Origin of the sequence: Sphingomonas sp. (assembly GCF_048595155.1) — a bacterium.
In the GTDB taxonomy this organism is placed as follows: Bacteria; Pseudomonadota; Alphaproteobacteria; order Sphingomonadales; family Sphingomonadaceae; genus Sphingomonas_I.
Genome location: NZ_JBMDXN010000030.1, coordinates 1 through 50,155 on the forward strand (window position 1 = coordinate 1; position 50,155 = coordinate 50,155).

Below are 50,155 nucleotides of genomic sequence, written 5' to 3' on the forward strand. Positions count from 1 at the left end.
CCAGGCCGGCGCGGTCGGCCGGGGCATCTCCGCGATCGCCGTCAGCCCCGACGGCTCGCGGTTGGTCACCGGGAGCGAGGACGGGGACGTGATGGATCGGGACGTCCTGACGGGCCTGCCGACCGGGCCGGCCCTGCCCCACGGCTCGCCCATCCGGATGGTCGCCACCATCGGCCGCGCGAGCAACTTTGTGTCACCCTGCACGATCAAAGCCGGCGGCGCGCTGTCGGTTTCGGCGAGCATCGCCGGATATTCGGCGCTCCCGATCATCAAATAGCGCCCACCCAGGGCATCGACTGCCGTGATTTCGCGCTCGATTTCGTTCAGGTTGGCAATGATCGGGGCTCGTCCACCGCCACGCCGCGCCAGCTCCGGCAGGGCCGCCAAGGCTGCGACGGCCGTACCGAAACGACGCATCAGCTGACGAAAGGTAATCGGGCCGATCGCGCGCGTGCGAATCAGGCGCAGCGCCGCTACGCCCTCTGCGTCGAGCGCCAGCTCAGCCTCCCTTGCCGATGCGCGGCTCGCTACCGTCGATCAGGCGTTTGATATTGTCGCGATGGCGCCACAGCACCACCAGAGCGAGCGCCAGAAACATCAGCGTCAGGTCCGCCCGGAAGAAAAACGCCGAGGCAACCGGCGCGGCCGCGGCGGCCGACATGCCCCCCACGGACGATCTGCGCGACAGGAGCATGCCCAGCAGCCACGCGGCCAATGCAACGAGACCGGTCGGCCAATGCACCGCCAGCGTGATCCCCAGAAGCGTCGCGACACCCTTGCCGCCTTTGAACCGCAACCACACGGGAAAGATGTGGCCGAAGAAAGCGGCGACGGCCCCCAGAGGCCCCGTTCCAGGTACCAGGGCTTCGCTGATCAGCACGGCCACCGCGCCCTTGCCCGCATCCAGCAACAGCGTCAGCGCGGCCAGGCTCTTGCGCCCCGTGCGCAAGACGTTTGTCGCCCCGATATTCCCGGAGCCCACGCTCCGTGGATCGGCCGCACCCGCCACGCGCGTCACGATGACCCCGAAGGGGATCGCGCCGACCAGATAACTGGCAATCAGGATAAGTGCGGGCACCGCCCAGCCGTTCACGTGCAATCCCCCTACGCAACAATTACCCCATCTGGGATGGGGTGCAACCAATCAGATAGCCGGTGCACACGGGCGCATCGCGGCGCGATACTGACAAAAAAAGGGCGGACCAGCGGCCCGCCCCCTTTCCTGTTCCGATCCGGCACCATCAGTAGTTGGCGTATGCCTCATTACCGATAAAGCCCATCTTGGTGACCTTCGCACGCTTGGTCACTGCCAGCACTTCGTCCACCACTTCGTACCGCGCATCCGCCGCGGGGCGGAGGTGCAGTTCCGGAACGGGGTTAAGCGTCTGGGACTGGTCCAGATACTGGCGCAATACCGTCATGTCGATCGGCGTCCCGTTCCACAGAACCTGGTCGCGATTGTTGATCGAGACCTCATTCTTGGTCGGGTTGATCGGCGGCGGGCTGGACGTGGTGTTCTGCGGAAGATCCAGCTTCACCGCGTGCGTCTGCACCGGGATCGTGATGATGAACATGATGAGCAGCACCAGCATGACGTCGATCAGCGGCGTCGTGTTGATGTCCATCATGGGCTCGCCTTCAGCGCCGCCCGAGCTCATGGCCATTTCGATATACTCCTAAAAACGGCGCTTAGTCGATCGCGGCGCGATATTGGCCGGGCTCGGGCTGCGAGATGAAGCCAACCCGGGTGAAGCCGGCGCGGGCAACGTTCGTCATCGCACCACCGACGCACCGCCAGGGCGTATCGATATCGGCACGGATGTGCACCTCGGGCAGCGAGTCAGGCGTGATGTTTGCCGGACCACCGAGCTTGTCGACCTCGACCTTGAGCTTCTTGACCGAGCGATCAAGCAGTTCTTCGGCGTTGATCTTGGTCTGTCCCCAGTAAACCTCGCAGGCGCCGCCGGGGCCAGCTCGCACCGACAGGACGACGTTTTCAGGCTTACTGGTCGTCGGCTCGTTGGCGACCTTCGGAAGGCGTACCGGAACCGTCTGAATGACGACTGGAACGGTGATCAGGAAGATGATGAGGAGCACCAGCATAACGTCGACGAGCGGCGTCGTGTTGATGTCCGACATTGGGGAGTCGTCTTCGGCAGCGCCGACACTCATCGCCATGGAACGGATTTCCTATTCTTGTCGGGCCGCGCAGTGCGGGGCCGGATCATAGCAGCGGGCGGAGCAGCGCCCCGCCCGTGCCATATGTTACGCCTTCGGGTTGATCGCGGCCGAACCCGTCTTCAGCGGCGGGGTCGGAGCGGTCTTGGCCGAAGCGAGCTGCGGACGAAGCGCACCGTTGGAGACCATGTAGCCATGCAGGTTGACCGCGAAGGTCCCCAGCTGCTCGGCAATGACCTTGTTGCGGCGGATCAGCCAGTTGTAGCCCATAACGGCCGGCACGGCGACGACGAGGCCGAGCGCGGTCATGATGAGCGCTTCACCGACCGGGCCGGCGACGGCGTCGATCGATGCCTGACCGGCAGCGCCGATCTTCACGAGAGCGCGATAGATGCCGATAACGGTGCCGAGCAGACCGACGAACGGTGCGGTCGAACCGACCGTTGCGAGCAGCGCCAGGCCCGTGCCGAGCTTGGAGTTGATCGCCGCGGTGCTGCGGTTCAGCGAACCACCGAGCCATTCATGCTGGTCGACCGGGTCGATCAGCAGGTTGTGCTGATCCTGGGCGAGAATGCCGTCTTCAACCACCTGGCGATAGGCCGAGTTGCGCTCCAGCTTGCTGACGCCGTCCTTGATGGTGGGCGTGCCCCAGAAGCTGGTGCGGACGCGCTTCGCCTGGTTGAGGATCTTCTGCTGTTCGAACAGCTTCGTGAACATGATGTACCAGGAGGAGGCCGACATGATCACCAGGATGATGAAAATTGTCCAGGCGATGACGCCGCCCTGATGGAGCGCGCCCATCAGGCCATACGGGTTTGCATTCGCGGCTGCGGCGCCGGCTGCGGGTGTAGTCATGGTCTCAACAATCCTTTTTCGATAAGTTGAGCGGTGCGGCGCGCGTCAGCACACCGCCCGCATAGCCGGCATCAATTGCTGGGCAGAACCCAACGGAAACGAATGGAGGCAGTCTGCTTGATCGGGTTACCCGCCTGATCCTTCGCAGGCGCATAACGGCCACGACGAGTCACAAGGCGGCATGCCGTGTCGTCCAGATCCGACGAACCGCTCGACGACGTCACGTGGCAGTTCTCGACCCGACCCTGCTCGTTGATCGTCCACGCGATACCGCTGACACCCGACCGCTCTTCGCGCATCGCGCCCGGCGGATAATCGTCATTGGTGATCCACGTGCGAGGATCGCCCTTTGCAGCAGCCGCCTGAGAGACAACCGGCGCTGGCGGCGCCGGCGGCGCCGTGGGCGTGATGACCGGCGCAGGCGGAGGCGCGACCGGCACGGTGTAAACCGGCGGTGCCAAGGTCGGCGTCTGCACGATTGCAGGAGGAGCGACGATGGGCGGCGGCGGCGCAGCCTGCGGCGTTTCCGGCGGCGGCGGCGGTGGCGGTGTTTCAGGTGGCGGCGGTGGTTCCTGGATATCCACGACCTTCAGATCTTTAACCACGTTCTTGACCACACTGAAGGCCAATCCGGTTATGAACGCGTATCCGATAGCCACGTGGAGCAGAACCACCAATCCGATGGCGACCGCCTTTCGCGGGGTCATTGTTGGTTGGTCAGCGTAAGCCATTAAAAAATGACACTCCCTCCGAGCCCTAAGATGGATATCGCCCTATTCGATATCCCGTCTGTAACGTACGCGTCAGGCTCTTCGTCCCATCTCGCGACACGGCGTGTTCCTATCGCGACGATTCATGCCATGCAAACGCTTTATGGTTGCGTTAACGGGGGATGGCTCGAATGAATCTTTCCCATTAACCTTTTCAGGCGGTCCAATGCGTTCTTTACCCCAGACTTCGGCTTTAGCGCTCGCCCTCGTAGCAGCGGCGCCGATTTCGGCCGCGCCCGTGCCCTTTGCCGGCCTGCCCACCGACTATAGTTATGTCGAACTGGCGAAGATGGCGCTCGCAGCGCGAGTGGTGATCGCGGCCGACATCGCCGATGCCATTGCTCTGAAGGGGGAAGCGGCGGCCGGCGTGCCGGCAGGAACGCGGCGTTATTATGTACAGGCCGATGTCCGCGGCCTGATTTCTGGCGCAGCCGTTCCTGCCCGAGTCACCTATCTGGTGGATCTGCCGGATGACGCTGCCGGCAAAAAGCTCAAGCTGAAGGGTGTGCCCGTCCTCCTTTTGGCGACGCCCGGCACAACAGCGGGAGAATTGCGGTTGATCGGGCCGCGCGCGCAGATCCCCCGCACGACTGACAATGAGCGCAAGCTGCGCGCCATCCTGACCGAGGCCGTGGCGGCGGACGCGCCGCCGGCGATCACAGGAATTACCCGCGCCTTCCATGTGGCGGGCACGCTTCCGGGCGAAGGTGAGACGCAGATCTTCCTGAAAACCGCCGATCAGCGGCCGATCTCGCTCTCGATCCTGCGCCGGCCGAACGAACAGCCTCGCTGGGCCGTGGCGCTTTCGGAAATGGTGGATGACAGCGCGGCACCGCCGAAGCCGGACACGCTGCTTTGGTATCGCCTCGCCTGCGGCCTGCCGCGCGCCCTGCCGGAAAGCGCGGTCAGTTCGCTCAATCCGGAAGACGCGACCGCTGCGAAGGCCGACTATCAGCTGGTGCTGACCGGCCTCGGCCCTTGCGGAGGCTGACGCGGCGACGCCTTTATCAAGCGTCCCGCATCATGTGGACGAAATCGCGCGCGTAGCTTTCCAGATTCGCGCCGCCGTCCACGAACAAGGTTTGCCCCGTCACGCTGGGGGCACTCGCCAGAAACGCGACCGCGTCGGCGATGTCGCGTGGTGCGGAATTGCGGCGCAGCGGCATGGCGTCCGCCAGGCGGCTCCACTGATCGGGATCATAATCGTCGCCAGGCAAGGTCATGCCAGGCGCGACCGCATTGATTCGCACATTCGGGGCAAAAGCCCGCGCCGTGACGCGGGTGGTTGATGCCAGGGCGAGCTTCGACGCTGTATAGGCCGCCTGGTCAATCGGCGCGTTTCGCACCCGTTGATCCAGAATGTTGACGACCACGCCGGGCTGCCCGGCAAGCGCAGCCGCGAAACTGCGCGTCAGCAGCAGCGGCGCCACGAAATTCACGTTCAGATGGCGGAACATCTCCGAATGCGTGAGTTCGGCCCACGCTCCCTCCGTGATCACCGACGCACTGTTAACCAGCGCGTCTGGTGCCCGGCCAAAGTACGCCGTGACCTGCTCGACCAGCGATTCGACATCCGCCGGATCGGCCAAATCCGCCGGAAAAACGGCCGATCGCACGGCGTGCGCATCGATCGCCTGCGCCAGCTCTGGGCATGGAGCCCCAGGCCGATGCGCGTGCAACGCCAGATCATAGCCTTCTTCTGCCAGGCGCGCGGCAATGGCAGCGCCCACCCGGTGCAAGCCGCCCGTAACGAGCGCCAGCATCAGCGCCGCTCGCGCACCAGTGTCATGCCAATCGACTCGCCCGCCTGCGACAGGGCCAGCTTGACGATCTTGACCTCGACCCGAGTAACCCGCGGATCACCGCCGAAGATGGTATCGGCGATATGATCGGCCACGGCTTCGACCAGAGTGAAATGCAGTTCGGCCGGCAGCGCCTCTTCCACCGCGCGTCGCAGATCGAGATAATTTTTGGAAGCGCTGAGCGGCGTATCATGGGCGAATCGGCGCGGCGCCGGAATATCTGCAGTCACCGATATGCGCAGCGGCTGGGGCATATGGGTTTCTTCGGAATAGATGCCGGTCAGAACGTTGATGACCAGATCGCTGACTTCCAGCCGAACGAAGTCGCCCGCACCTCCTATTTCAGGAGCAAGAATAAGCGGCTTGGGATGGTCGATCGCGGTCATGACGTCTCTCGGTTGTAATGGTGATGCCCTAGCAGCGACGTCGCCGCCCGGCCAGCCGGGTTCCCTTTGCCCCGCTTTGCGTTATGGGCCCCACCCTTTCCATCGGAGCCCGCCTTGTTGATCACGCTGTCGCCCCTTGCCGATGCCGCGCCCGACGATGTCGAGCGGCTGCTCGATTCGGCATTCGGAACGGATCGCCACAGCCGGACCGCCTATCGCATTCGCGCCGGCATGGCCCCCATCGCCGATCTATCGCTGGCGGCCTGGGAAGCAGATCGTCTGATCGGCACGTTGCAAAGCTGGCCTGTCGCTCTGCACGGCCTGGAAGGGGAAACGCCGCTGGTCCTCGTTGGCCCGGTGGCGGTCGACCCGGATCGTCAGCAGCGCGGCATCGGCCGCCTTATGATGGATGCGATGCTCTCGCGGGCGGCGTCGCACCCGCCGCTCGTGCTGATCGGCGATCCCGAATATTATGGCCGGCACTTTGATTTCACCGCCGATGCCACCGCGGGGTGGAAGGCGCCGGGGCCGTTCGAGCATCGTCGCCTGCTGGCCCGCACCGGCGGACGCGCGTTGCCCTTGGACGGCATGCTGGGGCCGCGACGCGAGACAAAGACAAGCGACCTCCGCTAACGCGGCGCAATGCCTGAGAAAACACCGCCGATCACAGATCTTGCTGACCTGCCTCTGGCGGAGATCGCGTGCGCGGTCGCCGAGCGTCGCCTTCCGCCGGTCGCGGATTGGAACCCTGCCCGGTGCGGCGACAGCCATATGCGGATCGCGCGTGATGGCACCTGGTATCACGAAGGCAGCCCGATCAATCGCCCGGCCATGGTCCGGCTATTCGCCAGTCTGTTGCGGCGCGAACCGGACGGGCATTATATCCTCGTCACGCCGGTCGAAAAACTGGACATTGCGGTGGAGGATGCACCCTTCGTCGCGGTCGAGCTCAAGAGCGAAGGCGTAGGAGCCGATCGCCGCCTCGCTTTCCGCTTGAACATTGACGAACCGGTTGTCGCCGGCCCCGATCACCCGATCGAGATCGTCGATGGCCGGCCCTATCTGCACGTGCGGGACCGGCTGCGCGCCAGCATCGCGCGCCCGGTCTATTATGAGCTCGCCGATATCGCGCTTGGCGAAGGCGCGGACCCGCCCGGCTTATGGTCAAACGGCGCTTTCTTCAGGCTGGATGCAGCGTGAGCCTCGCGGATCGGTTGCGCGTCGCGCTCGACAGCACGGTAAATCACACGCCGATCCAGGGCGACGATTATGATCGGGCGAACGACCATTATGTGCCCGCTGCGGTTTTGGTCGCCATCACCGATCGGCCGCATCCCGGCGTTCTGCTGACGCTCCGCCAGCCGCATCTGCGCCGACATGCCGGCCAGATTGCGTTTCCCGGTGGCCGGGCGGACCCCGAGGATCGGGATCTGGTGGCGACGGCCCTGCGCGAAGCGCGCGAGGAAATAGGGCTTGAACCGGAACGCGTCACTATTGTCGGGACGAGCGACACTTATCGGGTCGGCACCGGCTTCGTCGTCACGCCGGTCATCGGCGTCATCCCACCTGATCTTGCGCTCGCACCCCAAGAGGCCGAAGTCGCGGCGGTGTTTGAAACGCCCCTCTCCTTCCTGCTCGAGCCTGGCAACCACAGTCTCCAAAGCGTGATGTGGGAAGGACGCGAACGCCGTTTTCACGAAATATTGTGGGAGGACCGCCGCATTTGGGGGGCCACTGCCAACATGATCGTCAACCTCGCCCAGCGCCTGCAGGCTGCCACCCTATGATCTTACCGAATGCGGCATGGCGCAATGATCCCGATCTTGTGCGGCTCACCGAAGCGTTGGGAGAAGGCGATGGGCTGGTTCGTTACGTTGGCGGTGCCGTACGCGACACGTTGCTGGACCTGCCCGTTTCGGATCTCGATCTCGCCACCTCGCTGATGCCGGAGGACGCGTCCGCGCGCATTCGGGCTGCCGGCTTCAAGGCGGTGCCGACCGGAATCGCCCATGGCACGATTACGGCCGTCCTCGCCAACGGCCCGGTCGAGGTCACCACGCTCCGCCGCGACGTCAGTACCGATGGCAGGCGTGCGACGGTCGCCTTCACCGACGATTGGCGGGAAGATGCCGCGCGGCGCGATTTCACCATCAACGCGCTCTCCGCCGCTCCATCGACAGGCGAAATCTTCGACTATTTCGGGGGCGTTGCCGATGTCGGGATCGGGCTTGTTCGCTTCATCGGCGATCCGCTCGCCCGCATCGCCGAGGATCATCTGCGTATCCTGCGCTTCTTCCGTTTCCACGCGCGCTTTGGCCGCGGCGCGATGGATGAGGCCGCCTTGTCCGCCTGCGCCGCCCGCGCGAAAGATCTCATGGCCTTGTCGCGCGAGCGGATCGCGCAGGAATTGCTGAAGCTGCTCGGCGTGACCGATCCCACACCGACGATCGCGATCATGGTCGACCGCGCGATCCTGACGCCGGTCCTGCCCGAAATCGACCGCGGCGGCGTGGCACGCCTGGCGACCTTGGTGGCCCGGGAGGGCCCTGCTGGGGGCGACCCGGTGCGTCGGCTGGCGGCGTTGCTCCCACCCGATCCCGGTCTGGCCGATCAGGTCGGCGCCCGGCTCAAGCTTTCAAACGCGCAGCGCAAGCGCCTCGCGCTTGCGGCCGAGCCCGGCGATCCTGGCGCGCCACGCACCCTTGCCTATGCAATCGGCCTTTCCGCCGCGCGCGATCGCTTGCTGTTGCGTAGCGCCGACGCGGCCGCCGACCTTGCGGAGCTCGACCATTGGTCGCCGCCCCGTCTGCCGCTCGGCGGCGGAGACCTGGTTGCGATGGGCCTTACCGCCGGACCTGTCGTTGCCGGAACGCTGCGCGCGATCGAGCGCCGCTGGGTCGACGAAGGCTTTCCCGACGCCGATCGCGTGCGCGCGATCGCGATCGAGGAAGTCGCCCGCGCGCTGCGGTGAGCTCTAGGACTTGACCGGCTCGACGCGGGGCAAGCCGACGGCGAAGCGATTGTCGCGCGGGAAGCCGGTCGGCGGCATTCTGCCTGCCGCGCCCCGCGCCGCCCGCCATGGCCCCAGATCGGCTTCGGTTCTAACCCGACCGCTGTCGCCGCCCATCGGCCAACTCAGGCCATCGGCGAACCGGAAGGTGATGACGTCGGATAGCCCCCCGTCGCGATAGCGCTGGATTTGCGCGCCCTGCCCGCGCGCCAGATCCGGCAATTCCGCGAGCGGGAACACCACCAACTTCCGGTTATCGCCGATTGCGGCGACATAATCGTCGTCCTCTCCCACCGGCCGGGCAACTTTCACGACCGCGCCGCTGCGCAAATTGACCACTTGGCGGCCCTTGCGCGTCTCTCCGGTAATGTCCGCCACCTTGGCCACGAAACCCTTGCCGTCGCTCGCCGCGAATAGCAGCCGCTCGGCATTGCGCGCGGGCAGGAAGGCAACGATCCCGGCATCGCCTTCCAGGTCGATCATCAGCCGTACGGGTTCGCCAAAGCCGCGCCCCCCGGGCAGCCGGTCGGCCGGCAACGTGTAGACGCGCCCGGTCGCGGCCACGAGCAGCAGTTTGTCCGTCGTCTGCGCGTGGAAGGCGAACGCCGGTCCGTCCCCTTCCTTGAACTTCAAGGCCTCGGCCGAGGCTAGGTCGATATGCCCCTTCATCGCCCGCACCCAGCCGCGTTGCGAAAGGATCACCGAGATCGGCTCACGCTCGATCATCGCTTCCAGCGGGATCTCGCGCGCGGGGCCTTGTTCCTCGATCAGGGTGCGGCGGCGGCCAAGTTCGGTTTCCTGCGAATAGCGGTCGCGCAATTTGCCAAGGTCGCGCTTCAGCCGCGTACGTTGCCGCGCCGGGCTTGCGACCAGGGCCTCCAGATCCTGCGCTTCCTTGTCGAGCGCAGCCCGCTCCTTCCGCAACTCCATCTCTTCAAGCTTGCGCAAGCTGCGCAGCCGCATGTTGAGGATCGCTTCCGCCGGGCGATCGGTAAGGTCGAATTCCGCCATCAGCACTGGCTTGGGCTCATCCTCTTCCCGGATGATCTGGATCACGCGATCCAGGTTGAGATAGGTGATCAGATAGCCGTCGAGCAGCTCGATCCGGTCGGCAATCTTGGCGAGGCGATGGTTAGAACGGCGGACCAGCACCTCGAACTGATGGTCGATCCATGCCGCCAGCGCCTGTTTGAGCGACATCACCCGCGGCGTGCGGTCCCGATCCAGCACATTCAGGTTGAGCGGAACGCGTGTTTCCAGATCGGTCAGGCGGAACAGGCTGTCCATCAGCGTTTGCGGGTCAACCGTGCGACTGCGCGGCTCCAGCACAATCCGGATCTCCGCGTCACTTTCGTCGCGGATGTCGGCCAGGATCGGCAGCTTCTTGTCATTGATCAGCATCGCGATCGCTTCGATCAGCTTGGCTTTGGGAACCTGATAAGGCACTTCGCTGATCACTGCGACCCAAGCGCCGCGCCCCTGATCCTCCACCGCCCAGCGCGCGCGAACGCGGAACGATCCCCGGCCGGTCGCATAGGCCTCTGCGATCGCGGCGGCGCTGTCGACGACGATACCGCCGGTGGGAAAATCGGGGCCGGTGACGAAGCGCATCAGTTCGCGCGGGTCGCCCTCGGGCTGGTCGATGATATGCACCGCAGCGTCGATCAGTTCGGCGACATTATGCGGCGGGATCGATGTCGCCATGCCGACCGCAATTCCAGCCGCGCCGTTGGCCAGCAAATTGGGGAATAAGCCGGGAAACACCTCCGGCTCCTCCTCCTCGCCATTATAGGTCGGGCGGAACTCGACGGTCTGCTCGTCCAGCCCCTCCATGAGCAGGATCGCCGCCTGCGTCAGCCGCGCTTCGGTGTAGCGCATCGCCGCCGCATTATCGCCGTCGACAGTGCCGAAATTGCCCTGTCCGTCGACCAGCGGATATCTGAGCGCGAAGGGTTGGGCCAGGCGCACCATCGCATCATAGATGGATGCGTCGCCGTGCGGATGATATTTACCCATCACGTCGCCGACGACGCGTGCGCATTTCTTATAGCCTGCGTTCGGATCGAGCCGCAGCAGCCGCATCCCCCAAAGCAGGCGCCGGTGCACCGGCTTCAATCCGTCGCGCACGTCCGGCAGCGACCGTGCGGTGATCGTGGACAATGCGTAGACCAGATAGCGCTCCGACAAGGCGCTATCGAACGGAGCTTCGAGGATCAGGTTGAAGGGGTCGGTGGGTTCGGTCATCCTGTTCCGACTAGCCGACCGTCCGCGGCGCGCAAAGCGCGGTTTGCACAATCGTTGCGGGTGTGTAGTGTGTTATTCCTATATTACAGCGGAGTTACGCCATGCGCTTGCTGCTCACGTCCACCGCCCTTCTTGCCCTTGCCGCGCCGGCGTTCGCGCAGAGCCCGCCGGTTCCGCTGATCGAGCGCGCCAAGTTGTTCGGCAATCCCAGCAAGACCGCGGGCCGGATCAGCCCCGATGGCAAGTGGCTCGCCTGGATCGCGCCGCGCGACGGCGTTCTCAACATCTGGGTCGCGCCGGCCAGCAATCCCGCCGAAGCGAAGCCCCTCACCGCCGAGAAGACGCGTCCGATCCGCTCTTATTATTGGTCGCCGGATTCGAAGACGATCCTGTTCGTGAACGACAAGGGCGGCGACGAGAATTTCCTCCTTTATGGCGTGGATGTGGCCACCGCGGCGCAGAAAAGCCTCACCCCGTTCGACAAGACGCGGGTGGAGGTGATCAACATCAGCCATGCGGTGAAGGATCGCATCCTGCTCGGCATCAACAATCGCGATCCGCGCTGGCACGACGTCTATAGCCTCGACCTCGCCAGCGGGAAGCTGAGCCTGGTTCTGCAGAATGACGGCGGCTATGCCGGCTTCGTCGCGGATGAGCAGCTGATGCCCCGCCTGGCGTCGAAGGAGTTGCCGGACGGCGGCCAAGCCTTCTTCCGGATCACCAACGGCAAGGTGGAGGCGACACCCTTCGCGACGATCGGCCTGGACGATTCGCTGACCACCGCCCCCTCCGGCTTCACCACCGACGGGAAGACGCTCTACTGGCTCGATTCGCGGGGCCGCGACACCGCCGCTCTGATCGCACAGGATGTGGCGAGCGGGCGGCAGACTGTCATCGCGCAGGATCCACGCGCCGACATCGACGGCACCATGGCGGATCCCAAGACCGGGGTCGTGCAGGCCTGGTCGGTCAATTATCTGCGCGACGAATGGAAAGCGAGCGATCCGGCGATCGGCAAGGATCTCGCCTGGCTGAAGGCACAGCTGAAGGGCGACATCGCCGTAACGTCCCGTACCGATGCGGACGATCTGTGGACCGTCGCGGTCGATCCGGTCACCGCGCCCAGCGCAACCTGGCTGTTCGATCGCAAGGCGCATACGCTCAAGCAATTGTTCGTCAGCCGCCCCGAACTGGTTGGTGCTCCGCTCGTGCCGATGTATCCCGAACCTATTCGCTCACGCGACGGGCTGACGCTGGTATCCTATCTCACGCTGCCCGCCGGCAGCGATCCCGATGGTGACGGCAAGCCCAACCGGCCCGTGCCGATGGTGCTGTTCGTGCATGGCGGCCCGTGGGCGCGCGACGAATATGGCTATAATAGCTGGCATCAGTGGCTGGCGAACCGCGGCTACGCCGTGCTGTCGGTCAATTATCGCGGCTCAACCGGGTTCGGAAAGAAGTTCATTTCCGGGGGTGACCTTCAATGGGGCCGCAAGATGCATGACGATTTGCTCGATGCGGTGAATTGGGCGGTCAAGCAGGGCGTGACGACATCGGACAAGGTGGCGATCGCCGGTGGCTCCTATGGCGGCTATGCAACGCTGGCCGGCGTGACCTTCACGCCGGACGCCTTCCGCTGCGGCGTCGACATTGTCGGTCCGTCCAACCTCTTCACCCTGTTGCAGACGATCCCGCCTTATTGGGAAGCGGGCAAACAGCAATTCTACAAGCGGATGGGCGACCCGACGACCGAGGCCGGCAAGGCGCTGCTGCGCGAACGCTCCCCGCTTTACGCCGCCGACAAGATCAAGGTGCCGCTGCTGATCGGCCAAGGCCAGAATGATCCCCGCGTCAACGTGCGGGAAAGCCAGCAGATCGTCGACGCGATGAAGGCGAAGAATATCCCCGTCACTTATGTCGTCTTTCCGGATGAAGGCCATGGCTTTGCGCGGCCGGTCAACAATATCGCGTTCAACGCCATCACGGAGAATTTCCTGAGCGCCTGCCTTGGCGGCCGCGCCGAACCGATCGGGGATGCGCTCAAGCCGTCAAGCGCCCAGATCAATGAAGGCGCGAGCCAGGTACCGGGTCTCGCCGCGGCGGTAGCGGCGCGGTAGGCGCTAACCGGCAGCTTGGCCCGTCGCGGGAGCGGCACGAGGAGGATCGTGCCGCTCCCGCGCGATCTCCGCCAGCAGCCATTCGCGGAAGCGCTTGATCTTGGGCACCATCCGCCGCTCCTCGGGATAGACCAGCCAGTAGCCGAAGCCGCGGGTGGAAAGCTGGTCCGACAAACGCACCAACCGCCCTGCCGCAAGCTCGGTCTGCCACAGGAATGGCGTGAGCAGCGCGATCCCCTGCCCCGCCATCGCGGCATGCCCTTCATGCGACTGCACATCCAGCCGGACGCCGGGGCGATCGCCATTCTCGTCGAGCTCCACTCCGGCCTCGCGCAGCCAATGGGGCCACCAGGGGTCGTTGGCGCTGATCATCGGCAGTCGCACGATGTCGGCCGGCATGATCAGGCCGCCCTGCCGCGCCAGAAAGTCCGGGCTGCACATGGGCGTGAAATCCACCTGGAACAACAGGTGCCGCTCAAGGCCTGGCCATGGCCCACGTCCTGCGCGGATCGCGACATCCACCTCATCCCGCGCGAAATCGGTGATTGCGTCGGACGCGACCAGACGAACCGCCATGGCGGGATTGACGACCTGGAAGCCCCCCAGCCGCCACGCCAGCCAGGTGTTCGCGAAGGTCTGGGTGGTCGATACCGTCAATGCGGATTCGCTCTCGCTACGCAGCCGGGCAAAGGCGGCATCCAGTGCATCGAACCCGCGCGCCACTTGCGGCGCCGCACGCTCGCCGGCCGGCGTCAATTGGATGCCGCGCCCGTCGCGCCGGAACAGGGCGATACCCAAGTGCGCCTCAAGCGCCTTCACCTGATAGCTCACCGCAGCCTGCGTCATCCCCAGTTCCGCGGCGGCCGCGGTGAAGTTCAGATGGCGCGCAGCCGCCTCGAACACGCGAACGGCGGCAAGCGGTGGCAGGCGGCGCATCGCCGCCATAAGCCTGCCTTATGAATTGCACGCAAGCTTCAATTGGCTTGGCGCGGAGGAAACGATCATCTGCCGAAGGGCGGCGCAACAGGCTCTGCCGCAGGATTGGAGATCGTCATGTCCGATACCCGCAAGTCTGCCCAGTTGGTTCCTTCCTTCACGGCGCGCCTGCTCGAGGCGCTCGCCGTAACGGATCGCTTCGTCGATTGGTGGGGCGCGCATCGCGCTTGGCCGGCCAATGAAAACCCACGCATCGCCCCACGGCGATGAGGACGGCGGCGGCCGAAGCGCGGGACCCGGCTTAACGCGCGCACTCGCGTTGCGGAGCCGGGCATCCTGGTCTATATCCCCGGGCTCGTCGCCCCGCCCGCGCCTGATGGCTGCGTCGGGGCGCTTCTCGTTTCGGTCCTTTGGGAGACTGCTTTGTCCCGCCGCCGTCAAATCTACGAAGGCAAGGCCAAGATCCTCTACGAGGGTCCTGAGCCCGGCACGCTCATTCAATATTTCAAGGACGACGCAACTGCGTTCAATGCCCAGAAAAAGGGCACGATCAGCGGCAAGGGCGTGCTCAACAATCGCATCTCGGAGCATGTCTTTACCTTGCTCTCGAACATCGGCGTGCCGACCCACTTCATCCGCCGCCTCAACATGCGCGAGCAGTTGATCCGCCAGGTTGAGATCATCCCGATTGAAGTCGTGATCCGCAATGTCGCTGCCGGCAGCCTGGCCAAGCGGCTGGGGATCGAGGAAGGCACGCAGCTGCCCCGCACGATCATCGAATATTATTACAAGGACGACGCGCTCGGCGACCCGCTCGTTTCGGAAGAGCATATCGCCTGCTTCGGCTGGGCGAGCCAGGACGAGATGCACGATATCGCCGACATGGCGATCCGTGTGAACGACTTCATGACCGGGCTGTTCGCAGGCGTGAATATTCGCCTCGTCGACTTCAAGCTGGAATTCGGCAGGCTGTGGGAAAACGATTATGCCCGCGTCATCCTTGCGGACGAGATCAGCCCGGACGGCTGCCGCCTGTGGGATATGAGCAGCGGCGAGAAGCTCGACAAGGATCGGTTCCGCCAGGATCTGGGCGGAGAAGCCGAAGCCTATCAGGAAATTGCGCGTCGTCTCGGCCTGCTGCCGGAAGGCGACACGATCGTGCTGGACATGGCTGAACATCGGAAGAATCGCGGGAAGTAGGTTTCCGTGATCGCCGGACGGATTGAAGGCGAGACGGTCGCCGGATGGCAGCCGCATGTCCATCTTGCGGACGCCGTCACGGAGCGCGATCGCGCGCACGCCTTCGCCGAGCGTATCGCCGCGCCCTTCGACACGCCGCCGATCGCGCATGACGAACCGCAGTCGTTGCTCGTCACCGGCGGCCGCTGGGTCGTGGTGACCGAGCGAAACGGCCTCGTCGCACGTACCACTTTCCTGATTCCCCGCTTCACCTGGCTCGACGCCTTTCGACAGATGGCGCAGCCCGCGCCCGTCCGCCGCTGGGCGGGGCCGATGCTGGTCGCCGGCTCGCGCTATCGCGACAACCATTTCCATTGGCTGTTCCAGAATATTGGCACCGTGATGATGGCACGCCATCTGGGTCTCGATCCGTCCACGCCCGTGCTGCTTCCGCCAATGACCGATCGACTGCGTGAGCCGCTTGCCCTGTTCGGCATCACCAACCCGGTGGAGATACTTCCCGACGATGCCATCGGCATTCTGACAGAGGGCGTGCTCAGCACCGCCTGCAGCGGCGACCATGGCATGAACCCCCATCCCGCGATGCTGGATCTGCTCAGGGCTGAGGGCGCCCGCGTCACCGGGGCACGGCGCACCGGGCGCAAGATCTACCTCTCTCGCCGCGACGCGCTCAACCGTCGCTTGCCACTGAACGAGGAGGAGGTGACCAGCACGCTGGAAGCGCGTGGGTTTGAGATCATCGCTCCCGGCGAACTATCCTGGGCTGACCAGATACGCGCGTTTCGCGAGGCGGCGATCATTGTCGCGCCGCATGGCGCCGCGCTTTCCAATCTCGCCTGGACCGAAGATGGCGCGCACGGGCCGACCGTGATCGAGCTGCTGCAGGAGAATTTCACCAATCGCGCGTTCGCCCGCATGGCCCAGGTCAAGCGGCTCAACTACCACGCCATCATCTGCGAATGCGCGCAGCGGGCCGATTTGCTGATCGATACGCGCGGCCGCATCGATCTCCCCTTGTTGCTCCGCCTCCTCGACCAACTATAAAGCTGAGCTAGGTTTCGCGAAGGGGCAAGGGGCGGTTGATGAGAAGGTTGCTGATCGGGGGCCTGTCACTGTTAGGGGTGATCGGCGGCACACCGGCGGCAGCGGGCGTCTATGCGGACGAGCTCACCAAATGCCTGGTGGCGAAGGCCAGCACGGCGGACCACGAGGCATTGGTACGCTGGATGTTTGCGGCCTTTGCCGCCGGCCCAGCGGTCAAGCAACTCGCCAACATTACCCCCGAGCAGCGCACCAGCGTCACCGCGACGGCCGGCAGCATGTTCACCCGGCTCCTCACACAAGATTGCCGCAGTGAAACGATCGCTGCGCTGAAATATGAAGGGGCGACCGCAATGGAGACGGGTTTCAGCGCACTGGGCACGGTTGCGGCGCGGGACCTGATGACCGATCCCGCGGTCCAAGCCGAACTCGGCAAGCTGGACGCATTCACCGATACCGCAAAGATCGACGCGATGCGCAGCGAGGCGCTCAAGCCAGCGAAGAAGTAAATAGAGCGGACCTGAGTGTTCAGGGAGAAAAAGGCGCCTTCGGGCGTTTCGCGGTCATGAACAGGTTGCTCGTCACCTTTTTGTTCGCTTCTTGCCTGACCGCGCCGGCATTGGCGCGTCCGGCGCCGGCTACCCCTCCTTCGCTCGGGACCAGCCAGGCAGATTGCGACGCCCTGGCGACCACGCAACGCCTGGATGCGGCGACCCTGCGCGACTTGCGGCCTGCGCATTCGCTGGACGAGGCCGCGGCGGTGCTGACCAAACATGGCGTCAAGTTCGTCCGCTCGCAGGGCGTGCTGCCGCTCGATGGCCTGTCAGAGCGGGAATTGCGTAACATCGCCACGCTTCCGCAGGGTGAGCCAATCATTCTCCCGGCCGACGGCGGCAGCGCGATCTGCGTGCTTCGGCCGTCCGCCGACTCGATCTGATCCAGCCTTGCTATCGATAAGGGCGCCGGTGCGCCTAGGTCCGCAGCGAGGATCGTTGCCACTCACCCCACCCGGCCTGGGCTCAACCGGCGCTCAGCCTTCCCATTCTAGCTATTGACCGACAGCACCAGTTGCGGATCGGGAATGTCGTCTGCCTCATGACCTTGAAGCGGCACCACCGCCGTGCCGATCGAGAAGAATTCGATCACATGGCTCGACCAATTATGGCTGCCTTCGTGCAAATCGGCGCCGACGACACCCTCGGCCCCTGCTTTACTGGCCTCCAGTTGCATCCGCTCCATGGCGATCTCGCGCGCCTCGTACAGCGCAAGACTGAAATTGGAGAGTTCGACATTTTGGCCGACCGATCCCAGCGTAGCGAATGGCCCGCGCCGGGCCACATGATAGACGCAGCTTCCCATCACCATTTCCAGCGGGCGATATCCCGCCGACAGCAAGGTCCAGAAATCCTGTCCTGACAGCGCCGAGGTGAACGGCTGCCCCTTGGGGCCCTTGAAGCCCTGATGCCCCTTGGCGTGGACGATGCCGGTCCCGATGGCAACGAACTCCAGGATATTGCTGTCCCATTCCAGACGCTTCACCGTCAGCCGCACCCCGACGATCCCGTCCGCGCCCATATTGGCCGCTTCCAGCCGCATCCGCTCCATTGCCAGGGCGCGCGCCTCATACATGGCGAGGCTTAGCTGCTCGAGCTCGACGTTCGATCCCCAGCCGGCAAACTGGAAGCCCAGATGGTAGATGCAGGACCCGACGCACAGCCCCACTGGCTCGAACCCTGCCTTGCGCACGAGCAGGAATTCGTTGACCGAAAAGTCGGACGTGAAGACCCCGTCAGGCTTTCCCTGGCCGCGCAACCCCTTCAGTCGCGCCAAAGCATGCGGTGGGAAATTTGCTTCCTCGGCCATCAGATCGGCCCCTCCCCTTCGCCAAGATCGTCGGCGTAACTGTTATGCCGGTGGCCGGTCGAACGGGACAGCACATCGCTGTCGCGCATATCCACCACCGGCTGGATCATATGTGGCACCGGCCTGCCTTTCGGCGTGTCGACCACGGTTCCGACGACGATATGTCGGCCGAGATAAGCCGGCGGCTGCTTGTCCCGCTCCTGCCGTATGATCTGGCCGAAATTGGTGTGGGCCAGCACACCGTTGCCCAGCATCGCCGCATGCGCGCGCAGGTCACGATGCGCCGCGCGGCGTATGCTTTCCCAAAAGTGTCCCAGCTCTGTGAGGGGCTGGTTGCCTGAGAAGAAATTGGATTGCTGCTGCAGGCGGTTGCGGACGCTCATGTCGTTCCAGCTGCTGCCAACCCCGCCCCAGCCGCCGCCAAGCCATTCATAACGGGCGCCGACCGCAATGCCCGTAGGTACGATCCCCATTTCCAGCAGCCGTACGAATTCCAGCGCGGGCACCGTGGCGATCACCGGATCGCTGCTGGCAGGCAGGCCCTCGACCCGGATCGCAGTACCGAGCAAGGTGAAATCCATGCTGGGGCCGAAGCGATGTCGGATCGTGCGCATCTGCACGTCGACCACCGCATTGGCCTCCGCCGCACGCGCTTCCTGCCGGATCCGGTCGAGCGCGCTCGCCCAGCCTGCGGCGTGGCCCTCCGTCCAGCTATAGCCGAAATTATACCAGCACGTGCCGGATACCGTCGCGATTGGCCGGCAACCGTGGCTGCGCGCGGTCAGCAGCTCAGCCGGCGTCATCGTCGCGACCCACGGGCTACGTCCGCTACGCGCCTCGCTCAGCCGTTCCACCACCGGCGGCGGCAACTTGCCTTGCTCGAACGCTGTCTTCCAGTCGCGATCGCGCTGCTCGGCGCCTGCACTTTGTTGCGGCGATTTTTGGGGGCTCCACCATGCCATGACCGATGCCCCCCTGCGCGCCTGCTCTCAGGCCGCCGCCGTGGCGCTCTGCAAGGCGTCGATCATTTCATGTAACGCGCCCAGGCAATCTTCCCCCATCCGCATCGATCGCTCGGCCGACCAGCCAAAGTCGGGATCGGCAAGCGCGTCATTGTCCTTGAACGGCATTTCGAGGGTCATCGCGACCGCGCCGAAGCGATTGGCGATCTGGTTGGTCGACATGGCCAGGTTGGCGGATCCGGGCGCTGCGGTCGCATAGCCATGCTCGATCTGAAAATCTGGCGATCGGCGCGCCAGCGTCGTGCGATATTGCGCGTACAGCGCCCCCTGACGCTCCGTCCACTTCGGGATTCCCTCAAAGCCCGCCAGGAAGACGTAGGGGATTGCTTCATCACCATGAACGTCCATCGCGAAATCGACGCCGGTCTCGTCCATCTTGGTGCGCACGGCCAGGACTTCCGGGCTGCGGTCCGCCGTTGGCTCGTGCCATTCGCGATTGAGGTTTACCCCCACGGCATTGGTCCGCAAATGGCCGCGGCGCGAACCATCGGGGTTCATGTTGGGCACGACGTGGAAGGTCGCCTCCCGCCGGAGCACGCGAGCAACCGGGTCGGCCGGATCGGTCAGCTTTGCAAGCGCGCCTTCCATCCACCATTCGGCCATCGTCTCGCCCGGATGCTGGCGCGCATAGAGCCACACCTGCAGCGGGCCTTCCCCGATATGCAGGCAATCCATTTCCTGCCCGTCCAGCGTCTGGCCGAGCGATTCGTAACGGACGCCCGGCATGGTGGCGATGGTCGCCACCAGATCGTGATGCCGCTCCATCGAATAGGGTGCGAAATATGCGAACCACAGGCTGTCGCTGTCCGCTTCGTGCCGGATCGTCAGCACATTGTCGGCATATTGCGTCTCGGCCAACCGCCACTCTTCGCGATCGTCCGACCACCGTGCCTGATATCCGGGCCAGCCCAGCGGATAAGCGGAGCTGCCGGCATTCAGGATACGCAATTCCACTGTCCGCCCTTTGGCGCCGAGCAGGCGGAAGTGGAACCACTGGTAGAAATCGGACTGGCGATCGCGCACGATCTCCAGATCGAAGCGATCGCCATCCTGCCCGAGGACGCGAATATTGCCGCTGTCGAATGCGGCCGAGATGTGCGCTGTCATTTGACGACGATAGTGCGTCCCGACACGCCGGGGAAGTCCCGGAACATCGCTGCGGCGAGACGTTGGACCGTATCCGCCGGCTGCGATTCAGGCGTACCGAATCGCGAGCTTGTCTCCGCGCGACCTTCCCAGACGGTCGTGCTGTCCGACCGGCGTTTGATCTGGACGATCAGGCGGGTCGAAACATTCTGGCTGGGCTTTCCCGCAACCGTCGTGCCGACGCTGGCGCCGCCGCCGCCATGATAGCCGAAGCTGCCGCCGCCAATCCCGAAGGAGAAGGACGAACGGGGCGGCCCGTCGAAGAAGGCGCGATCCACCTGCACCACGGCGACTTGCTCGGATTTGGCCAAGCCGGGTGCTTCGGTGAAGCCCAACTGTGCAAGCTGATTGCCGACGATGTTGGCATAAGTCTGGAATTCCGGGCTGTTGCGGTCCGCCGGTAGCAGCGGCTCAACGCTGATCTGCCCGCGCGCGATCGGCTGGTTCAGGTGAAAGCGCGTCACCTGCGTTGACGGACCGCTTGCGCAGCCGGCCAACGTCAACGTCCCCAGCATCGCGGCAATCATCAGCTTGCGCATTCAAACTCTCCTTCGAATTCCCAGATCGCAACGCGACAGCAACCATTTCGCTGCATGGGGGCGTAACGACTCAGCGGGTTGACTTAGACCGTCTTGCGCCATAGGGAACCGCCAACTTTCCGCAGCTCTAACAAGATAGGCAGGGGTAGCCCCGTGAAGATCCGTAATTCGTTGAAGTCGCTCAAGGACCGTCATCGCGATAACCGCGTGATCCGTCGTCGTGGCCGGACCTACGTCATCAACAAGACGAACCGTCGCTTCAAGGCGCGCCAGGGCTAAGCCCCTCGCCTCTGCGGAAGCAAAGACGGCCGTGCGCAAGCGCGGCCGTTTTTCTTTGCCTATCCGCGATGGCGCATGCCGCGCAGTTCGCCCTGGGCGCCTTATTCAACGATCTCATTGAGTGCGTGACGCCGCCGCATTACCGGCAATTCGTGCGCAACGATCAGTAACATGTCGGTATGCCCCACGCCCCGGTCGCATATCGACGCTTGAGCGGCTGGCTGCTGCTCGGCATCCTCGCCCTGGCGCCCATATTCGCATGGTTCACACTGCGCCGCGGCTATTCCAACGGCGTCAGAACCGGCGCACTGCTTTATATGGCGATGGGCATCCTGCTCGGCCTGCTCGGCGCTCCGAGATGATCGGCGACTGCGCGTCGCTACACGATTGAAAGCGTGCGAGCCCTTGGGCTGACATATCACTGTCAGTCGTCATGCCCCTGAAGTTCCTTGCCGGTCAGGCGCTGGATATGGAGCATGTTGGTAGAGCCCGGCGTACCGAAGGGAACGCCGGCCATGATGATGATCTTGTCACCTGATGTAGCCAGCCCGGTCCGCAGCGCCATCCGCTTCGATTTCGCGACCATCTCTTCGAAGTTCGACACATCCTTGGTAACCACCGCATGCGCGCCCCACAGCAGGCCGAGCCGGCGTGCCGTTTCGCGGTTGGGGGTCAATACCAGCATCGGCACCGTCGCGCGGTCGCGTGCGATCCGGCGAGCCGAGGCGCCCGAATTGGTGAAACAGATGATCGCCGCCGCCGAGATCGTCTCCGCGATTTCCTTGGCCGCTTCGGACAAGGCGTCGGCGGTTGTGGGATCCGGCAAGGTCTCCGTGAAGTGCAGGCGCGCGCGGTATCCGGGATCGTTCTCGACCGCGATGGCGATGCGATCCATCATCGATACCGACAATTCGGGCCAGGCGCCCGCCGCGCTTTCGGCCGACAGCATGATCGCGTCTGCGCCGTCATAGATAGCCGTCGCGACATCCGACACCTCGGCCCGCGTCGGGCTGGGCGACACGATCATCGATTCCAGCATCTGCGTCGCCACCACGACCGGCCGGCCCATGCGGCGCGCCGTTTCGACGATGCGCTTCTGCACCAGCGGGACCTGCTGTGGCGGCAGTTCCACGCCCAGATCGCCGCGCGCGACCATCACGGCATCGGCCAGTTCCAGGATTTCCTCGAGCCGCTCCACCGCGGCGGGCTTCTCGATCTTGGCCAGCAGCGCGGCCTTGCCCCCGATCAGGCGGCGCGCCTCTGCAACATCCTCCGGCCGCTGCACGAAGGACAAGGCAACCCAGTCCGCCCCCTGCTCTACCGCAAAGGTCAGATCGGCACGATCCTTCGCCGTCAGCGCCGCCATCGGCACGACGACGTCAGGGACGTTCAGGCCCTTGGAGTTCGAGAGAGGGCCGCCGACCTCGACGATCGTCTCGATCCGCTCCGGCGCGACGTCGGCAACGCGCAGGACGAGCTTGCCATCATCCAGCAGCAGCCGCGCGCCGACCTCCAGCGCCGCAAAGATCTCCTTGTGGGGCAGCTCGACACGCTCCGTATTGCCCGGCGTCGCATCGCGATCCAGCACGAAGCGCTGTCCCGTCTCCAAGACGATCTTCCCGTCGGCGAATTTGCCGACGCGCAGCTTCGGCCCCTGCAGATCGAAGAGGATCGTCGACGGACGGCCAAGCTCCTCCTCCATCGCGCGGATGGCCTGGACCAGCGGCACCTTATCCGCATGCGCGCCATGGCTCATGTTAATGCGGAACGCGTCCGCACCCGCCACGAACAGCTTGCGGATCATCTCGGGCGAGCTGGACGCCGGTCCAAGCGTCGCGAGGACGCGAACCTTGCGGCTGCGCGGCGCAAACTGGGTAGACACTGGCACCTCTTTGTCACTCTTAAACTTGCGGGTTCCTAGTCATGGCGCCTCCGCAAAGTCGAGCCATGATCGTAGCGGCGTGCGTTTTACGCCTTCAGCCGCATATCCAGATAATCGTCCACGGACTTCATCAGCTCGGGCATTTCATGCTCGAAGAAATGGTTCGCACCCGGGATCGTATCGTGGTGGATGGTGATGTGACGCTGGGTGCGCAGCTTGTCGACCAGCTTCTGGGTCGCGCCGGGCGTTGCCACTTCGTCATTCTCACCCTGGATGATGATCCCGGACGAGGGGCATGGTGCGAGGAAGGTGAAGTCGTACAGGTTGGCCGGCGGCGCGATCGAGATGAACCCCTTGATCTCCGGCCGGCGCATCAGCAGCTGCATGCCGATCCACGCGCCGAAGCTGACGCCGGCAATCCAGGTCGTCTGCGCCTCCGGGTGGATTTGCTGCACCCAGTCCAGCGCCGACGCCGCATCGGACAATTCGCCGATGCCGTTGTCGAACACGCCCTGGCTCTTGCCGACGCCGCGGAAGTTGAAGCGCAAGGTCGCGAAACCGCGCCGCACGAAGGTCTGGTACAGCGCCTGCACGATGCGGTTGTTCATCGTGCCCCCCGCCTGCGGGTGGGGATGCAGGATCATCGCGACCGGTGCGCGCGGACGCGGCCCGGGGTTGAAACGGCCTTCGAGGCGGCCTTCGGGGCCGGGGAAAATGACGTCTGGCATCGTTCTCGCTTGACTTGATGGGCGGCGCTTGGGTGTGCGCGTTGTGCGAGCCTATATAGAAAAGGCCAGAGATGGCGCAATCACGGAGAATTCGTCCCCTTGAGCCCCCGCATCTATCTGGACCACGCTGCGGCCACGCCGATCCTGCCGGCCGCCCGCGACGCCATGCTGGACGCCATGGGGCGCTGGGCGAACGCGTCCTCACCCCATGCGGAAGGTCGGGCGGCGCGCAGCGCGCTTGAGGCTGCTCGCGTCAGGATCAAGGATGCGCTCGGCTGGCGGCACGAACTCATCTTCACGAGCGGTGCCAGCGAGGCGGCTGCGCTCGCGCTCGGTCGCGCCACATGTCGTCGGCTGGCGATCTCGGATGTCGAGCATGATGCGGTCCGGCGCGCTGCAGTCGATGGAACGCCGCTCCCGGTGGATGGCCATGGCCTGGTCGATCTGGAATTGATCCCGGAGGCGGCGCTTGTCGCGATCCAGACCGTAAACAGCGAAACCGGTGTAATCCAGCCGGCCGACCGGATCGCCGATAGGCTCCGCGCGCGTGGCAGCTTATGGCTCGCGGACGCGTCCCAGTCGGCTGGCAAGCTGCCCCTGCCCGATGCGGACATGATCATCGTTTCGTCCCACAAATTGGGTGGGCCGTCCGGTATCGGCGCCCTGCTTATCAAAGACTTCTCCCTTCTCTCTCCCACCGGTGGTCAGGAAAAGGGGTATCGCGCGGGTACCGAAAATCTTCCCGCGGCCATTGGCTTTGCCGCTGCGCTTTCCGATCGACCGGATCGCGCGCCGCTCGATCGCCTGCGCGATCGTCTCGACGACGGCGTCATCCGGGCCGGCGGCAGGATCGTCGCGCATGATAGCCCGCGCATGCCGGAAATCGCTTCCTATCGCTTGCCGGGCGTGGCCGCGGCAGCCCAGTTGATCACCCTCGATCTCGCCGGCATCGCCGTCTCCGCCGGGAGCGCCTGCTCATCGGGTACGCTGAAGGCGAGCCCGGTGCTCCGCGCCATGGGCTGGCCGGAGGAGGCCGCGCGCGAGGTAATCCGCATCAGCCTTGCCCCGGCCACGACCGATGCCGAAGTAACGCGGTTCCTGGAAATCTGGTCCGGCATGGCGGCGGGACGGCGCGCGGCATGATCTATCTCGACTATCAGGCGACGACACCGCTGGCTCCCGAGGTCCGCGCGGCGATGCTGCCATGGCTCGACAAGTTCGGTAACCCGCATTCGCCGCACCGCGCGGGCCGCGAAGCCGCCGCCGCTGTTGCGGTGGCCCAATCGCAGGTCGCCATCACGCTTGGCGACGACCGGAGCGATGGAAGGCTGATTTTTACTTCCGGCGCGACAGAGGCTGCGAACTGGGCGTTGCAAGCCTCTGTAATACAGTCAGAACGACGAAAGATCGTCACAATCGCTACCGAACATGCGTGCGTCCTCGACACGGCCCGATGGCTGGAACGCCAGCAGATCGATCTCGTTGTACTGCCCGTCGGAACGGACGGCCTGGTCGATCTCGACCGGGCGAAGTCCGCAATTGACGATCGTACCGCGGTCGTCGCCGCGATGCTGGTGAATAACGAGATTGGTGTGATCCAGCCGATTCAGGCGTTGGCTGATCTGGCTCACGCTGCCGGCGCGCTCCTGTTCTGCGACGCGGTTCAAGGATTTGGCCGCATCCCCCTGCCTTTGGATCATTGCGATCTCGTCGCAATCTCGTCCCACAAAATCTACGGACCAAAGGGAATTGGGGCGCTATGGCTCAGGCCCGGCCTGGACTGGCCGCCCCTCCTGCATGGCGGGGGACAGCAAGACGGTTTGCGATCCGGCACCCTCAGTCCGATGCTGTGCGCCGGTTTCGGCGCTGCTGCCCAACTCGCTGGACGATTGCGCGAGGAAGATCATAACCATATCAATCTTTTGGCCGATCTTGCTGAAAAAGCGTTCGAGACTTGGACGCTGAACGGAGGCAGGAGCCATCGCTATCGTGGCAACCTCAATCTTCGACGCGCCGGGATCGACGCAAATCGGCTCATCTCGGACGTGCGGGACGTCGCCTTTTCCGCTGGCTCGGCCTGCGCCAGCGGGTCCGGTCGGCCAAGCCATGTGCTACAAGCGCTTGGGCTTGACGATAAAGCGGCCCGCGCCTCTATCCGTCTGGGATTTGGCCGCTACACAACGGTACAAGATATTGAAACTGCGTCGGCTTTAATCAACGATGCCGCCGCCGCGCAGCTGGAGTGGGCATGAAGATCCGGTTTATTTCTGCCAATCGCGACACCATTCAGGAAGTAGAAGCACAACCCGGCGATCGTTTGCTTGATGTCGCGCAGGCGAGCGGACAGCCGCTGGAAGGAACGTGCGAGGGACAGATGGCCTGTTCCACGTGCCATGTGATCGTCGCGGAGGAGGATTTCGCCAAGCTGCCGCCCGCCAGCGCGGATGAAGACGACCTGCTCGATTTGGCGGCGCATGTCACCCGCACCAGCCGGCTCGCCTGCCAGATCACCCTTGAGGCAGGCTGGAACAGCCTGACGGTGCGGATCCCCTCGGAAGCCCGCGACATGCAGGGGCGTTAGCTGGACGTCGCTGCCGCAGGCCGACGCTCCCGACCACGTTCGGGTTGCTCGGGCGCCCCACCCGCTGCTTCCAGCAGCAACCGTTCCATTGTCCGCAGGCGCCCCGTCGTCTCGATCTTGTCGCCGATCAGATCCGTGACATAGAAAACGTCGATCGCGCGCTCGCCATAGGTCGCGATATGGGCGGAGTGGATTGTCACCTTGGCCTGGAACAAGGCCCGTGCGAGCGCGTGGAGCAACGCCGGCCGATCGCCCGCATTCACCTCGACCACCGTATAGCGGTTGGACGCATTATTATCGACCAGCACGTTCGGCACGGTCTCGAACGCATGCGCGCGCGTTCGCGGTGCCGGCTTGGCCGCCAGCCGCGTCGCCATCTGGTTGCGGGCGGCCAATGCATCCTCGATCCCGCGCGCCAGCCGCTCCAGCCGGTGCGGATCGTCAAAGGCCTGGCCGAACGGATCCTGCACCAGGAAATTATCGACCGCCATGCCGTCCCGGGTCGTGTGGATGCGGGCGTCGATGATGTTGCCGCCGGCCAGATGGATCGCACCCGCGATCCGGTAGAACAGGCCTGGATGGTCGCCAGCGTAGATGGTCACCAATGTGGCGCCGCGCTGCGGATCGGGCTGGGCCACGATCGAGAGCGGGTTGCCGGACGCATCGGCCGCGGCGATCTGGCGCGCATTATGTTCCAGGATGTCGACGCCCTCGGCCACCCAATAGCTTTCCGGGAAGCGCTTGGTGAACATCTCGAACAGATCATGCGGCCAGCCGAGCTGGCGCTCCAGCTCCGCCCGCTTCAGCGCAACCCGTTCGCCCCGGCCACGCTGCTTGTGGCCAAGCCTCAGCACCTCTTCCGCGGCGTCGTACAGGTCGGTCAGCAATTGCCGCTTCCAGCCATTCCAGACGCCTGGGCCCACCGCGCGGATGTCGACGATCGTCAGTGCCAGCAAAAGGCGCAGACGCTCGGGGCTTTGCACGATCGCGGTGAAATCCAGGATCGTCTTGAAGTCCGACAGGTCGCGCTTGAACGCGGTGGCCGACATCAGCAGATGGTAGCGAACGAGCCACGCCACCGTCTCGGTCTCGGCCGCGCTCATGCCGAGCCGGGGGCATAATTTCTCGGCAACCTCCGCGCCCAGTACCGAATGATCGCCGCCCCGACCCTTGGCGATGTCGTGGAGCAGCACCGACACATAGAGGGCGCGGCGGGACACGATCTGCTTGAACATCTTCGAAACGACCGGATGATCTTCGGCCAATTCGCCCTTTTCGATGCGGGACAGCAGCCCGATCGCGCGCAACGAATGCTCGTCGACCGTATAATGATGGTACATATCGAACTGCATCTGCGCGACGACACGTCCGAAATCGGGCATGAAGCGCCCGAAGATACCCGCCTCATTCATCCATCGAAGCACGCGTTCCGGCGTTCTGGGCGAGGTCAGAACCTCCAGAAACAGCGCATTGGCGCGGGGATCCTGGCGCAATTTGGCGTCGATCAGGCGGGCATCGCGGCCCGCCTGACGCATGGTCAGCGGGTGTATTTCCAGCCCGTGACGGTCCGCAAGCGCGAAAAGATTGATCAATTGGCTGGGATCAGCCTCAAAAAAATGGTCATCCGGCGCCTTCAAACGCCCCCGATCGAGCAAGAAGCCGTCCAGTTTGCGCGGCCTGCGCTGTAGATGCGGCAGCCCGAATCGGCGTCCGCGACTGGCAAATTCCTCATCCAGATGGGCCAAGAACACGGCCGTGAGGTCCCCCACTTCCTTCGCGGTGAGGAAATAATGGCGCATGAACCGCTCCACCGCGCTGCTGCCGGGGCGATCGGCATAATGCATGCGGACCGCGATTTCGGATTGGACGTCGAACGTCAGTCGGTCCTCGGCGCGGCGAGCGAGGATGTGGAGGTGACAGCGAACCGCCCACAGGAAGTTTTCAGCCCGCCGGAAGCGGCGCAACTCGGCGGCCGTAAACAGACCCTTGTCGACCAGCTCGGCGACATTGCTGACCTTGTGGACATATTTGCCGATCCAGAAGAGCGTATGCAGGTCGCGCAGGCCGCCCTTTCCTTCCTTGAGATTGGGTTCAACGACGTAGCGGCTGTCGCCCATGCGTTCGTGGCGCGCGGTCCGCTCAAGCAGCTTGTTGGTCACGAACGACCGGCCGGTCCCGCTCTGCACTTCGCGGTCAAAGCGTGCAGCAGCCTCCTCGTAGAGGGGCAGATCGCCCCAGATATAGCGCGCCTCCAGCTGGGCGGTGCAGATGGTGAGATCGCTTTTGGCCATGCGCACCATGTCGTCCAGCGAGCGGCTGGAATGGCCGACCTTTAGCCCGAGGTCCCACAATATGTAGAGGATCGATTCGATCACCTGCTCGACCCAGCCGGTCTGCTTCCAGGGCGTGAGGAAGCCGATGTCGATGTCGGAATGGAGCGCCATTTCGCCACGCCCGTAACCGCCAACTGCGGTCAGGGTGATCCGCTCGCTCTTCGTCGGATTGGTGTTGGGATAGAGGCGTTGCACCGTGAAATCGAAACAGAGCCGCAGCAACTGATCCGTCAGGAAGGCGTAGGATGCGGCGATTTCGGCGCCACGGCTGGGATGTTGCGCCAGCCGCCGCGCAATCTCGGCACGGCCGCCGTCCAAGGCGTCACGCAGTAGCGGGGTCGCCGCTGCGCGCAGCTCGGCGGCATCCGCGCCCTGCAGGGCGGCGAGGGCCTAAGCCAGGCCGCGGCGATCGATGATCGCGCGACGCTGGGGCAAAGCTTCGAACCGGGTCGCCATAGAGAAGAGAGATAGAGCCTGATCGGCGGCGCGTCATCAGCCGAGCCGCGGTGGATCAACCGTTGGTGGTCGCCAGCACGATGATGGACCCAACCAGTGTCGCCAGGCCGAGCAGGAAGATGCGATCCGCCCATTTTTCAATCGAATCCGCCCGATTGTCGTGACGGATTGCGAGATAGGAAAGGAGGCAGCTCGTCGCCAGACAAACGGCGGCAACCCAGGCGATCTCATCCGCAAAGTTGGTCGACGCAACATGACTCAAGTTCAGGCCAGCGATGATGACGAGCGCGATTCCGAGCAGGTTGGACGCTGCATTCAGAATATGAGACGGTCGTTTCATGGCCCCGGTTGGTGATCCCGCCACGCTTGCCGGATCATGAACCGTCGGCTGCTACCAGATCGCGTAAACGGTAAAGCGTTTCAAGCGCATCGCGCGGCGACAGCGCATCGACATCGATCGTCGCCAATGCATCGCGGAGCGGATCGGTGCGCGCGTCCTCCTGGACGGCGGCGGCCGCAAAGAGCGGCAGATCGTCGAGGCCTGCCGCCAGCCCGCCAGTGGCGGCCCGCCCCGCCTCCAGCCGCTTGAGGACTTCTTTGGCACGTGCGACCACCTGGGGAGACAGTCCGGCCAAGCGGGCAACGGCGAGACCATAGCTGCGATCCGCCGGCCCTTCGGCGACCTCATGCAGCAGCACCAACTCGCCTTTCCATTCGCGTGCCCGCACATGATGCAGGCTGAGCGCGTCCAGACGTTCGGCCAGCCGCGTCAGCTCATGATAATGGGTGGCGAACAGGCAGCGGCATTTATTGCCGTCATGCACGGCCTCAACCACCGCCCAGGCGATGGCGAGCCCGTCATAGGTGGACGTGCCGCGGCCGACCTCGTCCAGGATCACGAAGCTGCGTTCGGTCGCCTGTGCCAGGATGGCCGCCGTTTCGACCATTTCCACCATGAAGGTCGAACGGCCCCGTGCCAGATTGTCGGACGCGCCGACCCGGCTGAACAGACGATCGCACAGACCTAAAGTGGCGGTCGCTGCCGGCACGAAGCTGCCCGCCTGAGCGAGGATCAGCAGCGCCGCATTCTGACGCAGGAAGGTCGATTTGCCGCCCATGTTTGGACCAGTCACCAGCCACAGCCGATCGTGCGGTCCAAGCCGGCAATCATTGGCGACGAAGCGTCCGCCCGAGGTCGCCACGGCGTTTTCGACGACCGGATGGCGCCCCTCGGTGACCTCGAGACAAGGGTGATCGACCACCGCCGGGCGGCACCAGCTGCCCTCTGCCGCACGTTCCGCCAGCCCAGCGGCGACGTCGAGCCGGGCCAGGGCGTCCGCCGCCAGCGCGATCTCACGCGCACGATCGAGCGTCAGTGCGGTCAGCTCTTCAAGATGGGCAGCCTCCGCCGCGAGCGCGTGACTGCTCGCCTGGCCGACTTCGCTGGCATGATCGTGCAGCTCAGGCGCGTTGAACCGCACAACGCCGGCGAGCGTCTGGCGGTGAGTGAAGCCCGAATCCGCCCGCATCAGCGGGTCGGCCGCCTTGGCCGGCACCTCGACGTGAAAGCCCAGGACATTGTTGTGACGTATCTTCAGCTGGGCGATGCCGGTCGACGCGCGATAGCGTGCTTCCAGCGCGGCAATCGCCCGTCGGCCCTCACCGCCGCGCGCACGCAACGCATCCAACGCAGGATCATAGCCTTCGGCGATATAGCCGCCCTGCGCCGCGTCTATGGGCGGCGCCGCCACGATCGCGCGCTGCAACCGATCGACCAATTCGCCATGGCCGACAAAGGCGGGCAAGAGCGCATCGAGCAATGCCGGACGGGGGGCGATGCGCAGCACCTCGTGCAACTTGGAGGCTTCATCAAGGCCATCGCGCAACTGCCCGAGGTCACGCGGGCTGCCGCGTCCGGCGGCGAGCCGGCCGAGCGCCCGGCCGATATCCGGCAGGGCCCGCAAAGTCGCGCGTAGCCGGGCTCGCAAGTCCGGGTCGTCGTGAAGAAAGCCAACGAGATCCAGACGCGCGTCAATCACCGTGCGATCGGTTAACGGCGCGGCCAGATCGCTCCCCAACAAGCGAGCACCGCCGCCGGTGACCGTGCGGTCGATCGCGTCGAGCAGGCTCCCCTTGCGTCCGCCATTGGCGGCGCACACGATCTCCAGGCTTTCGCGCGTAGCAGCGTCGATCATCATATGATCGGCCGCAGCCCGCCGTACCGGCATCTGGAGGAACGGCATGGCTCCCTGCCCGGCGCGTTCGAGATAAGCGAGCAGTCCGCCGGCCGCACACAATTCCGCACGGCCGAACTCGCCCCAGCCATCCAGAGTGGCAACATTGAACAGGGATTTGAGCTTACGTTCCGCGGCGTTGCTGTCGAAACCGCCGGCGATCGTCAGCGGATAGGCCGCCGGCAAATCGAAGCTGTCCGGCACGATCACTTCCACCGGCCCCAGGCGCGCCAGCTCTGCGTCCAGTGTCGCCGGCGAGACGCTGGCCACCTCGAACCGGCCGGTCGAAATGTCCGCTGCAGCAAGCCCGAACAGACTGCCCGCCTTGCCGACGGCGACCAGCCAATTGGCCGCCCGCGCGTCGAGCAGCACTTCCTCGGTCAGCGTGCCCGGGGTCACGATCCGCACGATCGCGCGGGCGACCAAGGCCTTGCCGCCGCGCTTCTTCGCCTGTTCGGGCGTTTCGATCTGTTCCGCGATGGCGACGCGATGGCCGCCCTTGATCAGACGGGCGAGATAGGCCTCGTGGCTGTGCACGGGTACGCCGCACATCGGGACCGGCTCACCACCATGTTCGCCGCGCGCGGTCAGTGCGATGTCCAGCGTCGCCGCGGCCGCTTTGGCATCCTCGAAGAAAAGTTCGAAAAAGTCGCCCATCCGATAGAAGAGGAGGCAATCCGGCGCCTCCGCCTTCAGGGTCAGATATTGCGCCATCATGGGGGTGGGTTCGCTCACGGGGCGAGGCTTACAGGCTGGCGGCCGTCAAACGGAAGGGGACATTTGCTTGACCATGCGGGCGCGGGCCATCAACTTGTGGATATGTCAGACTCACGCTCAGAAACGACGCTCACGATCCACTTCACGCCCGAACAAATCGAGGCAATCGATGCCTGGATCGCGCGCAGCCCGGATCCCAAGCCGAGCCGCGAGGAGGCCGTTTGCCAGCTCATCGTCGGCCGGCTTGGCGCGGATGGCCATCAAGCGACTGTTCTTCCCGGCATGGTGACGGGGCGCGACATCGTCTGACCGCTAGCCTGGATTTCGCTTCAGGCTTTCTTCCATGCGTTGAAGCTGCGCGGGCGTGGCCGGCTGCTGGTGTTGCGCCTTCCAATCGGCGTAGGGCATGCCGTAGACATAATCCCGACCCTGCGCCTTGGTGAGTGCGCCGTTGGACGCCTCCCCCAGCCAATCGCCGAGGCAGTTGCGGCAGAAGCCGGCCAATCCCATCAGATCGACATTTTGCGCATCGGTGCGGTGCTGAAGGTGGGCGACAAGCCTGCGAAAGGCGGCAGCCGCGGTAGCGTCGTCAATCTCGGTCATGGCAGAGCCCTACCAGCTTCCTTGCCCCAGCGGTCAAGTTTCGCGTTGTTTCTAAATACGGCCGCGGTCAGCCAGCGCAGGGCGCGGGCCTGCCTGTCGCCTCCGGTGCGGGCCGCCCGATCAGGACAGCGGCCACGTCCAGATCAGGACATTGCCCAGCAGCACCAGGGCAGCCACCAGCATCAAGACGCCGCGCAGCTTATCGGCCGGCCGCTTCGCGATCGTCCAGCCGCCGCCCAGCGCCAGAGCGAGGACGGCGAGCATGGAAATCGACAGCAGTGCCGGCGCGGTCACCCTGCCGACACTCCCATCAATGCTTCTTGTCGCGCCAGATGTTTCGGTATGCGCCGTAGGCGAAGGCCGTCGCCAGCAGCAGATAACCAAGCACCACCAGACCCCAGCGGTGACGATTTTCCAGCTTGGGCTCTGCTGCCCACATCAGGAAAGCGGAGACATCCTGCGCCATCTGATCGACCGTCGGCTTGGTGCCGTCAGTGTAGCTAACCTGGCCATCGGCGACGAGCGGCGGCGGCATGGCGATGTTGAGGTTCGCGAAATAGGGGTTGTAGTGCAGCCCCGTCGGGGTCTTCGCGTCCGGGAACTTCTTCAGCAATTCCGCCGGCTGCGCCTCGTAGCCCACCACGATCGAGTGGATATAATGGGCACCGCCCTCGCGCGCCTTGGCGAGCAGTGACATGTCCGGCGGCAAGGCGTTGTTGTTCGCCGCACGGGCAGCAACCTCGTTCGGATAAGGCGACGGGATATAGTCGCTCGGCAGCGCCTTGCGCGTCGCCGGCTCGCCCGTATCCGGATTGAGCGAAGGCACCTCGACCGCCCACTGCTTCGCGATCGCCTTCACCTCCGGCTTGGAGAAACCAATCTCCTCCAGATCGCGGAAGGCGACCAGCTTCATCGAATGGCAGGCCGCGCAAACTTCCTTGTAGACCTGGAAGCCACGCTGAAGCTGTTCCCGATTATAATGGCCGAGCGGGCCATCGAACGAGAAGGAGACCGGCTTCGGCTCCCGATGGAATTCGTGCGCGGCGGATTCGACGGCCACCTCACGCGGCGTCGAAAGGAAGCCCCAAGCGAGCGCCAGCACAAAGCCCAAGCCGACAATGGGAGCGATCAAGGGTCCGAAAAAGCGGAGCATGTTCTTTCTGTCCCCCGGCTCAGGCAGTGTGCATGCCGATTGGCGCGGCTTCAGCCTGCTCGCCATGCAGGACCGACTCGGAGATCGAGTTGGGCAAGGGCTTCGGCTTTTCGAAGTGCGAGACAATCGGAAGAATGATGAGGAAGTGCGAGAAATAATAAGCGGCGCACAGCTGGCTGAGCGTGACGACCGTTGCCGTCGGCTCTGCCTGACCAAGATAGCCCAGCACGAACACGTCGGCGACCAACGCCCAGAAGAACCAGCGGTACATCGGGCGATAATTGGCCGAACGGACCGGCGAACGATCGATCCAGGGCAGGAAGAACAACAGCAGGATCGAGCCGAACATCGCGACGACGCCCCAGAGCTTCGCGGGCACGAACAGGAAGTTGCCGGTGAACGCCTTCAGGATCGCGTAGAAGGGCAGGAAATACCATTCCGGCACGATGTGCGCAGGCGTGGAGAGCGAGTTGGCCTGAATATAATTGTCCGGATGACCCAGCAGGTTCGGCCAGAAGAAGAGCAGGGCTGCGAAGACGATCAGGAACACACCCACGCCAAAGCCGTCCTTGGCCGTGTAATATGGGTGGAACGGCACCGTATCCTGCGGCCCCTTCACGTCCACGCCCGTCGGGTTGTTCGACCCGGGAATGTGCAGCGCCCAGATGTGCAGGATGATCACGCCCGCGATGACGAACGGCAGCAGATAGTGCAGCGAGAAGAAGCGGTTAAGCGCGGCATTATCCGGCGCGAAGCCGCCCAGCAGCCAGGTGTGGATCGGATCGCCGATGATCGGGATGGCCGAGAAGAAGCCGGTGATCACCTGCGCGCCCCAGAAGCTCATCTGACCCCAGGGAAGGACATAGCCCATGAAGGCCGTCGCCATCATCAGCAGGAAGATGACCACGCCGAGCAGCCACACCATCTCGCGCGGCGCCTTGTACGATCCGTAATAAAGACCGCGGAAGATGTGGATGTACACCACGATGAAGAACATGCTCGCGCCGTTCATGTGCATGTAGCGCAGCAGCCAGCCCGCATTCACGTCGCGCATGATGCCTTCGACGGATGCGAAGGCGAGTTCCGAGCTGGATGCATAATGCATCGCCAGCACGATGCCGGAGATGATCTGGATGGTGAGCGCGAGGCCCGCCAGCACGCCGAAGTTCCAGAAATAGTTGAGGTTGCGCGGCACCGGATAGCCCGCGCCGACCGCATTATAGACGAGCCGCGGCAGAGGCAGCTTTTCGTCCATCCACTTGGTGAAGCCGTGCTTCGGCTCGTAATTCGCAGCCCAGGGGAAGCTCATTCGTCTCTACCTCAACCGATCTGGACGATGGATGCCGACTTGAACGCATATTCCGGCACATGCAGGTTCGTCGGTGCCGGACCCTTACGGATGCGTCCGGCAGTGTCATATTGCGAGCCGTGGCACGGGCAGAAATAGCCGCCGAAATCGCCGCGATTCTCGCCAGGTGTGATACCGAGCGGGACGCAGCCGAGATGCGTGCAGACCGCCATCGTGATCAGCCAATTTTCCTTGCCCGGCTTGGTCCGCTGAGCGAGCGTTTCGGGATCGCGCAGCGAGGATGTCGGCACCGCATTGGCCTCGTTGACTTCCTTCGCCGTCAGGCGGCGCACGAACACCGGCTGCTTGCGCCAGGCGACCTTGATGCCCGAGCCTTCCTCGATCTTCGAGATATCCACCTCGATCGAGGCCAGCGCCAATACGTCGGCCGACGGGTTCATCTGGTTGACGAAGGGGACGACCACCGCAACTGCGCCGACACCGGCAAAGCTGACCGCAGCAATATTCAGGAAGTCACGACGACGGGCGCCTGCCCCTCCATCCTCCTCCGCCCCGATCACCGGGGGGCGCTGATTGGGATCGTCAACATAATCGGACGCCGCCATTCGCGAGAAACCCTTTGCTTTGAACCCTGTTGCCCCGTCGAGGACGCGGCGACATTCGCCAGATTTGCGGCGAATTGGGCGCTGATAGACGTCCAGCGCGGCTTTTGCCAAGCGTCGTTTGCGCATCTACATGCGCGCCCGTCCTTGCAACCTCACAGAGGCAGCGACTCACAGCATGAACAGCCCCGACGAAATTGTGCTCGACGACGAGCAGCAGCAGGCGCGCAGTTGGTTCGAAGCGCTCCGGAATCGGATCTGCGCCGCGTTCGAAGAGATTGAGCGGGAAGCCGGCAGCGATGCGACTTTCGTCTATACGCCGTGGCGGCGCGACGGCGGCGGCGGCGGGGTCCGTGGCCTGATCAAAGGCCGGATATTCGAGAAGGCCGGTGTCAACGTTTCCACGGTCGGCGGCCAGTTCGCCCCGGAATTCGCCCGCACCATTCATGGCGCAGCGGACGATCCGACCTTCTTCGCGACCGGCATCAGCCTGGTGGCGCATATGGCCAATCCGCACGTGCCCGCCGTTCATATGAATTGCCGCTTCCTGGCGACCACGAAGCGCTGGTTCGGCGGAGGCGCCGATCTCAACCCGCCGCTGCCTTATCAGCAGGATACGGACGAGTTTCACGACGCGCTGCGAAAAGCCTGCGCGGCACATCCCGGCGCGGGCGACTATCCGCGTTACTCCAAGTGGGCGGAGGATTATTTCTACATTCCTCATCGCAAGGTGCATCGCGGCGTGGGCGGGATCTTCTTCGATCACCTCGAAGGGGATTTCGTTACCAATTTCGCGTTCGTGCGCGATGTCGGCGAAGCCTTCCTCGACGTCTTCCCGCGGCTGGTGCGCCGGCGCATGGGTGCCGCGTGGACGGACGAGGATCGGGCGGCGATGCTCGCCTACCGCGGCCGCTACGCCGAATTTAACCTGGTCTATGACCGTGGAACCCTGTTCGGCCTGAAGACGGGCGGCGATGTGGATGCCATCCTGATGAGCCTGCCGCCGCTCGCGACCTGGGCCTGATCTGATGCTGGCGGCGGTCAAGTGCGGCGAAGTGGCCGCGGTCGTAACATCTCTGGAGATGCGCGCGCCGCCGCGGCCCCGCCCCCTGCCGGCCTCCCCCTTGCGTCTCGTGCGGTGGCACGCGCCAAGCGCGGACGCCTATCGCACCTTGTTCCGGCGAGTCGGCGCGCCGTGGCTGTGGTTTTCGCGCCTGTTGCTCTCGGATGACGCGCTGCTGGCGATCATCCGCCATCCCGCGGTCGAGGTGAGCGCGGTCGTGGATCGCGCCGGTATCGAGATCGGCCTGCTGGAACTGGACTTCAGGGTCGCCGATAGCTGCGAGATTAGCTTTTTCGGGCTTGTGCCGGAACTGGCGGGCAAGGGACATGGCCGGTGGCTGATGGCGCAGACGCTGGCCATCGGATGGAGCCATCCGATCAGCCGGATGTGGGTCCATACGTGCACGTTGGACCATCCGTCGGCGCTAGGCTTCTATCAGGCGCAGGGCTTTCACCCCTTCGCGCGCGCGATCGAGACCTTTGCCGATCCGCGATTGCTGGACATCCTACCGCGCGACGTGGCGCCTCACATTCCTTTGATCGATCCGTCCAGCTGACGGTAGATGCCGGCAGCGAGCAGGCTGAGCCCAACGCCGACGAGGCAGCCGACGGCGCGCCCCAGGACAGCGTTCAGGGCCGTCGCTACGTCCGGCGCGCCGGTCATCTGGCCCAGGCCGGCGAAGGCCGCCCCCAGCACGCCCAGGATCGCGGCCGTCACGACGAGCACGCCGATCAGATAGACGGCCACCGCCCCGACCAGCGGCCAGAAGGTCCGGCCAGTCATCGCCCAACTCGTACGCAGCGCGCCGACCGGCCCGACCGGGCGGCTGATGATGGTGGCGGTCAACAGCAACAGGCGGATACCGATGAGGAGCGCGAAGCCGAGCGCCATGCCGCCGACGAGCGCACCTATCCCAGGAGAGAGAAGCTGGGCGACGCCGGTGATGACACTCAGGACGATCATCAACAGGATCGCGCCGAGCAAAACGAGCAGCTGCGCGCCGATCAGCGTAGGAAGCCGCCGGAAGGCGAGCAGAAGCGCTTCCCGCACGCTGATGCCAGGCACCAGCGCCAAAGCGGTGATGGCGAGCCCGCCGACATTGCTGAGCGTGAAGAGCAACAGCATGATCGGCAGCAGCCAGCTCATCAGCTGGGCCATCGGTGCCGGATTCTGTGGCTGCAGCGCCGCTTTCATCACCGCATCCATCCACTGGGGAGCGAGCAGGTCCAGCACCAGCGGCGGAAAAGCCATGAACATGAAGGCCACCGGCAGGATCAGTCGCCATTCGCGCGCAACGACGCCTTGCGTCCAGCGGTAGGCCTGTTCGATCGAAAGCGGCTTCACCCATCAGTCTCCTGTTCGCGGCGGCTTATCGTCGGGCGCCACGCCAAAGGCAATCGAGCGCGCGCTTGCACCTGCACCGCAGTGGCGCCACATGGATCCACCGATGACCCTGGAAGACGATACGATCGAGTGGCGGATATCGCCCGGCCTCACCGACTATGCCGAAGCCCTGGCCGAGATGGAGGCGCGCGCCGCCGCGATCCGCGCGGGAACCGCGCCCGAACTGATCTGGCTGCTGGAACATCCGCCGCTGATCACGCGCGGCACCAGCGCAGCCAACGAGGAGCTGCTGGAGCCTGGTCGCTTTCCGGTACATGATGCCGGGCGGGGCGGCCGCTTCACCTATCACGGGCCCGGGCAGCGCGTCGGCTATGTGCTGATCGATCTGGACGCGCGCGGGCGTGACGTACGCCGTTACGTGGCTAGCCTGGAAGCCTGGCTGATCGGTGCGCTCGGGCGGCTGGACGTCCCCGCACGGGCGATACCGGGCCGGATCGGCATCTGGGTCGACGATCCGGATGGGCGCGAGGCAAAGATCGGCGCGATCGGCGTGCGGGTAAAAAGGTGGGTCACGTTCCATGGCTTTTCGTTGAACGTCGATCCCGATCTGACGCATTTCGACGCAATCGTTCCATGCGGAATCGCTGAATTCCCCGTCACCAGCCTTGCCGCATTGCAGCGGAATTGCGGCGAAGCGGCCCTAGATGCGGCGTTGCGCACAGGATTACCCGAATTTCTTCAGATGCTTGTGCCCTGCCGCATTCGGCCTTGAGGCATCGTCACATTGTGGTAAGGTCGCCCTTGATTTGGGTAATGGTCAACAAAACCCAGTCCAAATCGAATTTCTAGGGAGTCTGACATGCGAGACATCATCAAGAAGACCACTGCTGTTGCAATGGTCGCGGCGGCTGCATTGGCCCTTTCGGCCTGCAAGAACGAGACCACCAACACGACGGAAAACGTGTCGATGACCGACATGAACGCCGAAGGTAGCATGAACGACATGGCTGCAACCGACATGAACAGCGGCATGACCGCTGACATGAACAGCGGCGCGATGGCCGACAACAGCATGATGGGCGACAACACTTCCAACATGGAGTGATCGTCTAGCGCTGCTAGCGAAGAGGGCCGCCCGCTGGGGCGGCCCTTTTTTTATGCGCTCGGCCTGTCAGTTGGAGGCCATCTGCACCGGCTTGCCATTGAGGCCGGCCAGGATTTTCGCATCATAGCCGTAGGGGTCCCCATAGGTCACGATGCCCCCCGCCTCGTCAGCATCGGCGGTGAAATAGACGATATAGACGGGCCATGTCTGCGGCAGGCGCAGGGTAGCGGTGCGGGAACGGGCCAAAGCCTCGTCCAGCGAGCCATCGTCGCCACCATTGCTCATGAGCTCCGCCGCCAGCCGATCAATGTCCTTTACCCGTACGCACCCGTGCGACAAGGCACGTTCGCTCCGCGCGAAAGCCGATTTGGTGTTCGTGTCGTGGAGGTAGATCGCCTGATCGTTGTCGAGGTTGAACTTGATCTTGCCCAAAGCATTGCGCGGCCCGGGCGGCTGGATCACCGAATAGCCGCCGCCGGCGTTGGCTTTGAAGATATAGCCACCACGACCGGGACGCAGCCTGGACGTCTTCACGATGCTGCGCGGCACGTACCAGGACGGATTGACGACGAGAGAGCCGGTTGGGCTGACCATCTGCGGGGTGGGCGTACTGCGCGCGCCGACCACGACGTCGTAAGAGGATAGCTGGACCCCGTCCTGCACGACCTTGAGCTGGTAGCTCGGCACGTTGACGTAGAGATAGTTGGTGGCGATCGAGCGCGGCATCCAGCGCCACCGCTCCATATTGACCCGCAACCGATCCCGATCTGCGCCAGAGGCGTCGGCCAGCGCCGCCTTCAGCGCTTGATAGCGTTCGTCGGACGGGAGGAGCGCGGTAAAGAATTCGTCCACCTTGCCCGCCGCAACCGCCGCCTCCAGGCGCGCCGGCAGCTGCGCTTCCTCGTCGGCCGATCGATTGATCATCCATTGCATGTTGCCGCGATCGGTCACGCGGCCGAAATAATAATCATGCGCCAAGGCGAGAGCGGATCGGGTCGCGAGCGTATCAAGCGCCGCGCCCTGCCCGTCGACAGCGATCTGGCGCAGTTCGGCGACGCTATAATCAGCGGGGTTCAATCCTTCCGCACGCGCACCGTCAATCGCCTGGATCAACTGCCCCACGGCGGCTTTCGACCAATGTCCTGAGGCATCCGGCGCGGTCGCCGTCGCCGGCTCGGGCTCGGCGGCGATGCCCGGCGCTGCCGCCGTCAGCGGGACGATCAGGGCTGTCGCGCTCGCCAGCGCGATCCAGCCGGGAACCAGATATGGACGGTGCGAATTCCTCCGCATTGAACACTCCCTGTTTACAGAAGCCTCAACGCGCAATTAGATCCGCCGATCCCTCCATTTTGGATTGTCAAGAACAAAAATGAAGAAGCCGGCTGCGTTCCCACAGCCGGCCTCGATTTTAGCAGCGTTCGCCGCGTGCTACTGCTTAGAGCGACGACTCAAGCCATCCCTTGAGCTGGCTCTTGGGCGCAGCTCCGACCTTGGTGGCCGCAGGGGTGCCGCCCTTGAACAGGATCATCGTGGGGATACCGCGAACGCCGTAGCGGCCCGGAGCATCGGGGTTTTCGTCAATATTGAGCTTCACGATGCTGACCTTATCACCCAGCTCGTCCGACAATTCTTCCAGCGCCGGACCGATCTGACGGCACGGCCCGCACCATTCCGCCCAGAAGTCGACCAGCACCGGGCCATCCGCCTTCAGCACGTCATTTTCCCAGGACGTATCGGTGATCTTCTTCGTCGCCATGGCGCAATCTCCATCAATTCGTTGGTGCAGGATGTAGGCAGGCGCACCGCTTCCCTCAACCATCGGGACTAAGCAATTGCTCGGTACCGGCATAGCCCGGCTTGTGGCTCGCCAGGAGAGCGGGCGGCAACGCGATCAGTTTGGGGCCGGACGTGTAGAGCAAGGCCGCCCTGATCGGCCGATCGGGGAAGATGGTGGCGAGCGCGGCGGCATAAGCGGCCATCTGGCGCACATGCTGGTGCGGAAGAACCGTCGCGTCGCGCGGTACCTGCCGTCCCGTTTTGAAATCGACCAGCAGGATCTGATCGGGCGCCACCAGCAGGCGATCGACCGTACCCGCGACAACAAGGCCGTCGGCCAACACCGCTGCGATCGGCGCCTCGGCCAAGGCGTCGGGGGCGAAGAGCGGCGCATAAGCGGGATCTGCAATGATCGTGCAGACAGACGCAACCAACGCCTGACGTGCCGCGGGATCGGCCATGTCGGCCGCATGCATGAGCCAGCGCTCGCCTGCCGCGGCGCGATCGGCAGCAGCTATGGCGGGCAGCCGTTCGAACAGCGCGTGCAGCAGGCGCCCGCGCGTCGCCGCCTCGATCAACGCCGCCCCCGCGGGGGGCTCGGCCAGACGGTCCTCGCCCAGAGAAGAGGGCGCGAGCGGACGTGGCGGCCGACTTTCCTGCGGTGCCGGCCGGGTGAGCCAATCGGGCAGTGGCGGATCGGCCTTGCTGCGCCGCGCGACGCTGGAGGTTGCCCGCCCCGGATCGCCGCCTGCATAGCGGCGTACCGCGCCCCAGCGCGCGTCGCTTTCCTCCACCGCGCCAAGTGCGGTGAGCGCGCGCTCCAGCTCCGCATACCAGCTTTCGGCGGGCGCCTGCCCCCGCGCGCGCGGGCCGAGCGCGCCGCCGATCACCAGTTGCTCCTCCGCACGGGTGACGGCGACATAGAGAAGCCGCCAATGCTCCTCGCGCTCACGCCGCTCGGTTTCGGCCAGGGTCTGTGCCAGCGAACCGGCCAGTTCCGCCTTGCGCGGCCGGAAGACGGGTAGCCGATCCTCCCCTTCCGCGAGCGACCAATGGATCGTGCCGGCGCGCGACGCGTCAGGATCGCCGGCGGCGTCGGCCAGGATGACCAGCGGCGCCTGCAGCCCTTTGGCGCCATGCACGGTCATCACCCGAACCGCGTCGAGTGGCGCGGACGGATCGCGCGTGACCTCCACCTCGTCCCGGTCGAACCAATCGAGGAAGCGCTGCAGGGTGGGCGTGGCCTCGCTCTCGAACAGGAGTGCTGCGTTGAGCAATTCCTCGATCGGATCGCGCGCCTCCTGGCCAAGCCGCCGCATCAGCTTGCGCCGCCCGTCCAGCAGGCCCGACAGGATATTTTCCAGGAACTGATAGGGCGTGGTAAGATCGGCACGCGCGAGCAGATGGCGCAAGCCCGGCGCGGCCGGATGATCGGCAAGCGCGCTCCACAGGCTGCCGCTCCGACGGAAGGCGATCGCATATAAATCTTCCTGCGTGAGACCGAAGAGCGGCGACACCAGCAGATTGGCGAGGTTGAGATCGTCCTCCGGCTGAAGGACGAAACGGATCGCCGCCATCAGATCGCGCACCGCCAGCGGTGCATTGAGACGGAGGCGATCGACCCCCGCGACCGGCACCCCTTCGGCATGAAGCCGCGCGACGATCAGCGAGGCTAGGTCGCCGCGCTTGCGGACGAGGATCAGCACGTCCTCCGGGCGCAGAACACGCCCGCGGCCCGCCAGCCACAAGGGCTGGTCCAGCCATGCACGCACCTGCGCGGCAAGCCGGGTCGCGAAATCGCGCGCGGCATCGTCAATCCAGCCCTCCTCCCCCTCGTCCTCGACCGGCGCGCCAGCGGCAAGCGATACCGGCTTCCACAAGGTGACCGTGCCGGGCAGGTCGGCACGCGCGCTGCGATGCGGCTCGGCCTTGTCGAGGAGGCCCAGCCGCTCGGTGCCGAGCTGCTCGACCAGCTGGTCGACCACGGCGAGGATGGGTGGCGTCGACCGGAAGGAGCGATCAAGCGACAGAAGCTCGAGTTCCCGTCGCCCTTCCTCGGCCGCGCGCGCGAAATGCCGGCGCGCGGCGGCGAAGGCCATCGGATCGGTGCCCTGGAACCCGAAGATGGCTTGCTTGAAATCGCCGACGGAGAAGATTGTACGCACCTGCCGCGGATCCGGCTCTTCGGCGAAAAACTCCTCGGACAGGGCGCGCACGATGCGCCATTGCGCGACATTGGTGTCCTGACCTTCATCGACGAGGATGTGATCAGTGCCCCGATCCAGCTTGTAGCGGATCCACGGGCCGATACCGGGCTCCTCCAGCAGATGCGTGGCCAAGCGGATGAGATCATCGAAATCGACCGCGCCCCGCGCCCGCTTGGCGGCGGCATAAGCGCGCGCATAGGCCTGCCCGGCGCGCAGGCCCGCCGCGAGCAGCGCCGCCAGCTCCGCCCGCGCGCGCAACCCCACCAATTGTGCGACCGCGTCGGCAAGCTGCGCGCAATTGCCGTCATGCGCGGGATCGCATCCGAGGAGCTTGGCGGTAAAGGCGCGCGGCTCGCCTGACTTCGTGCGGGCGATGCCGATCAGGCTTTCCAGCATCCCTGTCCGCGCCTGCGCATCGGCGGCGAGAAACGCAGCGCCGAGATTGGCATGATCCAGACCGGTCTTCGTGCCCCAATTGCGATTCGCAGCTACGATACGCTGCAGCGTCGCGCAATCGAACCGGTCGTCGGCGCACGCCTGAGCGATTGCGCTTTCGACGTCGCCCAGCGGCACGTTCAACGCCGAGCGGACGCGTGCTTCGATACCCTGGCGTGGTCCAAGCCCGTCCAACGCGTCCGGCGCGCGGGCGCAGAGTGCCAGATACCGTTCGGTCTTGTCTTCGCCCAGGCGCCGGCTCAACTTCTGGATATCGTCGATCAGGCCGAGATCCCCGCCGCGTTCGGCGGTGACGACCAGATCGCCCAGGGTCGCTCGCGCCAACGCTGCTTCGGCACGCCCTTCGAGCGGACGAAAGCCCGGAGTCAGACCGGCTTCGGTTGGAAAGCCGGCGAGCAAGGTCTGGCAGAAAGCATGGATCGTCTGGATGCGCAGGCCCCCGCCGGGTGCATCGAGAACACGCGCGAACAGCCGGCGCGCGGTGCGGACCGCGCTATCGTCATTGGCCTCGGACAGCGCATGCAGCTCGCGCCGGAGATCCTGGTCCGACAGACGCACCCAGGCGGCGAGCCTGCCCTGGATGCGCTCCGCCATCTCGGCGGCGCCCGCCTTGGTGAAGGTGAGGCACAGGATCGTCTCCGGCAGAGCGCCCTTGAGCAGCAACCGCAACACACGCGCGGTGAGGACGTGGGTCTTGCCCGTGCCGGCGGAGGCCGAGAGCCAAACCTGGCTGCCAGGATGCGACGCCGCCTTCTGCGCGCCTTCCAGCGGCTTCAACGGCGCGAGCCGATGGCTCATCGCCCCTCCTCCCCCGCCGCGCGGCCATACCATTCGTCGAGCCGCATCAGCTGGTCGTAATCGCCATAAGGGGCATATTCGGGATGGAGCTTGGCCACGAACGGCGCATCGCCCTTGAGATATTCGTCGACCGCACCGGCCAGAACGCGGGCTGCCAAGGTGGTGAAGTCGGCGGGGTCGATCCCCTCGCCCTTGCTGTTCAACCCGACGGGGCTGGTGCGATAACCGAGCTTGCCGTCCTTGGATGCGAGCGACCAATATTCGAACAGCGACGGTTTGCCCGAGAGATGTTCGAACCCGCCCCGCTCGGCGATGAGGCCGAGCAAGCCAAGCTGCATCGAATAGCCTTCCGCCACGGCGCGCTTCGAGGGCGGCTTGCCGGTCTTCCAGTCGACCACCGCGAGGGTGCCGTCGGACAGGCGATCGATCCGGTCGACCGTGCCTTCCAGCCGGATGCCGGCTGCCTCAATCACGCCTTTGCGCTCGGCGAGGATCGGGCGGCGACCGGCGGTGAGGCCGTCGTCGACTTCCTGCGCTACCCAGTCGACCGCTTCCAGCAGGCGTGGCGTCCACAGGGCGCGCAGGACGGGGTGGGTCGCGGTTTCCGCCAGGAGCCGCTCAGCGCGCGCGCGCAAGCGTGCTGGATCGCAATCATCGTCCCTGATCCAGGCTTCGAAAATGGCGTGAACCGCACTGCCCCGCCATGCGGCGCTGGGATCGGCATCCACACCGTCCCAGGCGCGCAGGCGCAGCATGGCATCGGCATAGAAAGCGAATGGATCGGCCTTCAACCGATCGAGCTTGGTCACCGCCAGCCGCGTCGGCCGATCCGCGACGGGCGGGCGCGGGGCCGGCCTGCCGGCCGGCAGAAAGTCGCCGGGTCGATCCAGTTGGGAGGCCCATCGTTCCAGCATACGGTGCGGCGCGATCCCCCCGGTCATGGCGACCAACCGCAGCCAGAAGCGCGAGGCGACCGCAGGTGCCCGCGCATCGCGCCGCGCGCGGGTCAGCAGCACCTCTGGTCCGCCCAAGCCAGCTGCGAATTGCTGGGCTTCAAGGCCGATGCGCCGCTCCAGACCCGGCAGGCCCAGTGCGGCGCGGATGGCGGGCGCCAGCCACGGATCAGGCGCCGGCAAGGAAGGCCAGACGCCCTCGTTCAAGCCGCCCAGGATGACGAGGTCGGTCTGCTGAAGCCGCGCCTCGATCAGGCCCCAGATGAAGATACGCGGGTGGCCGCCCTGAGGGGGGCGGACCGCCACCGCATCGGCCAGCACCTGAAAGAAGGCGGGAAAGGCGCCCGGATCGATCCGGCGCGGACCTTCGTCGGCGCTTGCCTGCAAGCGCGAAACGAGGTCCGACGCAGCACGTCCCGCCGGCCGGCTCCACGCCGCATCGCCGGCGAACGCGTCCGCGGCGGCGGCAACGGCGCCGACAAGATCGGCCAGCCGCGCAGAGGTGGCAGCAAAGGCCTGCTCAAGCGGCTCGAGCAGCGGCAGGATCGTCCGCCACCAGATAAGTGCCGCATCCCGGTCTCGTGCCGTTCGCGCTTCGCCCTGGAGAAGAAATTGCGTGATCGCCGACAAGCCCGGTGCGGGGCGAGGCCCCCGCAGAGCGCGGTCCAATAACCGGACGCCGTCCAGCCATGCCAGCCGGTCACGCTCCGCCTGCACCAGGGGATGTTTGAGCAATGCCAGCAGTGCCACAGGGGCGAACCCCTCGACCGCCGCGTCAGCGATGGCGGCAAGCAAGGTCCCTGGCGGGGTGCGCGAAAGGGAGCGTCCGGCCGAATCGTCCGCCTCTATGCCCCACCGCTGCAGATGCGCCGCCACCCGTCCCGCCAAGGCACGATCGGGTGTTACCAGCGCAGCGGTTCGCCCCGGCTGCTCCACGCTTTCCCTGAGCGCGATGGCGATCGCCTGCGCCTCTGCCGCCGGGTTGGGCAGCTCGATCGCGCGCACACCCGAAAGCCGGCGCGCGCGCGCAGGGAGCGCCTGCCACTTATCGGTGAAGGCGGCTGGCGCCATCGCGTTGGAGATGGCGCGCGCCCGATCCGGCGATGCGCCGTCGCGCCCGGCACGCCATAGCCGCACCTCCGGGCGCGCGACGCCGATCCGATCGAGCAACTGCTTCAGGACATATTGCGGGTGCGTCTCCAGCGGCCGCGGCCCCTCGCCGCCGCCGAGCGCGTCCCACTCCGGATCGGGCATCATCCGGTCGAGGCCCGCGAGAACCACATGTCCCTGCGGCAGGCGGGCGATCCGTCGAAGGAGGTTAGCGACCGCAGGGGCGGCAACGGTGATCCCAGCGGCCACGATCAAGCCCTGGGGCGGTTGATCGCGCCAGCGCTGCTCGGTCTGCCGTAACAGGCGGTTGCGCCGATCGGCGAGGTCGATGCGATTGCGGTTCGCCAGTTCTTCCGGCCACCGTCGCAGGACGGTATGGAGCAACTCCAGCGACGCCTGCCAATGTCCGGACAACTCGGCGGGCACGGCGTCGGCGAGCCGCTCGGGCGCGATATCCTCGACGATCATCTGATCGATCGTACGGGCGAGATCGGCGGCAAGGCGGACCGCCTCGACCGGCTCGACGGGATCGATCGCGCGCGCCTCGGCGATCAGCCGCGTCAGGATCAGCTGACGCGCAAGCGGATCGATCGCCGCCGGAATGGCGTCGCCATCCGCCGGATCGAACAAGGGGCCGATGCGATCGTCGAGATCGGGGTCACCTATCGAAACCAAGCGGGGCAGCAGCAGGCCGCCGTCGGCGCGACGGACGAACGCGTCCGTGATCGCGCGCTGGGCACGATTATTGGGGAGAAGGACGACGGCGCGGGCAAGCGCCAACCGATCCCCTCGCGCGCGTGCCAACAGCCCGGCGGCCAGCGCGTCGGCAAAGCCGCGATTGATCGGGATGCTGTAGACGGCGGGATGCGGCGCGGAAGGCACGGGCGCGGATGTAGCAGAAGTAGCGATCAGGTCAGCCCCAGGATCGCCTCGGTTTTGGCGATCGCAGGCGGCGTGCCGACATCGAACCACAAACCTTCGTGAACGAGGCCGTAGACGCGCTGCTCCGCGATGGCGCGGTTCCACAACACGTTCAGCGAGAAAGACCCATCGGGCGCATCCCGGAACAGGCGGCGCGAGACGATCTGCACGCCGGTGTAAACGAACGGCGCCGGCTTACCGGGCGCGCGCCGGGTGAGCCGGCCCATGGGATCCATGCGGAAGTCGCCCGTGCCGCCGTGGCAATGGGCCTGGGCCAGTGGCACGACCAGCAGCAACGCGTCCATCCGCTCTTCATCCCAGCGATGGGCCAACAGGCGGATGGCATCGATCGGCCCGTCCACCCAAAGATTGTCGCTGTTGACGATCAGGAAGGTCTCATCTTCGATCAGCGGCAGGGCGCGCGTGACGCCCCCGCCCGTTTCGAGCAGCAGATCGCGTTCGTCGGAGATGAGGATCTCCATACCGGTCGACTGCGCGCTGAGGTGCGCTTCGACCGAGTCCGGCAGATAATGGACATTGACTACGACACGCTGGATTCCTGCCGCGCGCAGTCGATCCAGCACATGATCGAGCAAGGGCTTGCCCGCCACCTCCACTAGCGGCTTGGGCCGGGTCGCGGTGAGCGGGCGCATGCGCTTGCCCAAGCCGGCCGCCAGCACCATGGCGGTGCGGATCGGTGCTGCGGGCCCCGCCCCCGGCCGAAGCGGGCGATAGGTCATGCCCGCGGTTCGGACCAGAAAGCAGCGCGCGCATGATCCGGCACGTGCGCGTCGAACCAGGCCTTCACCGGCGCGAGCGCGGGATGCTGCAAGTCGCGTTCCAGATAGCGCCACATGCGCGGCTGGAAGTTCAGATAGCGGGGCTTGCCGTCGCGCTTCCACAGCCGGGTGAAGATGCCGAGGATCTTGGTATTCCGCTGCGCGCCGAGCAGGGCATAAGCCGCGTCATCGACCTTGCCGTAGCGAGCGAGCATCGCGGCTTCGAGCTCCGGCGAGACATCGCGCCGTGCGTCTTGCAGCAGCGAGACGAGATCATAGGCCGGGTGGCCAGCGAGCGCATCCTGGAAGTCGAGCAGGCCGAGGCTGCCGTCCGGCAAGAGCATGATGTTTTCGGCATGATAGTCGCGCAAAACGGTGGTCGACTGATCCTGCGCGATCGGCGCCAGCGCCTCGCGCCACGCCGCTTCATAGCCGTCCGGAACCGGCAGACCGACCGCCGGCATATACCATTCGGTGAAGAGGCCGGATTCGCGCTGATAGACCGCCATGTCATAGGGCGGCAGCGATTGACCGACGGGATGGCGATGCAGATCGCGCAACAGGTCGATCGCGCGGGCATAGACATCCCGTTCCTGGGCAGGATCGGCATCCAGCATCTCGCGCATGCGGGCATCGCCGAAATCCTCGAGCAGGATCAGCCCCTGATCGACGTCGCGCGCCAGCACCTTGGGCGCGGTGAAGCCGAGACGTTGCAGGTGATCCGCCACCGTCAGGAACGGGCGGACATCTTCGTCGGGTGGTGGCGCATCCATCAGCACGGCGGTGCCACCATTGCGTAGGACACGGAAATAGCGGCGGAAAGACGCGTCGCCGGCCAGTGGCACGATTTCGGCGCCGGGCCAACCGGCCTGGTTGAGAAAGGCCGGAGCAGTTGCCGGCGGGGTCATGAGAGGAGCTGCTGCCATCGCGCTTCCCATGCCGCCGGGGCCGCCCAAGTCAAGCGGCGCCCGCCATTCGGGTCCGGTTCCAGGGTCAGTCGCAACGCATCCGCCCACAGCCCCGCCCCCATTCGTTCGGGCCATTCGATCAACAAGGCGGTGTCGCTGCGGGCATCGTCGAGACCGAGTTCGGCGATCTCGTCCGCATCCTCGATCCGATAGAGATCGACGTGCCAGAGCGGCAGGCGCACCTCCGGCGGATCATAAGCGATGACGAGACTGAAGCTGGGGCTCGGCGCCTCTTCCCGGAGCCCGAGCGTGGCGAGCACACCGCGTGCAAGGCTGGTCTTCCCCGCGCCCAGGGGACCGGACAAAGCGACGACGTCGCCCGCACACAGGACGGCGGCGAGCGCCGCGCCCAGCCGATCGGTCGCGGCGGCATCCGCCAAGGACATGCTACCCGTGTGCATCGATCGACGTGCGTCTGCCTCCCCCCAAACGACAACGGGGGCGATGCTAGGCATCACCCCCGAAAATCCCAAGCGCTTATTCAGCGCAAGGCCGCCCGATCAGTAGCGGTAATGATCCGGCTTGAACGGGCCCTGCTGCGAGACCCCGATGTAGGACGCCTGCTTCTCGGTCAACGTGGTCAGCTTCACGCCGAGCTTGTCGAGGTGAAGGCGCGCGACCTTCTCGTCGAGATGCTTCGGCAGAACATAGACCTGGTTCTGATACTGATCGGCCTTCGTGTAGAGCTC

The 50,155-nt window shown here is 65.1% G+C and carries 52 protein-coding genes and 2 pseudogenes; 21 read left to right on the plus strand and 33 right to left on the minus strand.

Annotated features, from left to right (window positions below):
• The 6 genes and pseudogenes from ACOJSI_RS04910 to ACOJSI_RS04935 all read right to left on the minus strand — a co-directional run.
• Positions 1-498, minus strand: a pseudogene (locus ACOJSI_RS04910) (hypothetical protein); the annotation flags it as partial.
• 1 nt (position 499) lies between these two features.
• Positions 500-1,099, minus strand: a complete 600-nt coding sequence (gene plsY, locus ACOJSI_RS04915; RefSeq protein ID WP_420137143.1) for a glycerol-3-phosphate 1-O-acyltransferase PlsY — start codon at positions 1,097-1,099, stop codon at positions 500-502.
• 142 nt (positions 1,100-1,241) lie between these two features.
• A complete protein-coding gene (locus ACOJSI_RS04920) occupies positions 1,242-1,664 on the minus strand; it encodes an ExbD/TolR family protein (RefSeq protein ID WP_420137144.1) in 423 nt (140 codons plus the stop codon).
• 25 nt (positions 1,665-1,689) lie between these two features.
• Complete coding sequence (locus ACOJSI_RS04925) at positions 1,690-2,178, minus strand: ExbD/TolR family protein (RefSeq protein WP_420137145.1); 489 nt, start codon at positions 2,176-2,178, stop codon at positions 1,690-1,692.
• Positions 2,179-2,265: 87 nt separating this feature from the next.
• Positions 2,266-3,033 carry a MotA/TolQ/ExbB proton channel family protein gene (locus tag ACOJSI_RS04930; RefSeq protein WP_420137146.1) on the minus strand — a complete coding sequence of 256 codons (768 nt, stop codon included), beginning with the start codon at positions 3,031-3,033 and terminating at the stop codon, positions 2,266-2,268.
• A 71-nt stretch (positions 3,034-3,104) separates the two neighbouring features.
• Positions 3,105-3,692: a TonB family protein gene (locus ACOJSI_RS04935; protein ID WP_420137147.1), complete on the minus strand. Its 588-nt coding sequence runs from the start codon at positions 3,690-3,692 to the stop codon at positions 3,105-3,107.
• Between the two features lie 277 nt (positions 3,693-3,969).
• Here ACOJSI_RS04935 and ACOJSI_RS04940 point away from each other — a divergent pair, with 277 nt between their 5' ends.
• On the plus strand, positions 3,970-4,794 hold the full coding sequence (locus ACOJSI_RS04940; protein WP_420137148.1) for a hypothetical protein: 825 nt from the start codon (positions 3,970-3,972) through the stop codon (positions 4,792-4,794).
• 16 nt (positions 4,795-4,810) lie between these two features.
• On the opposite strand, the gene ACOJSI_RS04945 is transcribed toward ACOJSI_RS04940, so the two are convergent.
• On the minus strand, positions 4,811-5,566 hold the full coding sequence (locus ACOJSI_RS04945) for an SDR family oxidoreductase (RefSeq protein WP_420137149.1): 756 nt from the start codon (positions 5,564-5,566) through the stop codon (positions 4,811-4,813).
• Entirely contained in the window at positions 5,566-5,991 is a 426-nt protein-coding gene (locus ACOJSI_RS04950) for a dihydroneopterin aldolase (protein ID WP_420137150.1), read from the minus strand. Before ACOJSI_RS04950 ends, ACOJSI_RS04945 begins: the two co-directional genes overlap by 1 nt.
• A 117-nt stretch (positions 5,992-6,108) precedes the next feature.
• Between ACOJSI_RS04950 and ACOJSI_RS04955 the strand changes: the two genes are divergently transcribed.
• The 4 genes from ACOJSI_RS04955 to ACOJSI_RS04970 are packed head-to-tail and all read left to right on the plus strand — an operon-like array spanning position 6,109 to position 8,962.
• Positions 6,109-6,624, plus strand: a complete 516-nt coding sequence (locus ACOJSI_RS04955; protein WP_420137190.1) for a GNAT family N-acetyltransferase — start codon at positions 6,109-6,111, stop codon at positions 6,622-6,624.
• Positions 6,625-6,633: 9 nt separating this feature from the next.
• Positions 6,634-7,191 (plus strand): DUF1285 domain-containing protein, encoded by a 558-nt coding sequence (locus ACOJSI_RS04960; RefSeq protein ID WP_420137151.1) that lies wholly within the window; start codon positions 6,634-6,636, stop codon positions 7,189-7,191.
• The gene (locus tag ACOJSI_RS04965) at positions 7,188-7,778 is read left to right on the plus strand and encodes a CoA pyrophosphatase (RefSeq protein ID WP_420137152.1); all 591 of its coding nucleotides are present in this window, start codon (positions 7,188-7,190) and stop codon (positions 7,776-7,778) included. Before ACOJSI_RS04960 ends, ACOJSI_RS04965 begins: the two co-directional genes overlap by 4 nt.
• The gene (locus tag ACOJSI_RS04970; RefSeq protein WP_420137153.1) at positions 7,775-8,962 is read left to right on the plus strand and encodes a CCA tRNA nucleotidyltransferase; all 1,188 of its coding nucleotides are present in this window, start codon (positions 7,775-7,777) and stop codon (positions 8,960-8,962) included. The genes ACOJSI_RS04965 and ACOJSI_RS04970 overlap by 4 nt, the downstream gene beginning before the upstream one ends.
• 3 nt (positions 8,963-8,965) lie before the next feature.
• On the opposite strand, the gene parC is transcribed toward ACOJSI_RS04970, so the two are convergent.
• Positions 8,966-11,245 carry a DNA topoisomerase IV subunit A gene (gene parC / locus ACOJSI_RS04975; RefSeq protein WP_420137154.1) on the minus strand — a complete coding sequence of 760 codons (2,280 nt, stop codon included), beginning with the start codon at positions 11,243-11,245 and terminating at the stop codon, positions 8,966-8,968.
• Between the two features lie 101 nt (positions 11,246-11,346).
• Between parC and ACOJSI_RS04980 the strand changes: the two genes are divergently transcribed.
• Positions 11,347-13,362, plus strand: a complete 2,016-nt coding sequence (locus ACOJSI_RS04980; protein ID WP_420137155.1) for a S9 family peptidase — start codon at positions 11,347-11,349, stop codon at positions 13,360-13,362.
• 3 nt (positions 13,363-13,365) lie between these two features.
• Here the strand turns inward: ACOJSI_RS04980 and gcvA are convergent, their stop codons facing one another.
• Positions 13,366-14,298 (minus strand): transcriptional regulator GcvA, encoded by a 933-nt coding sequence (gcvA, locus tag ACOJSI_RS04985; protein WP_420137156.1) that lies wholly within the window; start codon positions 14,296-14,298, stop codon positions 13,366-13,368.
• A gap of 117 nt (positions 14,299-14,415) precedes the next feature.
• On the opposite strand from gcvA, the gene ACOJSI_RS04990 reads away from it, so the two are divergent.
• The 5 genes from ACOJSI_RS04990 (at position 14,416) to ACOJSI_RS05010 (ending at position 17,476) form a co-directional block, all read left to right on the plus strand.
• Positions 14,416-14,568, plus strand: coding sequence for a hypothetical protein (locus ACOJSI_RS04990; RefSeq protein WP_420137157.1), 153 nt, complete (start codon positions 14,416-14,418; stop codon positions 14,566-14,568).
• Positions 14,569-14,721: 153 nt separating this feature from the next.
• Positions 14,722-15,498: a phosphoribosylaminoimidazolesuccinocarboxamide synthase gene (gene purC / locus ACOJSI_RS04995; protein WP_420137158.1), complete on the plus strand. Its 777-nt coding sequence runs from the start codon at positions 14,722-14,724 to the stop codon at positions 15,496-15,498.
• A gap of 6 nt (positions 15,499-15,504) precedes the next feature.
• A complete protein-coding gene (locus tag ACOJSI_RS05000) occupies positions 15,505-16,542 on the plus strand; it encodes a glycosyltransferase family 61 protein (RefSeq protein WP_420137159.1) in 1,038 nt (345 codons plus the stop codon).
• A gap of 38 nt (positions 16,543-16,580) precedes the next feature.
• Positions 16,581-17,048, plus strand: coding sequence for a hypothetical protein (locus ACOJSI_RS05005; protein ID WP_420137160.1), 468 nt, complete (start codon positions 16,581-16,583; stop codon positions 17,046-17,048).
• A 56-nt stretch (positions 17,049-17,104) separates the two neighbouring features.
• A complete protein-coding gene (locus ACOJSI_RS05010; protein ID WP_420137161.1) occupies positions 17,105-17,476 on the plus strand; it encodes a hypothetical protein in 372 nt (123 codons plus the stop codon).
• A 107-nt stretch (positions 17,477-17,583) separates the two neighbouring features.
• On the opposite strand, the gene ACOJSI_RS05015 is transcribed toward ACOJSI_RS05010, so the two are convergent.
• Genes ACOJSI_RS05015 through ACOJSI_RS05030 form a run of 4 tightly spaced genes read right to left on the minus strand, consistent with a single transcriptional unit; the run spans position 17,584 to position 21,109 of the window.
• Positions 17,584-18,402: a heavy metal-binding domain-containing protein gene (locus ACOJSI_RS05015; RefSeq protein WP_420137162.1), complete on the minus strand. Its 819-nt coding sequence runs from the start codon at positions 18,400-18,402 to the stop codon at positions 17,584-17,586.
• Positions 18,402-19,364: a hypothetical protein gene (locus tag ACOJSI_RS05020; RefSeq protein WP_420137163.1), complete on the minus strand. Its 963-nt coding sequence runs from the start codon at positions 19,362-19,364 to the stop codon at positions 18,402-18,404. The genes ACOJSI_RS05015 and ACOJSI_RS05020 overlap by 1 nt, the downstream gene beginning before the upstream one ends.
• 27 nt (positions 19,365-19,391) lie before the next feature.
• Complete coding sequence (locus tag ACOJSI_RS05025; protein ID WP_420137164.1) at positions 19,392-20,531, minus strand: M14 family metallopeptidase; 1,140 nt, start codon at positions 20,529-20,531, stop codon at positions 19,392-19,394.
• Positions 20,528-21,109 (minus strand): DUF4136 domain-containing protein, encoded by a 582-nt coding sequence (locus ACOJSI_RS05030; protein ID WP_420137165.1) that lies wholly within the window; start codon positions 21,107-21,109, stop codon positions 20,528-20,530. Before ACOJSI_RS05030 ends, ACOJSI_RS05025 begins: the two co-directional genes overlap by 4 nt.
• Before the next feature lie 153 nt (positions 21,110-21,262).
• On the opposite strand from ACOJSI_RS05030, the gene ykgO reads away from it, so the two are divergent.
• Both ykgO and ACOJSI_RS05040 read left to right on the plus strand, forming a co-directional pair.
• On the plus strand, positions 21,263-21,388 hold the full coding sequence (gene ykgO / locus ACOJSI_RS05035) for a type B 50S ribosomal protein L36 (RefSeq protein WP_003046794.1): 126 nt from the start codon (positions 21,263-21,265) through the stop codon (positions 21,386-21,388).
• A 209-nt stretch (positions 21,389-21,597) separates the two neighbouring features.
• Positions 21,598-21,750, plus strand: coding sequence for a hypothetical protein (locus ACOJSI_RS05040; protein WP_420137166.1), 153 nt, complete (start codon positions 21,598-21,600; stop codon positions 21,748-21,750).
• 62 nt (positions 21,751-21,812) lie between these two features.
• Here the strand turns inward: ACOJSI_RS05040 and pyk are convergent, their stop codons facing one another.
• Both pyk and ACOJSI_RS05050 read right to left on the minus strand, forming a co-directional pair.
• Positions 21,813-23,270: a pyruvate kinase gene (gene pyk, locus ACOJSI_RS05045; protein ID WP_420137167.1), complete on the minus strand. Its 1,458-nt coding sequence runs from the start codon at positions 23,268-23,270 to the stop codon at positions 21,813-21,815.
• 86 nt (positions 23,271-23,356) lie between these two features.
• Positions 23,357-23,998: an alpha/beta hydrolase gene (locus ACOJSI_RS05050; protein WP_420137168.1), complete on the minus strand. Its 642-nt coding sequence runs from the start codon at positions 23,996-23,998 to the stop codon at positions 23,357-23,359.
• Between the two features lie 99 nt (positions 23,999-24,097).
• Here ACOJSI_RS05050 and ACOJSI_RS05055 point away from each other — a divergent pair, with 99 nt between their 5' ends.
• From ACOJSI_RS05055 to ACOJSI_RS05065, 3 genes are read left to right on the plus strand one after another with little or no spacing between them, the layout of a single operon-like run.
• Complete coding sequence (locus ACOJSI_RS05055; RefSeq protein ID WP_420137169.1) at positions 24,098-25,141, plus strand: cysteine desulfurase family protein; 1,044 nt, start codon at positions 24,098-24,100, stop codon at positions 25,139-25,141.
• The gene (locus ACOJSI_RS05060) at positions 25,138-26,250 is read left to right on the plus strand and encodes a cysteine desulfurase family protein (protein WP_420137170.1); all 1,113 of its coding nucleotides are present in this window, start codon (positions 25,138-25,140) and stop codon (positions 26,248-26,250) included. Before ACOJSI_RS05055 ends, ACOJSI_RS05060 begins: the two co-directional genes overlap by 4 nt.
• On the plus strand, positions 26,247-26,579 hold the full coding sequence (locus ACOJSI_RS05065; protein WP_420137171.1) for a 2Fe-2S iron-sulfur cluster-binding protein: 333 nt from the start codon (positions 26,247-26,249) through the stop codon (positions 26,577-26,579). The genes ACOJSI_RS05060 and ACOJSI_RS05065 overlap by 4 nt, the downstream gene beginning before the upstream one ends.
• Here the strand turns inward: ACOJSI_RS05065 and ACOJSI_RS05070 are convergent.
• The 3 genes and pseudogenes from ACOJSI_RS05070 to mutS form a co-directional block, all read right to left on the minus strand.
• Positions 26,576-29,368, minus strand: a pseudogene (locus ACOJSI_RS05070) ([protein-PII] uridylyltransferase). The gene ACOJSI_RS05065 and the pseudogene ACOJSI_RS05070 overlap by 4 nt on opposite strands.
• Positions 29,369-29,423: 55 nt before the next feature.
• On the minus strand, positions 29,424-29,708 hold the full coding sequence (locus ACOJSI_RS05075; protein ID WP_420137172.1) for a hypothetical protein: 285 nt from the start codon (positions 29,706-29,708) through the stop codon (positions 29,424-29,426).
• Between the two features lie 34 nt (positions 29,709-29,742).
• Complete coding sequence (gene mutS, locus ACOJSI_RS05080) at positions 29,743-32,319, minus strand: DNA mismatch repair protein MutS (protein WP_420137191.1); 2,577 nt, start codon at positions 32,317-32,319, stop codon at positions 29,743-29,745.
• Between the two features lie 102 nt (positions 32,320-32,421).
• Here mutS and ACOJSI_RS05085 point away from each other — a divergent pair, with 102 nt between their 5' ends.
• Positions 32,422-32,628, plus strand: a complete 207-nt coding sequence (locus ACOJSI_RS05085) for a hypothetical protein (RefSeq protein WP_420137173.1) — start codon at positions 32,422-32,424, stop codon at positions 32,626-32,628.
• A 3-nt stretch (positions 32,629-32,631) separates the two neighbouring features.
• Here the strand turns inward: ACOJSI_RS05085 and ACOJSI_RS05090 are convergent, their stop codons facing one another.
• The 5 genes from ACOJSI_RS05090 to petA all read right to left on the minus strand — a co-directional run bounded on the left by ACOJSI_RS05090 (position 32,632) and on the right by petA (position 35,989).
• Positions 32,632-32,922 (minus strand): DUF1244 domain-containing protein, encoded by a 291-nt coding sequence (locus ACOJSI_RS05090; RefSeq protein WP_420137174.1) that lies wholly within the window; start codon positions 32,920-32,922, stop codon positions 32,632-32,634.
• 120 nt (positions 32,923-33,042) lie between these two features.
• Complete coding sequence (locus tag ACOJSI_RS05095) at positions 33,043-33,216, minus strand: hypothetical protein (RefSeq protein WP_420137175.1); 174 nt, start codon at positions 33,214-33,216, stop codon at positions 33,043-33,045.
• A gap of 16 nt (positions 33,217-33,232) precedes the next feature.
• A complete protein-coding gene (locus tag ACOJSI_RS05100; protein WP_420137176.1) occupies positions 33,233-34,075 on the minus strand; it encodes a cytochrome c1 in 843 nt (280 codons plus the stop codon).
• 19 nt (positions 34,076-34,094) lie between these two features.
• Positions 34,095-35,384: a cytochrome b gene (locus ACOJSI_RS05105; RefSeq protein ID WP_420137177.1), complete on the minus strand. Its 1,290-nt coding sequence runs from the start codon at positions 35,382-35,384 to the stop codon at positions 34,095-34,097.
• An 11-nt stretch (positions 35,385-35,395) separates the two neighbouring features.
• Complete coding sequence (gene petA, locus ACOJSI_RS05110; protein WP_420137178.1) at positions 35,396-35,989, minus strand: ubiquinol-cytochrome c reductase iron-sulfur subunit; 594 nt, start codon at positions 35,987-35,989, stop codon at positions 35,396-35,398.
• Positions 35,990-36,164: 175 nt separating this feature from the next.
• Between petA and hemF the strand changes: the two genes are divergently transcribed.
• Together hemF and ACOJSI_RS05120 are read left to right on the plus strand one after the other, a co-directional pair.
• Entirely contained in the window at positions 36,165-37,010 is an 846-nt protein-coding gene (gene hemF / locus ACOJSI_RS05115; protein WP_420137179.1) for an oxygen-dependent coproporphyrinogen oxidase, read from the plus strand.
• A 4-nt stretch (positions 37,011-37,014) separates the two neighbouring features.
• Positions 37,015-37,605: a GNAT family N-acetyltransferase gene (locus tag ACOJSI_RS05120; protein WP_420137180.1), complete on the plus strand. Its 591-nt coding sequence runs from the start codon at positions 37,015-37,017 to the stop codon at positions 37,603-37,605.
• On the opposite strand, the gene ACOJSI_RS05125 is transcribed toward ACOJSI_RS05120, so the two are convergent.
• Positions 37,575-38,393, minus strand: coding sequence for a hypothetical protein (locus tag ACOJSI_RS05125; protein ID WP_420137181.1), 819 nt, complete (start codon positions 38,391-38,393; stop codon positions 37,575-37,577). The two genes, ACOJSI_RS05120 and ACOJSI_RS05125, sit on opposite strands and share 31 nt — an antisense overlap.
• Before the next feature lie 103 nt (positions 38,394-38,496).
• Here ACOJSI_RS05125 and lipB point away from each other — a divergent pair, with 103 nt between their 5' ends.
• Both lipB and ACOJSI_RS05135 read left to right on the plus strand, forming a co-directional pair.
• Complete coding sequence (gene lipB / locus ACOJSI_RS05130) at positions 38,497-39,165, plus strand: lipoyl(octanoyl) transferase LipB (RefSeq protein ID WP_420137182.1); 669 nt, start codon at positions 38,497-38,499, stop codon at positions 39,163-39,165.
• 87 nt (positions 39,166-39,252) lie between these two features.
• Positions 39,253-39,498, plus strand: coding sequence for a hypothetical protein (locus ACOJSI_RS05135; RefSeq protein WP_420137183.1), 246 nt, complete (start codon positions 39,253-39,255; stop codon positions 39,496-39,498).
• Positions 39,499-39,564: 66 nt separating this feature from the next.
• Here the strand turns inward: ACOJSI_RS05135 and ACOJSI_RS05140 are convergent, their stop codons facing one another.
• The 8 genes from ACOJSI_RS05140 to ACOJSI_RS05175 form a co-directional block, all read right to left on the minus strand.
• Positions 39,565-40,788, minus strand: a complete 1,224-nt coding sequence (locus ACOJSI_RS05140; protein WP_420137184.1) for a L,D-transpeptidase family protein — start codon at positions 40,786-40,788, stop codon at positions 39,565-39,567.
• Between the two features lie 145 nt (positions 40,789-40,933).
• Entirely contained in the window at positions 40,934-41,254 is a 321-nt protein-coding gene (gene trxA / locus ACOJSI_RS05145; protein ID WP_420137185.1) for a thioredoxin, read from the minus strand.
• A gap of 55 nt (positions 41,255-41,309) precedes the next feature.
• Positions 41,310-44,735 carry a double-strand break repair helicase AddA gene (gene addA, locus ACOJSI_RS05150; RefSeq protein WP_420137186.1) on the minus strand — a complete coding sequence of 1,142 codons (3,426 nt, stop codon included), beginning with the start codon at positions 44,733-44,735 and terminating at the stop codon, positions 41,310-41,312.
• Positions 44,732-47,680, minus strand: a complete 2,949-nt coding sequence (gene addB / locus ACOJSI_RS05155) for a double-strand break repair protein AddB (protein WP_420137187.1) — start codon at positions 47,678-47,680, stop codon at positions 44,732-44,734. The genes addA and addB overlap by 4 nt, the downstream gene beginning before the upstream one ends.
• Positions 47,681-47,706: 26 nt before the next feature.
• Entirely contained in the window at positions 47,707-48,459 is a 753-nt protein-coding gene (locus tag ACOJSI_RS05160) for a nucleotidyltransferase family protein (protein ID WP_420137188.1), read from the minus strand.
• Positions 48,456-49,406, minus strand: a complete 951-nt coding sequence (locus ACOJSI_RS05165; RefSeq protein ID WP_420137192.1) for an aminoglycoside phosphotransferase family protein — start codon at positions 49,404-49,406, stop codon at positions 48,456-48,458. Before ACOJSI_RS05165 ends, ACOJSI_RS05160 begins: the two co-directional genes overlap by 4 nt.
• Positions 49,403-49,852, minus strand: a complete 450-nt coding sequence (gene tsaE, locus ACOJSI_RS05170) for a tRNA (adenosine(37)-N6)-threonylcarbamoyltransferase complex ATPase subunit type 1 TsaE (RefSeq protein ID WP_420137193.1) — start codon at positions 49,850-49,852, stop codon at positions 49,403-49,405. The genes ACOJSI_RS05165 and tsaE overlap by 4 nt, the downstream gene beginning before the upstream one ends.
• A 114-nt stretch (positions 49,853-49,966) precedes the next feature.
• On the minus strand, positions 49,967-50,155 hold a 189-nt coding region (locus ACOJSI_RS05175), incomplete at its 5' end, for an adenosylhomocysteinase (protein WP_420137189.1).

What these genes read in the sequence shown, in the direction of transcription:
- ACOJSI_RS04920 (WP_420137144.1), bottom strand. Translation starts at nt 1,664, where the DNA reads ATGGCCATGAGCTCGGGCGGCGCTGAAGGCGAGCCCATGATGGACATC.
- ACOJSI_RS04925 (WP_420137145.1), bottom strand. Translation starts at nt 2,178, where the DNA reads ATGGCGATGAGTGTCGGCGCTGCCGAAGACGACTCCCCAATGTCGGAC.
- ACOJSI_RS04930 (WP_420137146.1), bottom strand. Translation starts at nt 3,033, where the DNA reads ATGACTACACCCGCAGCCGGCGCCGCAGCCGCGAATGCAAACCCGTAT.
- ACOJSI_RS04940 (WP_420137148.1), top strand. Translation starts at nt 3,970, where the DNA reads ATGCGTTCTTTACCCCAGACTTCGGCTTTAGCGCTCGCCCTCGTAGCA.
- ACOJSI_RS04945 (WP_420137149.1), bottom strand. Translation starts at nt 5,566, where the DNA reads ATGCTGGCGCTCGTTACGGGCGGCTTGCACCGGGTGGGCGCTGCCATT.
- ACOJSI_RS04950 (WP_420137150.1), bottom strand. Translation starts at nt 5,991, where the DNA reads ATGACCGCGATCGACCATCCCAAGCCGCTTATTCTTGCTCCTGAAATA.
- ACOJSI_RS04960 (WP_420137151.1), top strand. Translation starts at nt 6,634, where the DNA reads ATGCCTGAGAAAACACCGCCGATCACAGATCTTGCTGACCTGCCTCTG.
- ACOJSI_RS04970 (WP_420137153.1), top strand. Translation starts at nt 7,775, where the DNA reads ATGATCTTACCGAATGCGGCATGGCGCAATGATCCCGATCTTGTGCGG.
- parC (WP_420137154.1), bottom strand. Translation starts at nt 11,245, where the DNA reads ATGACCGAACCCACCGACCCCTTCAACCTGATCCTCGAAGCTCCGTTC.
- ACOJSI_RS04980 (WP_420137155.1), top strand. Translation starts at nt 11,347, where the DNA reads ATGCGCTTGCTGCTCACGTCCACCGCCCTTCTTGCCCTTGCCGCGCCG.
- gcvA (WP_420137156.1), bottom strand. Translation starts at nt 14,298, where the DNA reads ATGCGCCGCCTGCCACCGCTTGCCGCCGTTCGCGTGTTCGAGGCGGCT.
- ACOJSI_RS04990 (WP_420137157.1), top strand. Translation starts at nt 14,416, where the DNA reads ATGTCCGATACCCGCAAGTCTGCCCAGTTGGTTCCTTCCTTCACGGCG.
- ACOJSI_RS05005 (WP_420137160.1), top strand. Translation starts at nt 16,581, where the DNA reads ATGAGAAGGTTGCTGATCGGGGGCCTGTCACTGTTAGGGGTGATCGGC.
- ACOJSI_RS05010 (WP_420137161.1), top strand. Translation starts at nt 17,105, where the DNA reads ATGAACAGGTTGCTCGTCACCTTTTTGTTCGCTTCTTGCCTGACCGCG.
- ACOJSI_RS05015 (WP_420137162.1), bottom strand. Translation starts at nt 18,402, where the DNA reads ATGGCCGAGGAAGCAAATTTCCCACCGCATGCTTTGGCGCGACTGAAG.
- ACOJSI_RS05020 (WP_420137163.1), bottom strand. Translation starts at nt 19,364, where the DNA reads ATGGCATGGTGGAGCCCCCAAAAATCGCCGCAACAAAGTGCAGGCGCC.
- ACOJSI_RS05025 (WP_420137164.1), bottom strand. Translation starts at nt 20,531, where the DNA reads ATGACAGCGCACATCTCGGCCGCATTCGACAGCGGCAATATTCGCGTC.
- ACOJSI_RS05030 (WP_420137165.1), bottom strand. Translation starts at nt 21,109, where the DNA reads ATGCGCAAGCTGATGATTGCCGCGATGCTGGGGACGTTGACGTTGGCC.
- ACOJSI_RS05050 (WP_420137168.1), bottom strand. Translation starts at nt 23,998, where the DNA reads ATGCCAGACGTCATTTTCCCCGGCCCCGAAGGCCGCCTCGAAGGCCGT.
- ACOJSI_RS05060 (WP_420137170.1), top strand. Translation starts at nt 25,138, where the DNA reads ATGATCTATCTCGACTATCAGGCGACGACACCGCTGGCTCCCGAGGTC.
- ACOJSI_RS05065 (WP_420137171.1), top strand. Translation starts at nt 26,247, where the DNA reads ATGAAGATCCGGTTTATTTCTGCCAATCGCGACACCATTCAGGAAGTA.
- ACOJSI_RS05075 (WP_420137172.1), bottom strand. Translation starts at nt 29,708, where the DNA reads ATGAAACGACCGTCTCATATTCTGAATGCAGCGTCCAACCTGCTCGGA.
- mutS (WP_420137191.1), bottom strand. Translation starts at nt 32,319, where the DNA reads ATGATGGCGCAATATCTGACCCTGAAGGCGGAGGCGCCGGATTGCCTC.
- ACOJSI_RS05085 (WP_420137173.1), top strand. Translation starts at nt 32,422, where the DNA reads ATGTCAGACTCACGCTCAGAAACGACGCTCACGATCCACTTCACGCCC.
- ACOJSI_RS05090 (WP_420137174.1), bottom strand. Translation starts at nt 32,922, where the DNA reads ATGACCGAGATTGACGACGCTACCGCGGCTGCCGCCTTTCGCAGGCTT.
- ACOJSI_RS05100 (WP_420137176.1), bottom strand. Translation starts at nt 34,075, where the DNA reads ATGCTCCGCTTTTTCGGACCCTTGATCGCTCCCATTGTCGGCTTGGGC.
- ACOJSI_RS05105 (WP_420137177.1), bottom strand. Translation starts at nt 35,384, where the DNA reads ATGAGCTTCCCCTGGGCTGCGAATTACGAGCCGAAGCACGGCTTCACC.
- petA (WP_420137178.1), bottom strand. Translation starts at nt 35,989, where the DNA reads ATGGCGGCGTCCGATTATGTTGACGATCCCAATCAGCGCCCCCCGGTG.
- hemF (WP_420137179.1), top strand. Translation starts at nt 36,165, where the DNA reads ATGAACAGCCCCGACGAAATTGTGCTCGACGACGAGCAGCAGCAGGCG.
- ACOJSI_RS05120 (WP_420137180.1), top strand. Translation starts at nt 37,015, where the DNA reads ATGCTGGCGGCGGTCAAGTGCGGCGAAGTGGCCGCGGTCGTAACATCT.
- lipB (WP_420137182.1), top strand. Translation starts at nt 38,497, where the DNA reads ATGACCCTGGAAGACGATACGATCGAGTGGCGGATATCGCCCGGCCTC.
- ACOJSI_RS05135 (WP_420137183.1), top strand. Translation starts at nt 39,253, where the DNA reads ATGCGAGACATCATCAAGAAGACCACTGCTGTTGCAATGGTCGCGGCG.
- ACOJSI_RS05140 (WP_420137184.1), bottom strand. Translation starts at nt 40,788, where the DNA reads ATGCGGAGGAATTCGCACCGTCCATATCTGGTTCCCGGCTGGATCGCG.
- trxA (WP_420137185.1), bottom strand. Translation starts at nt 41,254, where the DNA reads ATGGCGACGAAGAAGATCACCGATACGTCCTGGGAAAATGACGTGCTG.
- addA (WP_420137186.1), bottom strand. Translation starts at nt 44,735, where the DNA reads ATGAGCCATCGGCTCGCGCCGTTGAAGCCGCTGGAAGGCGCGCAGAAG.
- ACOJSI_RS05160 (WP_420137188.1), bottom strand. Translation starts at nt 48,459, where the DNA reads ATGACCTATCGCCCGCTTCGGCCGGGGGCGGGGCCCGCAGCACCGATC.
- ACOJSI_RS05165 (WP_420137192.1), bottom strand. Translation starts at nt 49,406, where the DNA reads ATGACCCCGCCGGCAACTGCTCCGGCCTTTCTCAACCAGGCCGGTTGG.
- tsaE (WP_420137193.1), bottom strand. Translation starts at nt 49,852, where the DNA reads ATGTCCTTGGCGGATGCCGCCGCGACCGATCGGCTGGGCGCGGCGCTC.